The 56229-nt window shown below is 68.6% G+C and carries 55 protein-coding genes (2 of these 55 running past the window's edge); 37 read left to right on the top strand and 18 right to left on the bottom strand.

Annotated features, from left to right (window positions below; translation table 11 throughout):
• The 4 genes from BJ972_RS07445 to BJ972_RS07430 all read left to right on the top strand — a co-directional run.
• On the top strand, nt 1-145 hold the final stretch of the coding sequence (locus BJ972_RS07445; RefSeq protein WP_179419930.1) for an aspartate kinase. The gene continues 1130 nt to the left of window position 1, outside the view; the window shows 145 of its 1275 coding nt (coding positions 1131-1275); its start codon lies beyond the left edge, outside the window; it ends in the stop codon at nt 143-145.
• A gap of 135 nt (nt 146-280) precedes the next feature.
• Nucleotides 281-1336 (top strand): aspartate-semialdehyde dehydrogenase, encoded by a 1056-nt coding sequence (locus tag BJ972_RS07440; RefSeq protein WP_373366814.1) that lies wholly within the window; start codon nt 281-283, stop codon nt 1334-1336.
• A gap of 35 nt (nt 1337-1371) precedes the next feature.
• A complete protein-coding gene (locus tag BJ972_RS07435) occupies nt 1372-3024 on the top strand; it encodes a sensor histidine kinase (RefSeq protein WP_129173349.1) in 1653 nt (550 codons plus the stop codon).
• Complete coding sequence (locus BJ972_RS07430) at nt 3021-4187, top strand: GGDEF domain-containing protein (protein ID WP_129173347.1); 1167 nt, start codon at nt 3021-3023, stop codon at nt 4185-4187. The genes BJ972_RS07435 and BJ972_RS07430 overlap by 4 nt, the downstream gene beginning before the upstream one ends.
• Here BJ972_RS07430 and BJ972_RS07425 read toward each other — a convergent pair whose 3' ends face one another.
• On the bottom strand, nt 4188-4808 hold the full coding sequence (locus tag BJ972_RS07425; protein ID WP_129173345.1) for a hypothetical protein: 621 nt from the start codon (nt 4806-4808) through the stop codon (nt 4188-4190).
• 128 nt (nt 4809-4936) lie between these two features.
• On the opposite strand from BJ972_RS07425, the gene BJ972_RS07420 reads away from it, so the two are divergent.
• Nucleotides 4937-6424 carry a glycosyltransferase family 2 protein gene (locus tag BJ972_RS07420; protein WP_129173343.1) on the top strand — a complete coding sequence of 496 codons (1488 nt, stop codon included), beginning with the start codon at nt 4937-4939 and terminating at the stop codon, nt 6422-6424.
• Nucleotides 6421-6786: a hypothetical protein gene (locus BJ972_RS07415; RefSeq protein ID WP_129173341.1), complete on the top strand. Its 366-nt coding sequence runs from the start codon at nt 6421-6423 to the stop codon at nt 6784-6786. Before BJ972_RS07420 ends, BJ972_RS07415 begins: the two co-directional genes overlap by 4 nt.
• Before the next feature lie 13 nt (nt 6787-6799).
• Here the strand turns inward: BJ972_RS07415 and BJ972_RS07410 are convergent, their stop codons facing one another.
• Complete coding sequence (locus BJ972_RS07410) at nt 6800-7681, bottom strand: response regulator transcription factor (RefSeq protein WP_241830738.1); 882 nt, start codon at nt 7679-7681, stop codon at nt 6800-6802.
• A gap of 32 nt (nt 7682-7713) precedes the next feature.
• A complete protein-coding gene (locus tag BJ972_RS07405; RefSeq protein ID WP_129173337.1) occupies nt 7714-8715 on the bottom strand; it encodes a glycoside hydrolase family 6 protein in 1002 nt (333 codons plus the stop codon).
• A 258-nt stretch (nt 8716-8973) separates the two neighbouring features.
• Between BJ972_RS07405 and BJ972_RS07400 the strand changes: the two genes are divergently transcribed.
• From BJ972_RS07400 to galE, 13 genes are all read left to right on the top strand, one after another.
• Nucleotides 8974-10539, top strand: a complete 1566-nt coding sequence (locus BJ972_RS07400) for a malate:quinone oxidoreductase (RefSeq protein ID WP_129173335.1) — start codon at nt 8974-8976, stop codon at nt 10537-10539.
• A gap of 36 nt (nt 10540-10575) precedes the next feature.
• Complete coding sequence (locus BJ972_RS07395; protein WP_129173333.1) at nt 10576-11595, top strand: Rv2578c family radical SAM protein; 1020 nt, start codon at nt 10576-10578, stop codon at nt 11593-11595.
• Nucleotides 11596-11667: 72 nt separating this feature from the next.
• A complete protein-coding gene (locus tag BJ972_RS07390) occupies nt 11668-12864 on the top strand; it encodes a sensor histidine kinase (protein ID WP_129173331.1) in 1197 nt (398 codons plus the stop codon).
• Nucleotides 12861-13997 (top strand): hypothetical protein, encoded by a 1137-nt coding sequence (locus BJ972_RS07385; protein ID WP_129173329.1) that lies wholly within the window; start codon nt 12861-12863, stop codon nt 13995-13997. Before BJ972_RS07390 ends, BJ972_RS07385 begins: the two co-directional genes overlap by 4 nt.
• Nucleotides 13984-14646 (top strand): response regulator transcription factor, encoded by a 663-nt coding sequence (locus BJ972_RS07380; RefSeq protein ID WP_129173327.1) that lies wholly within the window; start codon nt 13984-13986, stop codon nt 14644-14646. Before BJ972_RS07385 ends, BJ972_RS07380 begins: the two co-directional genes overlap by 14 nt.
• A complete protein-coding gene (locus BJ972_RS07375) occupies nt 14647-15261 on the top strand; it encodes a thymidine kinase (protein WP_129173325.1) in 615 nt (204 codons plus the stop codon).
• Between the two features lie 98 nt (nt 15262-15359).
• Nucleotides 15360-18335, top strand: coding sequence for a Na+/H+ antiporter subunit A (locus BJ972_RS07370; protein ID WP_129173323.1), 2976 nt, complete (start codon nt 15360-15362; stop codon nt 18333-18335).
• Nucleotides 18332-18862 carry a Na(+)/H(+) antiporter subunit C gene (locus BJ972_RS07365; protein ID WP_129173321.1) on the top strand — a complete coding sequence of 177 codons (531 nt, stop codon included), beginning with the start codon at nt 18332-18334 and terminating at the stop codon, nt 18860-18862. The genes BJ972_RS07370 and BJ972_RS07365 overlap by 4 nt, the downstream gene beginning before the upstream one ends.
• The gene (locus BJ972_RS07360) at nt 18862-20418 is read left to right on the top strand and encodes a Na+/H+ antiporter subunit D (RefSeq protein WP_129173319.1); all 1557 of its coding nucleotides are present in this window, start codon (nt 18862-18864) and stop codon (nt 20416-20418) included. Before BJ972_RS07365 ends, BJ972_RS07360 begins: the two co-directional genes overlap by 1 nt.
• Nucleotides 20415-21005 carry a Na+/H+ antiporter subunit E gene (locus BJ972_RS07355; protein ID WP_129173317.1) on the top strand — a complete coding sequence of 197 codons (591 nt, stop codon included), beginning with the start codon at nt 20415-20417 and terminating at the stop codon, nt 21003-21005. The genes BJ972_RS07360 and BJ972_RS07355 overlap by 4 nt, the downstream gene beginning before the upstream one ends.
• Nucleotides 21002-21274 (top strand): MrpF/PhaF family protein, encoded by a 273-nt coding sequence (locus tag BJ972_RS07350; protein WP_129173315.1) that lies wholly within the window; start codon nt 21002-21004, stop codon nt 21272-21274. The genes BJ972_RS07355 and BJ972_RS07350 overlap by 4 nt, the downstream gene beginning before the upstream one ends.
• On the top strand, nt 21271-21663 hold the full coding sequence (gene mnhG / locus BJ972_RS07345; protein WP_129173313.1) for a monovalent cation/H(+) antiporter subunit G: 393 nt from the start codon (nt 21271-21273) through the stop codon (nt 21661-21663). Before BJ972_RS07350 ends, mnhG begins: the two co-directional genes overlap by 4 nt.
• A gap of 216 nt (nt 21664-21879) precedes the next feature.
• The gene (gene galE / locus BJ972_RS07340; protein WP_129173311.1) at nt 21880-22899 is read left to right on the top strand and encodes a UDP-glucose 4-epimerase GalE; all 1020 of its coding nucleotides are present in this window, start codon (nt 21880-21882) and stop codon (nt 22897-22899) included.
• On the opposite strand, the gene BJ972_RS07335 is transcribed toward galE, so the two are convergent.
• Nucleotides 22887-23618, bottom strand: coding sequence for a glutamine amidotransferase (locus tag BJ972_RS07335; protein ID WP_129173309.1), 732 nt, complete (start codon nt 23616-23618; stop codon nt 22887-22889). The two genes, galE and BJ972_RS07335, sit on opposite strands and share 13 nt — an antisense overlap.
• A complete protein-coding gene (locus tag BJ972_RS07330; protein ID WP_164989887.1) occupies nt 23615-24268 on the bottom strand; it encodes a LysR substrate-binding domain-containing protein in 654 nt (217 codons plus the stop codon). The genes BJ972_RS07335 and BJ972_RS07330 overlap by 4 nt, the downstream gene beginning before the upstream one ends.
• 60 nt (nt 24269-24328) lie before the next feature.
• On the opposite strand from BJ972_RS07330, the gene BJ972_RS07325 reads away from it, so the two are divergent.
• Nucleotides 24329-24691 (top strand): DUF5997 family protein, encoded by a 363-nt coding sequence (locus BJ972_RS07325; protein WP_129173305.1) that lies wholly within the window; start codon nt 24329-24331, stop codon nt 24689-24691.
• 4 nt (nt 24692-24695) lie between these two features.
• Here the strand turns inward: BJ972_RS07325 and BJ972_RS07320 are convergent, their stop codons facing one another.
• Complete coding sequence (locus tag BJ972_RS07320) at nt 24696-25340, bottom strand: alpha/beta hydrolase (RefSeq protein WP_129173303.1); 645 nt, start codon at nt 25338-25340, stop codon at nt 24696-24698.
• A 55-nt stretch (nt 25341-25395) separates the two neighbouring features.
• Here BJ972_RS07320 and BJ972_RS07315 point away from each other — a divergent pair, with 55 nt between their 5' ends.
• A complete protein-coding gene (locus BJ972_RS07315) occupies nt 25396-25977 on the top strand; it encodes an NUDIX hydrolase family protein (RefSeq protein ID WP_129173301.1) in 582 nt (193 codons plus the stop codon).
• Nucleotides 25978-25990: 13 nt separating this feature from the next.
• Here the strand turns inward: BJ972_RS07315 and BJ972_RS07310 are convergent, their stop codons facing one another.
• Entirely contained in the window at nt 25991-26494 is a 504-nt protein-coding gene (locus BJ972_RS07310; RefSeq protein WP_129173299.1) for a GNAT family N-acetyltransferase, read from the bottom strand.
• 83 nt (nt 26495-26577) lie between these two features.
• Between BJ972_RS07310 and BJ972_RS07305 the strand changes: the two genes are divergently transcribed.
• Complete coding sequence (locus BJ972_RS07305; protein WP_164989886.1) at nt 26578-26754, top strand: hypothetical protein; 177 nt, start codon at nt 26578-26580, stop codon at nt 26752-26754.
• Between the two features lie 79 nt (nt 26755-26833).
• Here BJ972_RS07305 and BJ972_RS07300 read toward each other — a convergent pair whose 3' ends face one another.
• The 3 genes from BJ972_RS07300 to BJ972_RS07290 all read right to left on the bottom strand — a co-directional run bounded on the left by BJ972_RS07300 (nt 26834) and on the right by BJ972_RS07290 (nt 29755).
• The gene (locus BJ972_RS07300; protein WP_129173297.1) at nt 26834-28405 is read right to left on the bottom strand and encodes a DEAD/DEAH box helicase; all 1572 of its coding nucleotides are present in this window, start codon (nt 28403-28405) and stop codon (nt 26834-26836) included.
• A gap of 245 nt (nt 28406-28650) precedes the next feature.
• A complete protein-coding gene (locus BJ972_RS07295) occupies nt 28651-29277 on the bottom strand; it encodes a DUF1684 domain-containing protein (RefSeq protein ID WP_129173296.1) in 627 nt (208 codons plus the stop codon).
• 4 nt (nt 29278-29281) lie between these two features.
• A complete protein-coding gene (locus tag BJ972_RS07290; RefSeq protein WP_129173294.1) occupies nt 29282-29755 on the bottom strand; it encodes a hypothetical protein in 474 nt (157 codons plus the stop codon).
• A gap of 42 nt (nt 29756-29797) precedes the next feature.
• Here BJ972_RS07290 and BJ972_RS07285 point away from each other — a divergent pair, with 42 nt between their 5' ends.
• Together BJ972_RS07285 and BJ972_RS07280 are read left to right on the top strand one after the other, a co-directional pair.
• Nucleotides 29798-31063 (top strand): hypothetical protein, encoded by a 1266-nt coding sequence (locus tag BJ972_RS07285; protein ID WP_129173292.1) that lies wholly within the window; start codon nt 29798-29800, stop codon nt 31061-31063.
• 103 nt (nt 31064-31166) lie between these two features.
• Complete coding sequence (locus BJ972_RS07280) at nt 31167-31787, top strand: 2-phosphosulfolactate phosphatase (protein ID WP_241830737.1); 621 nt, start codon at nt 31167-31169, stop codon at nt 31785-31787.
• A 21-nt stretch (nt 31788-31808) separates the two neighbouring features.
• Here the strand turns inward: BJ972_RS07280 and BJ972_RS07275 are convergent, their stop codons facing one another.
• The 5 genes from BJ972_RS07275 to BJ972_RS07255 form a co-directional block, all read right to left on the bottom strand.
• A complete protein-coding gene (locus tag BJ972_RS07275; RefSeq protein ID WP_129173287.1) occupies nt 31809-33287 on the bottom strand; it encodes an HNH endonuclease signature motif containing protein in 1479 nt (492 codons plus the stop codon).
• A gap of 65 nt (nt 33288-33352) precedes the next feature.
• The gene (locus tag BJ972_RS07270) at nt 33353-33805 is read right to left on the bottom strand and encodes a hypothetical protein (protein WP_129173285.1); all 453 of its coding nucleotides are present in this window, start codon (nt 33803-33805) and stop codon (nt 33353-33355) included.
• Nucleotides 33802-34401 carry a CGNR zinc finger domain-containing protein gene (locus tag BJ972_RS17660; protein ID WP_241830736.1) on the bottom strand — a complete coding sequence of 200 codons (600 nt, stop codon included), beginning with the start codon at nt 34399-34401 and terminating at the stop codon, nt 33802-33804. Before BJ972_RS17660 ends, BJ972_RS07270 begins: the two co-directional genes overlap by 4 nt.
• A 39-nt stretch (nt 34402-34440) precedes the next feature.
• Nucleotides 34441-34932, bottom strand: a complete 492-nt coding sequence (locus BJ972_RS07260) for a SprT-like domain-containing protein (RefSeq protein ID WP_129173282.1) — start codon at nt 34930-34932, stop codon at nt 34441-34443.
• Between the two features lie 34 nt (nt 34933-34966).
• Complete coding sequence (locus BJ972_RS07255; protein ID WP_129173280.1) at nt 34967-36094, bottom strand: PQQ-dependent sugar dehydrogenase; 1128 nt, start codon at nt 36092-36094, stop codon at nt 34967-34969.
• 49 nt (nt 36095-36143) lie between these two features.
• On the opposite strand from BJ972_RS07255, the gene BJ972_RS07250 reads away from it, so the two are divergent.
• Genes BJ972_RS07250 through BJ972_RS07240 form a run of 3 tightly spaced genes read left to right on the top strand, consistent with a single transcriptional unit; the run spans nt 36144 to nt 38382 of the window.
• Entirely contained in the window at nt 36144-36887 is a 744-nt protein-coding gene (locus BJ972_RS07250) for a LamB/YcsF family protein (protein WP_129173278.1), read from the top strand.
• Entirely contained in the window at nt 36884-37510 is a 627-nt protein-coding gene (locus tag BJ972_RS07245; RefSeq protein ID WP_129173276.1) for a 5-oxoprolinase subunit B family protein, read from the top strand. Before BJ972_RS07250 ends, BJ972_RS07245 begins: the two co-directional genes overlap by 4 nt.
• Nucleotides 37507-38382, top strand: a complete 876-nt coding sequence (locus BJ972_RS07240; RefSeq protein WP_129173274.1) for a 5-oxoprolinase subunit C family protein — start codon at nt 37507-37509, stop codon at nt 38380-38382. Before BJ972_RS07245 ends, BJ972_RS07240 begins: the two co-directional genes overlap by 4 nt.
• Nucleotides 38383-38392: 10 nt before the next feature.
• On the opposite strand, the gene BJ972_RS07235 is transcribed toward BJ972_RS07240, so the two are convergent.
• Genes BJ972_RS07235 through BJ972_RS07225 form a run of 3 tightly spaced genes read right to left on the bottom strand, consistent with a single transcriptional unit; the run spans nt 38393 to nt 40916 of the window.
• Nucleotides 38393-39271, bottom strand: coding sequence for an ROK family protein (locus BJ972_RS07235; protein ID WP_129173272.1), 879 nt, complete (start codon nt 39269-39271; stop codon nt 38393-38395).
• Between the two features lie 50 nt (nt 39272-39321).
• Complete coding sequence (locus tag BJ972_RS07230; RefSeq protein ID WP_129173270.1) at nt 39322-40176, bottom strand: spermidine synthase; 855 nt, start codon at nt 40174-40176, stop codon at nt 39322-39324.
• A gap of 23 nt (nt 40177-40199) precedes the next feature.
• The gene (locus BJ972_RS07225; protein WP_129173268.1) at nt 40200-40916 is read right to left on the bottom strand and encodes a spermidine synthase; all 717 of its coding nucleotides are present in this window, start codon (nt 40914-40916) and stop codon (nt 40200-40202) included.
• 280 nt (nt 40917-41196) lie between these two features.
• On the opposite strand from BJ972_RS07225, the gene rpoB reads away from it, so the two are divergent.
• The 10 genes from rpoB to BJ972_RS07175 all read left to right on the top strand — a co-directional run.
• On the top strand, nt 41197-44685 hold the full coding sequence (gene rpoB / locus BJ972_RS07220) for a DNA-directed RNA polymerase subunit beta (protein ID WP_129173266.1): 3489 nt from the start codon (nt 41197-41199) through the stop codon (nt 44683-44685).
• Between the two features lie 42 nt (nt 44686-44727).
• Nucleotides 44728-48624, top strand: coding sequence for a DNA-directed RNA polymerase subunit beta' (locus tag BJ972_RS07215; RefSeq protein ID WP_129173264.1), 3897 nt, complete (start codon nt 44728-44730; stop codon nt 48622-48624).
• 176 nt (nt 48625-48800) lie between these two features.
• Nucleotides 48801-50456 (top strand): GspE/PulE family protein, encoded by a 1656-nt coding sequence (locus tag BJ972_RS07210; RefSeq protein ID WP_129173262.1) that lies wholly within the window; start codon nt 48801-48803, stop codon nt 50454-50456.
• The gene (locus BJ972_RS07205; RefSeq protein ID WP_241830735.1) at nt 50443-51672 is read left to right on the top strand and encodes a type IV pilus twitching motility protein PilT; all 1230 of its coding nucleotides are present in this window, start codon (nt 50443-50445) and stop codon (nt 51670-51672) included. The genes BJ972_RS07210 and BJ972_RS07205 overlap by 14 nt, the downstream gene beginning before the upstream one ends.
• The gene (locus tag BJ972_RS07200) at nt 51672-52892 is read left to right on the top strand and encodes a type II secretion system F family protein (RefSeq protein ID WP_129173260.1); all 1221 of its coding nucleotides are present in this window, start codon (nt 51672-51674) and stop codon (nt 52890-52892) included. Before BJ972_RS07205 ends, BJ972_RS07200 begins: the two co-directional genes overlap by 1 nt.
• A 134-nt stretch (nt 52893-53026) precedes the next feature.
• Nucleotides 53027-53458 carry a type IV pilin protein gene (locus tag BJ972_RS17555; RefSeq protein WP_129173258.1) on the top strand — a complete coding sequence of 144 codons (432 nt, stop codon included), beginning with the start codon at nt 53027-53029 and terminating at the stop codon, nt 53456-53458.
• Nucleotides 53459-53550: 92 nt separating this feature from the next.
• Nucleotides 53551-53961: a type IV pilus modification PilV family protein gene (locus BJ972_RS07190; protein WP_129173256.1), complete on the top strand. Its 411-nt coding sequence runs from the start codon at nt 53551-53553 to the stop codon at nt 53959-53961.
• Nucleotides 53961-54641, top strand: coding sequence for a PulJ/GspJ family protein (locus BJ972_RS07185; protein ID WP_129173254.1), 681 nt, complete (start codon nt 53961-53963; stop codon nt 54639-54641). The genes BJ972_RS07190 and BJ972_RS07185 overlap by 1 nt, the downstream gene beginning before the upstream one ends.
• Nucleotides 54632-56110, top strand: a complete 1479-nt coding sequence (locus BJ972_RS17190; RefSeq protein ID WP_129173252.1) for a hypothetical protein — start codon at nt 54632-54634, stop codon at nt 56108-56110. The genes BJ972_RS07185 and BJ972_RS17190 overlap by 10 nt, the downstream gene beginning before the upstream one ends.
• Nucleotides 56107-56229, top strand: partial view of a prepilin peptidase gene (locus tag BJ972_RS07175; RefSeq protein WP_129173250.1) — the beginning only. It continues 714 nt past the right edge of the window; only the first 123 of its 837 coding nucleotides appear in the window; the start codon lies at nt 56107-56109; the stop codon falls past the right edge of the window. Before BJ972_RS17190 ends, BJ972_RS07175 begins: the two co-directional genes overlap by 4 nt.

Here is a 56229-nt window from a genome sequence, read left to right as displayed (position 1 = left end):
CATCGAGATGATCTCGACGAGCGAGATCCGCATCTCGGTCGTCACGCGTGCCGACACGGTGAGTGCCGCGGCTCGCGCGGTGCACACCGCGTTCGAGCTCGACGGCGACGCCGAAGCCGTCGTGCACGGCGGCACCGGTCGCTGAGAGCGACCCGCAACTGCCGGTCATCGCGGAGTTTCCGCCATACCGGCCCCTGTACCGCCTCCGTGAGCCGCACGCGCGCTCCTGGCTGGCAGAGTTGAGCAAGAAGCACGCGCGTCAGCGCGAGAGGAGAGAATCGTGGCCCCAGGAGTGAACATCGGTGTCGTCGGAGCAACCGGTCAGGTCGGAGCCGTCGTGCGCCGCCTGCTCGAGGAGCGAGACTTCCCGGTCGCATCGATCCGCTACTTCGCGTCGGCGCGCTCGGCGGGCACGACCCTTCCGTGGCGAGGCGAAGAGATCGTCATCGAGGACGCGGCGACGGCCGACCCCACGGGCCTCGACATCGCGATCTTCTCGGCAGGAGCGACCCTCTCGAAGGCTCAGGCCCCGCGCTACGCGGCCGCCGGCGTCATCGTCGTCGACAACTCGAGCGGCTGGCGCATGGACCCCGAGGTTCCGCTCGTGGTCAGCGAGGTCAACCCGCACGCGATCGACGAGGCCGTCAAGGGCATCATCGCGAACCCCAACTGCACGACGATGGCCGCGATGCCGGTGCTCAAGGTGCTGCACGACGAGGCCGGTCTCGAGCGACTCATCGTCTCGACCTACCAGGCCGTCTCGGGCGCTGGTCTCGCCGGTGGCGAGGAGCTGCTCGAGCAGGCGCGCGCCGCGGTCGCTCAGGACGCGATCCAGCTCGTCCACGACGGATCGAGCGTGACCTTCCCCGAACCGCGGAAGTTCGTGAAGCCGATCGCCTTCGACGTCATCCCTCTCGCGGGCTCGATCGTCGACGACGGCGACTTCGAGACCGACGAGGAGAAGAAGCTCCGCAACGAGAGCCGCAAGATCCTCGAGCTCCCCGGTCTTCTCGTCGCCGGAACCTGCGTGCGCGTTCCCGTCTTCACGGGCCACTCGCTGACGATCCACGCCGAGTTCGCGAACGCCATCACGCCCGAGCGCGCGACCGAACTCCTCGCTGCCGCTCCGGGCGTCGAGCTGTCCGACGTTCCCACGCCGCTCGAGGCGGCGGGCAAGGACCCGAGCTTCGTCGGCCGTATCCGCCAGGACCAGTCGGCTCCCGATGGCCGCGGTCTCGTGCTGTTCGTGTCGAACGACAACCTGCGGAAGGGTGCGGCGCTCAACGCCGTGCAGATCGCCGAGCTCATCGCAGCGAAGCGCCAGGTCGCCGCCTGATCAGAACAGCGCCTGTGCGGCGATAGAGTCGGCACATGGCGGGTGAGGGTATCGGGCGAACGGGCGTCCGTGGCGAGAGGCGTGGCGCCGCTGTGCGCAGTATCGACCAGTCGGTGATGCTGACCCAGCTTCTCTTCGGTTTCGTGACGGTCGTCGTCGTGTTCCTCTCCTACGCGATCGGCGTCACGGTCGGCTCGATCGTGCTCTTCTTCGCGGCCTTCATCGGCGTCTTCGCGGGGTGCGTGCTCGCCGTGGCTGTGCCGTGGCACCGCTTCCCGTCGGTCACGATCGTCATCCTGCCCATCATCGACATCATCGCGATCGGCACCCTCCGCATCGGTCTGCCGGACGCCGGTGTCGGCCTCCTCTGGGCCTTCCCGATCATCTGGCTCTCGACGTACTTCTCGCTCGCGGCGCTCGTCACGGGCCTCGCGACCGCCTTCGGATTCGTCGTCGCGACGTTCGCGATCGCGAAGAATCCTCCGACCGTGGCATCCGTCAGCTCGGTCTCCGTCCTCGTCCTCGTCCTCACCTTCATCGGTATTTCGGGGTTCCTGAACGCACGGCGTTCGCGCGCGCAGCGCCGACTGCTGCGGAAGCAGACGATCCAGCTCGAAGACGCCCTCCGCCGAGCGCGCCAGCAGGAGCGCCTCGTCGCCGAGGTGCTGAACGCCGTCGACTTCGGAGTCATCCGATTCGGGCGCGACGGTGAGATCACCGTCACGAACGAGGCGCACGCCCGCATGCAGGCGGCGATCGCGGCTCCCGGGGAGTGGCCCGCCGTCTACGCGGCCGACGCCGAGACGCTCCTTCCGACCGAGAGGATGCCGATCGCGCGCGCTCAGGCCGGCGAGGAGTTCGACAACGAGATCGTCTGGGCCGGCGAGCCGGGGTCGCCGAACCGGCGTGCCCTCTCGATCACGTCGCGTCTGCTCACCGACGAGCACGGTGCACCAGAGGGCTCGATCGTCGTCTCGAACGACGTGACCGCCGAGCTCAAGGCTCTGAAGGCCCGCGACGACCTCGTCGCCTCCGTCTCGCACGAACTGCGCACGCCGCTCACCTCGATCCTCGGCTACGTCGACCTCGCGCTCGGCGACGACCTGCCGCCCGAGACGACCGCGAAGCTCGAGATCGTCGAGCGGAACTCCTCGCGGCTCCTCGAACTCATCGGCGACATCATTGTCGCGAACCGCGACGGCGACGCGAACCTCGTGCTCCGCCCCACCGACAGCGACATCGGGGCGATCGTCGAGGCCTCGGCCGAGTCGCTCGAGCCTCGCGCGAAAGAGCGTGACGTCACGGTCCACATCGACACGGTCGAGCACGTGCATGCGACCATCGACCCCGCTCGCGTGCGCCAGATCATCGACAACCTGCTCTCGAACGCCATCAAGTACAACCGCGACGGCGGCGACGTGTACCTCGGTGTCACGGGCGACGAGAGCTGGGTGTGGGTCGTCGTTCGCGACACCGGCATCGGCATCAGCGATGTCGAGCTGCCCCGCCTCTTCGACCGGTTCTTCCGCTCCGAGTCGGTGCGCAACTCGACGATCCACGGAAGCGGCCTCGGTCTCGGCATCACCCGCGACATCGTGCGGAAGCACGGCGGCGACCTCACCGTGCACAGCGTGGTCGACGAGGGTACGACGGTCGTCGTCAAGATCCCGAAGGAGGCACCGCAATGATCGATCTGTCGACGCTGACACTCGTGACCGCCGTGGTGGTCGTGACCGTGGGCCTCGTGTTCATCCTCGACACGCTTCTGTGGCGTGACAATCGCCCCGGGCGCATCTGGTCGATCTCGTTCATGTCGGGCATGCTGACGGTGTTCTCGTACATGCTCTGGTCGACCGACACGGCGTTCTGGTGGGCGATCGCGATCGGCAACGGTGCGTTCGTGCTCTCGATCGCCTGCCTCTGGTCGGGCGCGCGGGTGTTCAACGGTCGGAACGCCCTCCTCTGGGTCACCGCTGCAGCTCCCGCCGTGGCCGTCGTCGCCGTGCTCATCGAAGGGCCGCAGGGCGGCAGCTGGGCCGGCGCGTTCTTCGAGCTCGCAGGTGTCTCGGCCTTCGCCGTCGCGGCCGGTGTCGAGATGCTGCGCGGCCGGCTCGGCGCCATCGGCTATGCGCGCATCACCGCGGTCGCGTTCTTCACCGCCGGCTCGTTCTACATCGTGCGCACGATCATCTTCGTCGCGTTCGGTGCCGGCAGCCCCTACTTCACGACCTTCTTCGGTTCGGAGGCCGCGAGCTTCGTCACGATCGTGTTCGTCATCATCGTCGGCATCACGATGTCGGTGCTCCGCATCGATTCGTCGCGCGTCGCGGCCGGGTCGACCCGCCACTACTTCGAGGCGGCGTCGAACGGCGTGCTCGCCCGTGATTCGTTCGAGTGGACGGTGTCGGTCTGGCTCGAGCGCGCCGAGTTCCACGATGCGCAGCTCGCGATGATGTACGTCCGCGTCGACGACTACTCCGACATCGTCGACGCCTACGGCCGAGCCGTGAGCGACCAGCTCGTCGAGGAGTGGATGGGCATCGTCCGCCGCCACGCGCCGCCGCACTCCGACATCGGCGAGATCAACGAGGGCGAACTCGCGATCGTGTCGCCGATGTCGTCGCCCGCCGAGGCGCGCGCTGCGGCGGAGGCGATCCGTTCCGGTCTGCAGTCCGATTCGTCACCGAACGGCAATGTGCGCGCGACGATCAGCATCGGCGTCTCGCTCACCGACTACGTCGGCTTCGCCTACAGCTCGATGCTCGAAGCAGCGGATGCCGCGTGCGAGCGCGCACAGGAGGACGGCGGAGACCGCGAGGTCGTCGATACGGGTCTGACGAACCGCGCCTGATCAGCCTTCGTCGTCGGGCAGGTTCTCCGGCACGACGGTGACGGTGAGGGTGTCGACGGCGGTCTGCTTCGCGTACTCGGCGGATGTGGGCGTCGCCTGCACGAGGATCTCGTAGGTCAGTGTGAAGACGATCGACGTCGCGGCCGGGTCGACGGCGGGGATGATGAACGTCTGGCTGTAGCTGTAGGGCGCCTTGATGAGGTAGCCGGGATTGATCGTCGACGTGTCGGTGATCGTCTGCGGCGATTCGAGCGGGCCGTCGGGGCCGGTGACCTCGGCGGCGAGCGACACCCGCGACAGGTAGACCTGCTGGCCGTCATCCGTGCCGAGCGTGCCGCTGATCGAGAAGCTCAGGGGCTTCTGCGCCGACGTCTTCCACTGGTCCATGCCGAGCGTCGACCAGTAGGTCGCGGTGAGGGCGACGTCGCCGGCGGCGATCGAGTGCACGGCGTTACCGCTCGCGAGCTCGTTGACCTCGGTCGAGATGGTCGGTCGCGGTGTCGCACTCGTCGTCGGAGCGGTCGTCGAACCCGTGGTCTCCCACGGCGGTGCACCGCATCCGGTCAGAATCAGCGTGGTGAGTGCCATGGCCGCGACGGCACCGACTCGTCTCGTGAACATGCAACTCCCCTGATCGATCAGCCCAAATCCTGAGGGATCCCTGAGGTGACGCTATCGCATCTTTCGGGCGAGCCTGCGCTTCATGGGCGAGACTAGTCGAACACAGACACCTGACCGGGGAGAGAGAAATGTCGGAGAACGCGCGTCAACAGAATGAGACCGCGTCGCGGGGCGCGGCGGGCAACCCGTACGTGCGGCGCGCGCAGCTCCCGGGCAGCGATCTGGCCGCCGAGGCGAACGAGTTCATCTCGAGCGTCGAGGCCCTTCCGACCTACCGATCGACGATCGGCTGCATCGTCCCCGCGTACAACGAGGAGGAGTCGATCGGCGAGGTCCTCGAGTCGCTCGTGAACCAGACCCGCCTCCCCGACGTCATCCACGTCATCGTCAACAACACGTCCGACCGCACGGTCGAGATTGCCGCCGAGTACGCCGGCGTGCACACGCGCGAGACCGACGGCGTCGAGCAGTTCACCGAGGTCTTCGTCCATGACATCGGCAAGAACCCCGACAAGAAGGTCGGCGCCCTCAACTACGGCTTCACGCTCATCGACGGACTCGACTACATGCTCGGTGTCGACGGCGACACCGTCGCCGACTCGCGGGCGATCGAGTTCCTCGAGGCGGAGATCAGCTCCGACACCCGCATCGGCGGCATCTCGGCGATCTACTCGATCGACGACCGCCCCTTCTCGGGCATCGTCGCGCCCTTCCTCATCGCCGGCCAGCGCGCCCAGTTCGCGGCCTTCAATATGCAGAACATGCTGCGCGGCCGCAACATGGCCGTGCTCGGCGGTCAGTACTCGATCTTCGCCATCAAGGCCCTGCGCGACGCCATGCGCGAGAACCACCAGTCGACGCCGTGGGTGAAGGACAGCGAGGTCGAGGACTCGCTCCTCTCCCTCCAGATCAAGAGCGCCGGCTACCTCACGAAGATCAGCGCGCGAGCGCGAGCGGATGTCGGTGGCATGACCACCGTCCGCGGCCTCGACGCACAGCAGGTGAAGTGGAACTACGGCGCGATCGAGCTCATGTGGCCGGGTCAGCGGGGCGACACGAAGGGTCAGCCGTTCCACCCGAACCTCCGCCTGCGCTGGTGGGAGAACTTCTCGATGCTCCTGAACGCCGTCACGCGCGTGCTGTTCATGGTCTTCCTCGCCGCATCGCTCTCGATCAGCGCCTTCGTCTTCAGCCCGCTCTGGCTCATCCCGCCGTTCGTCGCGATCCTCCTGAACCTCCGCATCGCGCTGTCGATGAAGAACCGCACCGCAAAGGACGTCTTGTTCGCCGTGCTGCTCTTCCCCGCCGAGATCTACATGTGGATTCGTATCGGCCACTTCTTCCGCGCCTGGTCGAAGTTCTTCTCGCGCAAGCAGGTCGACAACTGGGCCGAGCAGGCGAAGGCCGAGCGCGGCTCGGGTAACGCCCACCTCGCCCCGATCCTCTTCGCCGTCGCCTTCATCGCCGCGCTCGTCGCGCTCTGGCTCATCCTCCCCGTGATGGTGCAGTCGACGATCCTCTGGATCGGCTGGCCCGTCGTCGGTGCGATCACGATCCTCCAGACGCTCACCATGTTCGGCTCGCTCGTGCGCCGCCACCACGGGTACAAGGTGTGAGCGCATCTACCGACACTCTCGACGTGCAGGCGCTCGCTCGCCTGCACGTCGATCTGGGCTGCGACACCCGGGCCCTTCGTCGCTTCGTCGACGACTTCGTCGCACTCTGGCCGACGCGGAAGGCGCGCCTCGTGGCCGCCGTCGATGCTCATGACACCGACGAGGTGACGGTCGTGCTGCTCAGCATCGGTTCGACGAGCACGATGGCGGGGGCCGCTGCGCTGGCCGAATCGTGCGACGAACTGCTGCGCGAGGCCGAGAACCTGTCGGGAACGAAGCTCGTGCGTCTCGCCGCCACGGGCGACATGTGCTGCCGCGAACTCCGCGGATACGTCGAGGAGCGCTACGCCGCCGCGTCGTGAGACGTGAGTCCGATCAGGACTCTTCGACCGCCGTCATCCGGTAGCCGATGCCGCGCACGGTCTCGATGAACTCGGGCTGGCTCGAGTTGTCGCCGATCTTGCGGCGGAGGTTCGCGAGGTGCACCTCGACGGCGCGCTTGTCGGCTTCGCTCACGAAGTGACTCGTGACGTAGCTCTCTCCGCGGAGGAGCAGCGCGAGGTCGGCCTTGCTGCGCACACGGCGCCGCGAGGTCATGAGCGCTTCGAGCAGGTCGAACTCGCTGCGCGTGAGGTTGATCTCGTGGCCGTCGATGACGAGCACGCGCTCCTCGGGGCTGAGCCGGAGGCCGCGGTGCTCGAGCCACGGGCCGCTGCCGTCGCCCGTGTAGAGCTGCGTCTCGACGGGCTGCGCAGCCGCTTCGGCTGGTGCCGCGGGAGCCACGGGCTCGCGTGCGGCGACAGGCTCCGGAACGGCAGGCGCGACAGGCGCTGCGGGTGCGGCGGCTGCGACGGGAGCGGTCTCGCCCGCGTCGGTGGGAACGGCGCGCGGGCGACGGAGCATCGCCTCGATGCGGGCACGGAGCTCGCGCGGCCGGAAGGGCTTCGTCAGGTAGTCGTCGGCGCCGGCCTCGAGGCCCTGGAGGGTGTCGATCTCCTCCGAGCGTGCGGAGAGCATGACGATGTAGGTCTGGCTGAACGTGCGGATGCGCTTGGCCGTCTCGAAGCCGTCGATCCCCGGCATGCTGACGTCGAGCGTCGTGATGACGGGGTCGTAGGCGCGGACCGCGGCGATGCCGTCGAGTCCGTTGCCGGTCGCGACGGTCGAGAAACCGGCCTGCTCGAGGACTGTCTCGAGGAGATGACGAATATCGGCGTCGTCCTCGATGATGACGGCAGTTCGACGTTCAGATACCACTCCAGCACCTTCCCCGTGGCTGGCCGTTGCGGCTACTCTGCGCTGCCCACGGCATCGCGGGTCAATTCGACTGCCCGCTCCGGCCACCATACCCCAGCGACCGGGCCGCCGTTGCACTCGCCGTCGCTCTCTCCGGCTGTCTTGATCCACAGCAGCGCGTCGACGACCTCGTCGTCGATCGCGGTCGGCTCGTCTCCCACGGTGCGCCCCGAGGGATTGCACCATTCGCCGTTCGAGCCGTTGCCGTTCCGCGACGTGTCGATGACGGCGTGCACGCCGCCGAGCAGGTCGCTGAGCTCGTGCGCGTACTCGCGTTCGTCGGCGAGGGCGTTGTAGTTCGAGACGTTCGTGGCGAAGCCGCGAGTCTGGTCGACGCCGGCATCCTTCAGCAGCTCCGCCATCTCGGTCGCGGGCAGCCACGACGAGTGCCCGCCGTCGAGATAGACGAGGGCGGATGTCTCCGAGAGCGCTGTCGCCGCGCGCTTCACTTCCGCGACGCGCGCGTCCGTGTCGCCGCATTCCGGCGCGAGTCCGAGAGCGTCGGGCTCGAGGATGACGATGGCGGGCGCCGTCCCGAGGGCGAGGGCGATCTCGTCGACCCACGTCTCATACTCGGCAGGCGGCAGCCCGCCCGACGAGAAGTTGCCGCAGTCGCGGTCGGTGATGCCGTAGACCACGAAGCTCGGAAGCGTGCCGTCGACGCTCGTCTGGTCGACGATCGACGCCACGAAGGGGCCGACATCGCCGAGGCCGTGCTCCTCGGGGAGGAGCCAGATCGATGCGGGGCGTTCGGCGAGGTAGGTCGCCGCCGCGAACTCGGGGGAGTCGGGCTCCGCTGCCGCGGCCGCATCGACGGCGGCGGAGTCGGGCCAGACGTAGAAGGGGCGATCGAGCTCGGACTGCGCGGCCGACGGAGTCGACGCGACGACGATGACCGCGATGAGTCCGCCGACGAGCAGGAGGAATGCTGCTGCCGAGATGATCACGATGGGCAGAGCCCGATCGCGCTGTCGGCTGGGGGATCGTCCTGGCATCGTGCTCCTCGCGCTCCGTGGCGGTGCGCGGTAAGTATATGGCCGGTCGAGAGGGAAGCGGCAGTGCGGGCGACCGAAGACGACTCGCAACGAATCGTCTTCGGTCGTACGCATTCGGGTGCCGTGCAACGCTCGGGCAAAGACGTTCGGGTCGGGCCGTGACGCCGATGTCAACGGGTCGGACGTCGGAGATCGTGGCCCGTCTTTGCCCCTCCCGCCCCGGCGGGGAGACCGGAGCGGGAGGCGTGTTTCGAGACTATGTCGTGCCCCTCAAGCGAGGCTCAAGCGCCCCTCAGGATCGGCTCAGTTCCTTCCCCTGCCGCGACTAGACTGAGGCTCGTGCAATCCGAGGAGACAGTCGACGTCGTTCTGATCGGCGGCGGAATCATGAGTGCGACCCTCGGCACCCTTCTCTCAGAGCTCGAACCCGAGTGGTCCATCCGGGTCTACGAGCGCCTCGGAGAGGTTGCCCAGGAGAGTTCGAACGCGTGGAACAACGCTGGTACGGGGCATGCCGCCCTGTGTGAGCTGAACTACATGCCCGAGGCCCCCGACGGCAGCGTCGACGCGGCCAAGGCGATCTCGATCAACGAGCAGTTCCAGATCAGTCGTCAGCTCTGGGCGTCGCTCGTCCAGGCGGGCTCCCTCCCCGACCCGTCGGGCTTCATCAATGCGACCCCGCACATGACCTTCGTCCGCGGAGCCGACAACGTCGCCTATCTCAAGCGACGCTATGAGGCCCTTCGCGATCAGCCCCTGTTCGGCGGCATCGAGTACACGGAAGACATCGACGTCATCGCCGAGTGGGCGCCGCTCCTCGCGGTCAAGCGCAATCGCAAGCAGAAGGTCGCGGCGACGCGCATCGTCGCCGGCACCGACGTCGACTTCGGCGCGCTCACCCGCATGCTGTTCGACACCATCAGCGACCGCGGTGCGATCGTCGAGAAGAACCACCACGTCACCGCGCTCAAGCGGCGCGCCGACGGCACGTGGCGTCTGAAGCTCCGCCACACCGTCGGAGGCACCCCCAAGCAGATCGACGCCAAGTTCGTCTTCGTCGGCGCGGGCGGTGGCGCACTCGCGCTCCTGCAGCACTCGGGAATCCCCGAGATCCGCGGCTACGGCGGCTTCCCCATCTCGGGGCAGTTCCTGCGGACCACGAACCCCGCGATCGTCGCCCAGCACCGCGCCAAGGTCTACGGCAAGGCCGCCGTCGGCGCACCCCCGATGTCGGTGCCCCACCTCGACACGCGCATCGTCGACGGAGAGACCGCCGTGTTGTTCGGTCCGTACGCGGGCTTCACGCCCAAGTTCCTCAAGTCGTCGACGTGGTTCGACCTGCCGTTCTCGGTGCGCTGGCACAACATCGGCCCGATGCTGCAGGTCGCCGTTCGCAACCTCGACCTCATGAAGTACCTCATCGGCGAGGTCGTCGCGTCGCGCGAGAAGAAGATGAAGGCCCTGCGTCAGTTCATGCCGACGGCGAAGACCGATGACTGGGAGCTCATCACGGCCGGTCAGCGGGTACAGGTCATGAAGAAGGACCCTGAGAAGGGCGGCGTGCTGCAGTTCGGCACGGAGGTCATCACGGGCGCGGACGGCACGATCGCCGGGCTCCTCGGTGCGTCTCCGGGTGCCTCGACCGCGGCGCCGATCATGCTCGACGTGCTCTCGAGGTGCTTCCCCGACCGCTATGCGGGATGGCTCCCGCGGCTGCGCGAACTCATCCCCGCCTACGGCACGAAGCTCAACGACGACCCCGAGGCGGCGCGTGCGTCGCTCGACGCGACGGCCGCCGCGCTCAAGCTGCCCGCAGGCTCCTGACTTGCGCCTCATTCGAATTAATGTTCGAATGAGGGCATGCGGTGGAGCGGGCAGGAACTCGGTGTCGACGACCCCAACGCGCTGCCCGGCCTCGTCCGGCTGAACAACCTCGTGCGCACCGTGCGCACGCCCGAGTTCGCGGGCATCACGTTCCACGAGGTGCTTGCGAAGACGGCGCTCAACCGGGTGCCCGGGCAGAGCGCGATGCCGTTCGAGTGGACGATCAACCCGTACCGCGGCTGCTCGCACGCGTGCACGTACTGCTTCGCCCGGCCCACCCATGAGTACCTCGATCTCGACGGCGGGGACGACTTCGATCGGCAGATCATCGTCAAGGTCAACGTCGCCGACGTCGTGCGCAAGGAGGTCGCGCGCCCGTCGTGGCAACGGCACGCGGTGGCGCTCGGCACGAACACCGACCCGTACCAGCGCGCCGAGGGTCGCTACGCACTCATGCCCGGCATCATCGACGCGCTCGCGGCGAGCGGCACACCGCTCAGCATCCTGACGAAGGGCACGTTGCTGCGGCGCGATCTGCCGCGGTTGTCCGCGCTCCGTGACGTCATCCCCATCGACCTCGCCCTCTCCATCGCGATCTACGACGACGAGCTGCAGCAGTCGATCGAGCCGGGCACCCCGTCGACGGCGGCGCGGCTCGCGACGGTGACGGCCGTCCGCGAGGCGGGCTTCGACTGCTCCGTGTTCCTCATGCCCGTGCTGCCGTACCTCACCGACTCGATCGCGCACCTCGACGAGGCCGTCGGTCGCGCTCGTGCCGCCGGGGCGACGAGTATCGCGCATACGGCGCTCCACCTCGGCCCCGGCGTCAAGGAGTGGTTCCTCGCCTGGCTCGGGCGCGAGCACCCCGAGCTGCTGCCGAAGTACCGGTCGATGTACTACGGCCGCAACCGTTCGGCGCCGCTCGACTACCGGCGCTGGCTCTCCGAGCGCATGCGTCCGATCCTGCGTGCGCACGGGATCGAGCGCACGCGCACGTCACCCGTGACGGGCGGAGTGCGCTCGCAGGCGGCCCTCGACCCTGCCGCGCTCTTCTGACCGTCGGCGCAACCCCTGCCGCGCGGGTCGTGAGGGTGTCATAATCCGAAGACAGGCGGGTGAGGGGGCCGGATGACGATCGGACTTCCTCAGCACCTCGCCCGGCAGACGCTGAGCGGAGCGATCGCGATGGGCAGCGGTGCCGCGGCCTTCGTCTCGCTCGGCGCGGCGGGCCTCATCGCGATCGTGCTCGCGGCGGCGGGTGACGTCTCCGCGCTCGTCGCGCTCCTCGTCGTGATCGTCATGGCCATCCTCCTCACGCTGCTCGTCCGCACGCGCACCGTCGCTGCGGCGAGCGTCTACCTCGTCGCGGGATCGGTCGGCGTCTTCATCTTCACGCTCGAGGTGCTCGGCGCGCCGGGCGGATACTCCGACACGAGCAACCTCCTCGTCGGCCTGCCGCATATCGCGCTCCTCCTCGGCGGGGGCACGGCCGCGGGCGCGGGAGCGGGCCTCGCCTGGGTGGGAGCAGGGTTCGGCGGCGGTCTCATCGCGGCGATCTGCGCGGCCGAGATGGCGGGCGCGGCGGTCCGCCCGAACACTCCCGTCCTTCTCGCACTCGGTCTCATCGTCATCGTGCTCGTGTTCGACGGCTTCACGCGCGGCGATGCGCACCAGAGCGACCATGCGTTGCAGCGCGCGCGGCGCGAGGCGCGCGAGCTCGACATCCGTCGGGACTACGAACTGCGCGCGACCGCCCGACTCCACGACACGGCGCTCAGTCACCTCCTCGCGATCGCCTCGTCGCCCCTCGGGCCGCTCGACGCCGCGCTCCGCAGCGCTGTCGAGAGAGACGTCGCGTTCCTCGTCGAACGCGAGTGGTTCCGCCCCGCGGGCGGCTCGGGGCCCGCTTCGATGCAGCGGGCCGTCCTCGGCGAGACGGTCGCGCGGTCGGCGACACGTGGCGTGCGCGTCACGGTCTCGGGTGACGCGTCGGCACTCGGCGACCTCGATCCGGAGGCAGCGGCGGCGATCGTCGATGCCGTCGACCAGAGCCTCGCGAACGTCGCCCGGCACGCGGGCGTCGACGCGGCCGAGATCGTCGTCGCTGAGATCGGAGGGCGGCTGACCGTCGCCGTCGTCGATGCGGGGCGAGGGTTCGACACCGAGACGGTCGCCCACGATCGACTCGGGCTGCGGGCATCCATCATCGGTCTGGTCTCCGCTGTCGGCGGCGACGTGCGGATCTGGTCGACCCCGGGCGCGGGGACGACGATCCTCCTCTCGGTCCCGCTCGGCGTGCGGGCGACAGGGGAGGAGGCACCATGACGCGCCTCACTCAGCAAGAGCTCGACCCGCTCGGCGCGATCTCGGCGTGGCCGCTGACGATCGGTGCCGCCGTCATCGCCGTCGGCCTCGCCGTCGCGGCGACGATCGGCCACGACGGCCAGGTGAGGTCGCTCCCGATCGCCATCGTGGCCGTCGCGTTCGTCGTCGCTGCGGGCGCCGCCCTCGTCTATCTCACGCACGAGTCCACGGCGCCGTTCACGACCGAGCGCATGTGGATCGTCGTCGCGCTCAGCTCGACCGCGGCCGTCGCCGAGTTCGCGAGCACGGCGGGCGCGAACGACTACGTCACGGATGACTTCGGATCGGTCGTCGCCGGGGTGCTCATCCTCGGCATGGCGCCCTATCGGCCGTGGAGCTCGATCATCGCGGCGTCACTCGCGGCGGCCGTCGTGCTCGGGAGCATCGCCGTCGCGACGTCCGAGTACGCCATCATCAGTGCGCCGGCCGCGTTGTTCGCGATCGTCGGGATGCTTCCCGTGCTCGCCCTCGGTGCGGCATCCGCGGGGTACTCGCGTCGGATCACCGCCGAGATCGTGCGATGGCAGCGGGTGGCCGCGCGCGAATCGCTCTCGACCGAGGCCGAGGTTCGCGACGGCATCGCGCGTTCGGTGGAACGCCGACAGCTCGTCGTGCTCGGGCGCGACGTCCTGCCGTTCCTCGACAGCGTGCTCGAGCGGGGCGTGGTCGAGCCCGCCGATCGGCAGACGGCGGCGCGGCTCGCGCGCACGCTCCGCGGCGTGCTCGTCGCGCACTCCGACGCCACGTGGCTGTCCGATCTCCTGGAGCCCGCCGGCCAGACATCCGTCGACGTCGAACTCCGTGATCCGACGGGGGCCGCCGGCGCGATGTCGGCCGATCAGCGCTCGGCGCTCACCGCGCTCCTCACCCGCCTTCTCGCGACATCGGAGCGGGTGCGGGTCGAGGTGTCCCGGGACGCGGTCGACCCCGTCGCGCGAGTGACGATCGACGCGAGGATCCGATCGGTCTCGATGCCGTCGGCGCGGCGAGACCTCCAGCCGTTCTTCGCCGTCAGCCGCTCGGCGTTCGCCGCGCAGGACGCGCGGGTGTCGCGCGGTGTCGTGCAGGCGGGATTCGACTATGAACTCCGATGAACGCATTCGGGTCGCCATCCTCGACGATCACGAACTCATCCTCGACGGTATCTCGAGCTGGATCGACAGCCACGCGCCGGAGTTCGAGATCGTCCTCCGTGCGCGGTCGTGGATCGAGCTCGTCACGAGCGATGACTTCCCCACGCCCCTCGTGCTCATGGACTACCAACTCGCCGACTCGGTGTCGATCGAGGCGCGCATCCGCACCTGTCGGGCGGCCGGGGCACGAGTCGTCGTCGTGAGCGCCCTCGACTCGCGTGAATCGCGGCAGCGCGCACTCGACGCGGGTGCCGCCGCGTTCGTCTCGAAGACGCTCCCTGTGGCGGTGCTCGTCGACGAGGCGCGTGCCGTGATGGACCTTCCGTCGAACGGATCGATCGCGGTGGGGGAGCAGCGCCCCTCGCCCGCCGAGACCTCCGCCCCGCGGCGCCCGGCCGACCCGCGCCTGAGCGCCTCCGAGGAGCACGCTCTGCGCCTCTACGTGCAGGGCCACAGCACCGTGGCGGTCGCGCGTGCGATGGGAGTCAGTTTCGAGACGGCCAAGACGTACTTGCGACGCGTTCGCGAGAAGTACGCTCGGGTAGGGAGGCCGGCGAGCCGGAAGGCCGAGCTCATGCGCCGCGCCGCAGAGGACGGATACCTGGAGTAGATGGCGAAGCTGTATTTCCGCTACGGAGCGATGAACTCCGGCAAGAGCACGGCGCTGCTGCAGGCGGCGTTCAACTATGAGGAGCGCGGGCACGAGGTGCTCCTCGCGAAGCCCTCGGTCGACACCAAGGGCGCCGAGGCGATCGTCTCCCGCCTCGGCGTCGAGAGGCCCGTCGACTTCGTCTTCCGTCCCGGCGACGACGCCTACGCGCTCTTCCAGCGCCACCGGCGCGAGCGCATCGATGCGACGACCCGCGACGTCAGTTGCCTCCTCGTCGACGAGGCGCAGTTCCTGAACGACGAACAGGTCGACGACCTCCTCCGTGTCGCCCTCCTCGAGAACATTCCTGTCATGGCATACGGAATCCGCACCGACTTCCAGACGGTCGCGTTCCCGGGCTCGCGTCGCCTCCTCGAGGTCGCACATTCGCTCGAAGAGCTCAAGACGATCTGCCGGTGCGGGCGGAAGGCGATGTTCAACGGCCGCCTCGTCGACGGACGCTTCGTGTTCGACGGATCGCAGGTCGCGATCGACGGCGAATCGGTCACGTACGAGTCGTTGTGCGGAGCCTGTTACCTGCAGGAATCCGCGGGAGAACTGGCGCCGCCGCGCTGATTCCGTTCGGCGTACGCATCGCGCCGAATCGGCCCTCGGGGACGGCGGCCCTCCTGAACGCTGGTAAGCTTGTGTGAAGAAGCTGACGAGGAGGGTAAATGATCGCCAGCCTCTTGGCCTTCGCTGTTCTGTCGTTCGCGACACCATTCCTCACTCGATGGATGGGTCGGAACGTCTTCTTTCTGATCGCGCTCCTTCCGGCGGCCGTCTTCGTGATGCTGCTGACGTGGCTGCCCGCGGTCCTCGACGGTTCGACCTTCCGAGAGAGCGTCGAGTGGATTCCGCTCCTCGACATCTCGCTGACGTTCCAGCTCGATGCGCTCAGCCTCCTCCTTGCGCTCGTCGTCACGGGTGTCGGGGCCCTCGTGCTCGTCTACTGCGCCCGCTACTTCTCCGACGACGAACCGGCTCTCGGCCGTTTCGCCGCGCTCCTCCTCCTCTTCGCCGGCGTCATGTTCGGTCTCGTCACGAGCGATGACGTCTACGTCATGTTCGTGTTCTGGGAGCTCACGAGCGTGCTCTCCTACCTCCTCATCGGTCACTACACGGGCCGGAAGGAGAGCCGAGGTGCGGCGCTCCAGGCGCTCACGGTGACGACGCTCGGCGGCCTCGCGATGCTCGTCGGCATCGTCATCCTCTCGGTGCAGACCGGGTCGACGTCGATCCAGACGATTGTCGAGAACCCGGTGACCGGCGCGGCCGGCGAGTGGGCCATCGCGCTCGTGCTCCTCGGCGCGATCTCGAAGAGCGCCCTCGTCCCGTTCCACTTCTGGCTTCCCGCGGCCATGGCCGCGCCGACCCCGGTGAGCGCCTACCTGCACGCCGCGGCGATGGTCAAGGCCGGTGTCTACCTGGTCGCGCGACTCGCGCCCGGCTACGCCGACGCCGAGGTGTGGCATCCGATCGTCATCGGCCTGGGTGTACTCACGATGGTCGTCGGCGGTTGGCGCGCGCTCCGTCAGTACGACCTCAAGCTCCTCCTCGCCTACGGCACGGTGAGCCAGCTCGGATTCATGATCGTCGTGGTCGGGTTCGGCACGCGCGACGCCGCCCTCGCGGGCGTCGCCCTCCTGCTCTCCCACGCCCTCTTCAAGGCGACCCTCTTCCTCGTCGTCGGCATCGTCGACCACGCCGCCGGCACGCGCGATTGGCGGAAGCTCTCGGGACTCGGCCGACGGATGCCGGTGGTGGCGACCGTCGCATTCATCGCGGCGGCATCGATGGCCGGTGTCCCGCCGCTCCTCGGCTTCGTCGCCAAGGAGGCCGTGTTCACGTCTCTGCTCGAGGGCGGGGCATGGGGCATGTTCGCCCTCGTCGGGCTCTTCGTCGGTTCAGTCCTCACCGTCGCCTACGCGGTGCGTTTCGTGTGGGGCGCGTTCTACTCCCGCGACGAGCAGCCGACCGAGACGCACCCCGTCAGCGCGGTCGCCGTCATCCCTCCCGCGCTCCTCGCGGGCGCCTCGCTCATCGGCGGCATCGGAATCGCCTTCCTCGACCCGCTCCTCGAGGCCTACGCCGACCTCCTGCCCGGCTCCCGCGACTACCACCTCGGTCTGTGGCACGGATTCGAGCCGGCGCTCTTCCTCTCGCTCATCGTCTTCGCGATCGGCGCGGTCCTCGTGTGGCGCCGTCGGAAGGTCGCCCGCATGCAGGCGCTCATGCCGGCGTGGGTCGACATGTCGCACGCGTACCTCAAGATCGTGCGTTCGAACGACCGCTTCGCGGCGTGGCTCACGACGCGTATCCAGTCGCAGGGCCTGCCGGGATACATCGCTGTCATCCTCTTCGTGGTCATCGCCGGCCTCGGCATCGGGGTCGTCATGAACCGCGAGTGGCCCGAGAACCTCGTGCTGTGGGATCACCCCATCCAGCCGATCCTCGCGTTCGTCATGATCGTCGCCGCTGTGGGCGCCGCGATCGCCAAGCAGCGCGTCGCGGCCGTCCTCCTGGTCGGAGTGACCGGTTACGGTCTCGTCCTGCTCTTCGGCATGGGAGGCGCCCCCGACCTCGCTCTCACGCAGGCCCTCGTCGAGACGCTCACGATCGTCGCCTTCGTGCTCGTGTTGCGCCGCCTCCCGACGAAGATCGCCCAGCGCAACCCACCGGTCCGCGGGGTGTTCCGCGCGGTCATCGGCATCGCCGCGGGCGCGCTCATGGGCCTCGTCGGATTCATCGCCCTGGGCGCCCGCATCCAGCCGACGATCGCCGAGGGTCTCCCGGCCCTCGCGATCGAGGCCCACGGTCGCAACATCGTCAACGTGATCCTCGTCGACATCCGTGCGTGGGACACCCTCGGTGAGATCTCGGTCCTCGTCGCCGTCGCGACCGGCGTCGCGAGCCTCATCTTCGTGACGGGTCGGACGGGCTCCGCTCCGCGCCTCGACGAGGGCGGCGGGCGCCGCACGCGGTCGCGCCCGATCCCCGAGGCCGCCTGGGCTGCCGACACGCGTGGCGGACGCGACCCGCGCAGCTCCGCGACGAGCGAGCACACGTGGCTCCTCGCGGGCCGCACGCTCGCTCCCGAGAACCGATCGATCCTCATCGAGGTGCTCGTCCGGTTGCTCTTCCACCCCGCGATCATCGTGTCGATCTTCCTGCTCTTCGTCGGCCACAACGCCCCCGGCGGCGGCTTCGCCGGCGGTCTCCTCGCCGGACTCGCCCTCGTGGCGCGCTACCTCGCCGGTGGGCGCTACGAACTCGGCGAAGCGGCGCCGATCGACGCGGGTCGTGTGCTCGGCACCGGTCTCTTCCTCGCGGCCGCGACGGCAACGCTCCCGCTCTTCCTCGGCCAGGCCGTCTTCCAGTCGTCGTGGTTCGAGTGGGAGGTGCCGATCCTCGGTGTCATCTCGTTCGGAACCTCGACGTTCTTCGACATCGGCGTCTATCTCGTCGTGGTCGGTCTCGTCCTCGACATCCTGCGCAGTCTCGGTGCCGAGGTCGATCGCCAGCGCGAAGACAAGGAAGAGCGCGACGACAACACGACGGCGGAGAGCCGTGGTGACTCCCAGGTTCCCGACTCGCGACGGTCCGATGCCGCAGCGTGGCCGGCCGGCGAGGCAGGAGGCCCGCATTGAGTGCATCCCTGACTCTCGTCGTGCTGTGCGCCGCGCTCTTCGGAGCGGGCATCTACGTGATGCTCGAACGCAGTCTGACGCGCGTGCTCATCGGATTCCTCCTCGTCGGGAACTCCGTCAACATCCTCATCTTCCTCATGTCGGGTCGCCCGGGTCTCGGGCCGATCCTGAACGACGGCGTCGACGTCGACGAGATCAGCGATCCGCTGCCGCAGGCGTTCATCCTCACCGCGATCGTCATCAACCTCGGAATCACGGCGTTCATGCTCGCGCTCATCTACCGCTCCTGGTGGCTCGCCCAGTTGGGTGAGAAGGGTGACCTCGTCGACGACGAGCAGGAGGACGTCGACGACGCGGAAGAGGCGGCCGACCTCCTCCGGCAGTCGGCGGCCGACGATGATGCGATCCAGGAGATCATCGAGGCGAGCGACGAGGAGCTCGACGACATGCTCCCCGACGAAGTCGACAGCGCGGCCGTCCGGGCCGCAGCTGAAGCCGAATCCCACCGCCGACGGAAGGAGAGCTGATGGCCGCGCTCGTGCCCCTCGTCGTCCTCCTCCCGCTCCTCGGTGCGGCGCTCGCCCTGATCCTCGGTCGTCACCGACGGATGCAGGTCGCCGTGTCGACCGCGGTGCTCTCCGCGGTGCTCGTGATCTCCGTCATCCAGCTGATCTTCACCGACGCCAACGGCGGAACCGTCGTCTACGTCGGCGGCTGGGAGGCGCCGTTCGGCATCACCCTCGTCGTCGACCGACTCGCGGCGATCATGCTCGTCATCTCGTCGATCATCCTGCTCGGCGTGCTCCTCTACTCCGTGGGCCAGGGCGTCGCCGACCGTCATCGCGAGACGCCGGTGTCGATCTACCACCCGACGTACCTCATCCTGTCGGCGGGTGTGTTCAACGCGTTCATCGCGGGCGACCTCTTCAACCTCTACGTGGGCTTCGAGATCCTGCTCTCGGCGAGTTATGTGCTCCTGACGCTCCGCGGCACGGGTGAACGCATCCGAGCGGGCGTGACGTACATCATCGTCAGCCTCGTGTCATCGCTCTTCTTCCTCGCGGCCATCGCGCTCATCTACGGCGCGACCGGAACCGTGAACATCGCCCAGCTCTCGGTGCGCATCGCCGAGCTTCCGGCCGACGTGCAGCTGATCCTGCACATCCTGCTGCTCATCGCCTTCGGCATCAAGGCTGCGGTCTTCCCGCTGTCGTTCTGGCTGCCCGACTCGTACCCGACAGCGCCCGCGCCCGTCACCGCCGTCTTCGCCGGATTGCTCACCAAGGTCGGTGTCTACGCGATCATCCGCACCGAGACGGTGATCTTCCCCGAGAGCGATCTCTCGGTGCTGTTGTTCGTGGTCGGTGGTCTCACCATGATTGTCGGAATCCTGGGCGCCCTCGCCCAGGCCGACGTCAAGAGGCTGCTGTCCTTCACCCTCGTGAGTCACATCGGCTACATGATCTTCGGCATCGCGCTCGGCTCGGTACTCGGCTACGCCGCGACGATCTACTACGTCGTGCACCACATCACCGTGCAGACGACCCTGTTCTTGACGACCGGTCTCATCGAGCGCATCGGCGGTGCGACGTCGATCAACAGACTCGGCGGTCTCTTGAAGGCGTCGCCGCTCCTCGGAGTGCTCTTCTTCATCGGGGCCGTGAACCTCGGCGGAATCCCGCCCTTCTCCGGCTTCATCGGCAAGATCGGCCTGTTCGTCGCGGGTGCCGAGGTCGCCGACTGGCTCGTCTGGGTCATGATCGGTGCGGGCGCCCTCACGTCGCTCCTGACGCTCTACGCGCTCACGCGGTTCTGGAACATGGCGTTCTGGCGCGGCAGCCGCGAGGTCGAGGGCTACAGCTCGGTGCTCCTCGACTCGCTGCAGGAGGCTCCCGGCGCGGTCCTCACGCAGGAGCGCCAGACGACGCGACTCATGTTCGCCGCGACGACGGGTCTCGTGCTCGTCACGATCGCACTGACGATCTTCGCGGGACCGATCCTCGACTACGCGAACCGTGCAGCCGAGAACCTCGTCGATCCCTCGGTCTACGTCTCGCTGGTCTTCCCGGGAGGTACTCGATGAGCCCGCAGCGCGACTCATGGGTGCGCACCATCTGGCTGCAGCTACCCCTCGTCATCGGCCTCATCATCCTGTGGGTCTTCCTGTGGGACGCCGTGACGGTCATGACCATCGTGACGGGGCTCCTCCTCGCGCTCGGCGTCATGCGCGTGTTCTACCTACCGCCCGTGCTGCTCTCGGGGCGCGTCAACCTGCTGTGGCTGCTCTACCTCGCGATCCGCATGATCGCCGACATCGTGGTGGCCTCGATCGGCATCGCGCTGCTGTCGATCAACCCGCGGTACCACCCGCTCAACTCCGTCATCGCGGTGCGGCTGCATACGCGTTCCGACCTCGTGATGACGCTCACCGCCGAGGCGATCTCGGTCGTGCCCGGAACCGTCGTCATCGACGTCGACCGCGAAGAGGGCATCCTCTACTTGCACGCGATCAACACTCCGAACGCGTCGGACATCGAGACGACTCGCCGACGTGTGCTCGGCACCGAGGAGCGCATCGTGCTCGCGATCGGAACCCACGACCAGGCCGAGACGGTGCGCGCCGAGCGCCGTGAGCGCCGCGCCGAGCTCTCCCGAGGAGGCACCTCATGACGTTCCTCACCGTCGCCGCGATCATCGCCGGCGTCATGTTCGGCATCGGTGCCCTGTGCGCCGTCTACCGCATCATCCGCGGCCCGTCGATCCTCGACCGCGCCCTCGCCGCCGACGTGCTCCTCGCGATCGCGATCTGCGCACTGGGCGCCGAGATGGCCATCAACAAGCACACTGACACGCTCGTCGTGCTGCTCGTGCTCGCGATGTTCGCCGTCGTCGGGTCGATCTCGATCGCTCGCTTCATGGCGAAGCAGGACGCCGCATGAGTGCCGGCGAGATCGTCATCGGCATCCTCATCCTCTTGAGTGCCTTCCTCTCGCTCGCGGCCGGTGTCGGTATCGTCCGCTTCCCCGACGTCTTGACGCGCCTGCACGCGGCGACGAAGCCACAGGTGCTCGGCCTCGCGGCCGTGCTCGTCGCCGTCGTGATCGCCGAACCGTCGTGGGCCGTCGTGACGACCGCGATCCTCATCATGACCTTCCAGCTGCTCACGCAGCCGATGACCGCGCACATGATCGCCCGGTCGGCCTATCGCACCGATCACGTGCGCCGCGATCTCCTCATCACCGACGAGCTCGCGCGCGACATCTCGGAGTCGGGCGACGACGATCACTCCGACCGCGAAGACGAGGAACGCGCCGACCAGCGGCGCTGACGTTCGATCGCCGCTCGATGGGGGTGGTGGCTCTGGCCGCCCGTCCCAGGCCTGAACGATCGGGACGGGCGGCCAGAGCGATCCTCGCCGGTTCGGTTATCAGAAGACTCGATCACGAGCGAGGAGACAACCCCCACGAGCTAACGTAATCGGGGTGTTCGCCGGGCGGTAGCCGTCAGTTCTGAGGGCACGACCCGCGGCGGGTAGCCTGGAGTCGTGAGGATTCTCGTCACCGGCGGTGCCGGGTTCATCGGAAGCCACATCTCCACCCAGCTTCTGACGCGGGGCGACGACGTGGCCATCCTCGACAACTTCGTCAACAGTTCGCCGCTCGTCATCGATCGCATCGAGGCGATCACGGGGCGTCGGCCCGAGGTGCTCACGGTCGACCTTCTCGACCTCGCGGCGACCACGGCGGCCTTCCGCGGATTCTCCGCCGATGCCGTCGTGCACTGCGCGGGTCTCAAGTCGGTCGCCGAGTCGGTCGCGCACCCTGCCGCGTACTACCGCGCGAACCTCGTCTCGACCCTCAACGTCCTCGACGCGATGTCGGCGACCGGCGTCGACGCGCTCGTCTTCAGCTCGTCCGCCACGGTCTACGGCGACGCCGACACGATGCCGCTCGACGAGTCGGTGCGTACGGGCATCGGCATCTCGAACCCCTATGGCCGCACGAAGCACATGATCGAGCAGATCCTGGCCGACGAGGCATCCGTTCGCTCGACCCTCCGGTTCGTCGCCCTCCGCTACTTCAACCCCATCGGCGCGCACCCGAGCGGGCTCATCGGCGAATCGCCGACGGGTACGCCGAACAACCTGGCCCCCTTCGTCACCCAGGTCGCCATCGGGTCGCGCGACCACGTGACCGTCTTCGGCGACTCGTACCCCACGCCCGACGGCACGGGCGTGCGCGACTACATCCACGTCATGGACATCGCCGACGGGCACCTCGCTGCCCTCGACCGCCTGCGTCCGGGGTTCGCCGTGTACAACCTCGGCACGGGGCAGGGCCGGTCGGTCTTCGACGTCATTCGCGGCTTCGAGCAGACGGTCGGGTCTCCCATCCCGTACCGCGTCGCACCGCCGCGCCGGGGAGACGTCGCCGTCTCGTACGCCGATCCGTCGAAGGCGGCGCGCGAACTCGACTGGGCGGCCTCGCGCTCGATCGACGAGGCGTGCGCCGACGCGTGGCGCTGGCAGTCGATGAACCCCGACGGGTTCGCTCAGCGCTCGTAGAGCTCCACGAAGCGTCGCAGCAGGTGGCGGGGTTCGGTGACGGATGCCGCGAAGAGACGCTCGCTCACATCGCGCAGTTCCCTCGCCGGGAAGTAGCCGTGGTGCTGGTAGACGTGAGCGCGCTCGATGAAGTCGGCGGTCGTGACCTCGGGGTGGAACTGCGTCGCGTAGACGTGCGCGCCCGCGCGGTAGATCTGCACGGGGCATCCGCTCGAGCCCGCGAGGAGCCGCGCGTCGGACGGAAGGCGGCTCGTCGCCTCCTTGTGGCCCACGAGAGCCGTGAAGACGGGTGGGAGCACTCCCGTCAGGGGGTCGGCGATCCCGTCGTCGGAGAGGGCGATGGAGACCGCGGCGGCATCCTCGCCGTACTCGAGGCCGACCTCACCGCCGAGCACCCTCGTGAGGACGCCGATGCCGTAGCACGTGAAGAGCACGGGGAAGTCGGTGTCGAGCGCGCGCTCGGCGAGCCCCGCGAGTTCGCTCTCGACACGGCGCTGCTCGGCGCTCTTCTCGTTCTCGGGCGTCGTCACGTTGAACGGGCTGCCGCCGACGACGATCCCCGACCACGCGTCGAGGTCGAGGTCGGGCAGGGGAGCGGCATCCACGCGGTGGTGGATGAGTTCGTGCGCTCCCATCGCGGAACGGATCGACGCGACCTCGGGGCCGACGGCCTCGTTCTCGGGGCGCGCGGAGAGGAAGAGGAAGGGGCGCGCGGTCATCGACGGCCCTTGCGGGGCGGGGGTCGGCGCGCACGTGACGAACGGAACACGCGTGCGGCGGGCTTCTTTGGTGTCGAGGGTCGAGCGGGCTTCTTGACGGGTGCGGGTTCGTCGGGAGCATCTGCTCCGCGTGAGCTCTTCGCGGTGCGGCCGCGCACGACTCCGACGAACTCCTGCGTGTCGTCGTCATCGCGATCGAGAGGCCAGACGAGGGCGATGCGCGTCGTCGGGGCGTCCGAGACCGGCACGGCCTTCACATCGCGCCGCGCGTACAGACGTGCGAGGGAATGCGGCACGATCGCGTAGCCGGTTCCGGCCGCGACGAGTTCGAGCGTGAGTTCGGTCGTCGCCTGGACGGGCGCCGTCATCTCGCCCTCGAGGTCGGCCAGTTCGATCGACTCGGCGTCTCCGTACGCGTGATCGCGGGGGAGGGCCGCGACGGCGACCTCCTCCCACAGGGCGATGACGTGAAGCCCGGTCTCGTCGATCGGCAGGCGCACGAACGCCATGTCGGCGGAGCCGGAAGCGAGTGCCTCGAGCTGTTCGCTCTCGAGTACACGGTCGGTCTCGAGGGGTCGGTCGGGCCGGCGATCCGCCCAGATGCGAAGCCACTTCGCGGGCGATACTCCCTCGACGTAAGTGATGCGCACGATGCCAAGGGTATTACGAGGCGGAGGGACTAGCCTTATCGAGTGAGTAGACAGCAGACCATGAAGCCCGAGACCGCCGCCAAGAAGCTCGGCATTCTGCTCGAAGCAGCCCCGGAATCCTTCCGCGAGGGCGACATCACCCGTGACGATTTCGAGGAGCTGCAGGCGAACCCGCCCGAGTGGCTCGCCGAGCTCCGCCGCTCGGGTCCCCACCCGCGCCCCGTCGTCGCAGCCAAGCTCGGCGTCTCGAACTCGGGCCTCGCGCGCGGCGGAGTCACCGAACCACTCACGACCGCCGAGATCAAGGACCTCCTCGCCGCACCCCCGGCGTGGCTCGTCACCGAGCGTGCCACCCAGGCCGCCGTCCGCGAGGAGAACGTGCGCGTCAAGGCCCGCAACGCGGAACGCGCTGCGCGCTCTTAGCCCGTCACGCCGCGTACCGTGCGCGGAGGAACTCGACGACGTCGTCGAGTTCGCCCTGCGACACCGAGTGGCCCACGCCCTCGTAGATGCGCTCGGTGAGGTCGACGTGAGCGGGCAGCCACCGGTTCGTGCGGGCGATCGCCTCGGGCGGGATGACGGTGTCGTCGGTTCCGCGCGCCCAGAGCACGGGCGGTCGGGTCGCAGCGAGCGCCTCGTCGCCGTCGCGCGCACCGGGGAGCGCGAAGCCCGCGAGGGTGACGGCGAATGCGAAGCGGTGGGGAGCCGCGCGCAACAGCTCGATCGCGATGGCACCGCCCTGCGAGAATCCGAGCAGCCCGAGGGATGCCGGTTGCGGGTCGAGCGCGTCGAGCCAGGCGAGGATCGCGTGCGCCGCGTCATCCGCCCCCTCGACGGCCTTCTCGAGACCCTCCGCCGTCAGCGGGAACCAGGCGTGGCCGAAGTCGGCGCGGAGCGGGGCGCGGAGAGACGCGATCGCCGGCTGCAGCGGAAGGTACGGCGCGAGCCCGAAGAGATCGCCCTCGTGCGAGTTGTAGCCGTGCAGCAAGAGGAGGAGGGGACGGCCCTCGCGGTCAGCGGAGCCCGCCGACCAGAGGACGGCCTCGGAATCGATCGTGACGTCGGGGTTCATGACACCATCTTCGCAGTGCACGTGCTGAGCGTCCCTCGTGAGACAGAATGGCTGCATGAGCGTTCGCACCCCCGACCCCGATCCCGACTGGACGCCCGAGGATGCGGCCAGGCCCGCGTCGAACCCCGGGTGGCTGTCCGACATCGAGCTGGCCGAGGTGCGCGGGCGGTTGCCGCTCCTCTACGTCGAGGCCGTGCCGGTTCGTCTCGACGGCCTCGGAGTGGTCACCGAGGTCGGCGCGCTGCTGCGCGCAAAGCCCACGGGCGAGATCAACCGCACCCTCGTGTCGGGCCGCGTGCTCTTCGGCGAGACGCTCCGCGATGCCCTCTTCCGTCACCTCGAGAAGGACCTCGGGCCGATGGCGTTCCCGCAACTGCCGCCGAGCCCCGTGCCGTTCAGCGTCGCCGAGTACTTCCCGATGCCGGGTATCTCGCCGTTCACCGACGACCGCCAGCACGCCGTGTCGCTCGCCTACATCGTGCCCGTCACGGGAACGTGCGAGCCGCGGCAGGATGCGCTCGAGGTCACGTGGATGACCCCCGAGGAGGCGTGCCAGCCGGCCCTCATCGCCGAGATGGAGGGCGGCCGCGGCACGCTCGTGAAGCAGGCGCTCGCGTCGGTCGGGCGCCTGCCGTAACCCTGCAGCTGACTCAGCGCGTCAGCCGTACCTCGTGGATCTCCTCGCCGAGGAACGGCTGAACCTGCTCGTTGCCGTCTGCGGTGAAGCCGTTGCGCTCGTAGAAGCGGTGCGCGCGGGGGTTGTCGGACGCGACCCACAGGTAGACGGGCTCGCCGTCGACGGCGGCGTCGAAGAGCTTCTGGCCGATGCCCGTGCCGTGGAACGCGTCGAGCAGGTAGATGAAGTAGAGCTCGCGCTCGCGCGGGGCGTCTTCGTCGCGCGCGGGGCCGGAACCGACGAAGCCGACGATCTCGCCGTCGACGAGGGCGGCGAACTGGCGGTACTCGGGGCCCTGGTTCATCCAGTGCGTCCACAGCTCCGCCATGCGGCGCGGGGAGAGGTTCGCGAGGGTCGCCTCGCTGATCAGGTGGTCGTAGGTCTCGTGCCAGCAGGTGGCGTGAACGCGACCGAGTGCCTCGGCATCGACGTCACGGACGGGGCGGATAACGACTTCGGCAACAACATCGGTGCTCATGACTCTGAGCCTACGACGCCCGTCGGGCGGCGCGAAATCGGCGGATGTCGGGGGCGGAGCGCGGCGTTCGATACCGTTGACGTATGCGAGTTCCTGCCCTGCCGCTCCTCGGGAGCGCACTCATCATGGTCGGGGTCGTGCTCGTCCTCATCAACCGCGACTTCGCGCTCATCGCCGCGACCCTCCAGGGTCTCGGCGTCATCGCGCTCGGCGTGTTCCTCGTGCGCGAGTTCCTGAACCGTCGCCGCGGCTCGCGCTAGCGCGCGAGCGTCAGCGCACGAGGAAACCCCCGGCGTGTGACTCGATCACACACCGGGGGTTTCGACGAAGCGCTGAGCGTCAGCCCTGGGCGCGACGCGGCGAACGGCCCGACTTCGAGGGCGACACGAGGCCGCCGACACGGAGCGGCTGCGGCGCGCGGTTGCCCTGACGTTTCTGGCCCGAGCCCGAACCGCCGGAGCCGCCGGCGCTGCCGTGAGCCGCGGTGCGGGGCTGAGCGTGCTCGGAGCTGCGACGCTGTCCGCGCTGGCCCTGACCCTCGCCGCGAGGCGCGCGCGCCTCGCCCTGAGGAGCAGCGCCCGAACGCGCGGGGCGACCCGAACGGTCACGACGCGGGGCGCGAGCCTCGCCTCCGGCGGCCTCACCCGAACGAGCGGCGCGCTTGCGCTGGGCATTGGCGCCCTGCGAACGGCCGCCGCCCTGTTGCTGCGTGGCGGCACGCGGCGACGGCTTCACGAAGGCGGCGACGTCGCCGACGAGTGCGGTCACGGCGGGCGACGTCGGGGTCACCTGCTGCGGGGTCACGGTGATCGCGGCCTTCCGCAGGAGGGTCTTCAGGTCGGAACGCTGCGCGGGGAGCGAGATCGTGACGACGTCTCCCGCGCTGCCGGCGCGAGCCGTACGGCCCGAGCGGTGCAGGTACGCCTTGTGCTCCATGGGCGGGTCGACGTGGATGACGAGTTCGACGTCATCGACGTGAACACCGCGCGCCGCGACATCCGTCGCGACGAGCACGCGCACGGAGCCGTCGCCGAATGCGGCGAGGTTGCGGTCGCGCTGCGGCTGCGACAGGTTGCCGTGGAGGTCGACGGCGGGGATGCCCTGCTCGGTCAGCTTCTTCGCGAGCTTCTTGGCGTGGTGCTTCGTGCGCATGAAGAGGATGCGGCGGCCGGTTCCCGAGGCGAGCGTGCGGACGAGCTCGTTCTTCTGGTCGACGTCGGCGACCTCGAAGACGTGGTGCGTCATGGCGGCGACGGGGGAGTGGGCCTCGTCGACCGAGTGGAGCACCTCGTTCTGCAGGTAGCGCTTGACGAGCTTGTCGACCCCGTTGTCGAGGGTCGCCGAGAACAGCAGTCGCTGTCCCTGCGAGGGGGTCTTGTCCATGATGCGCGTGACGACGGGGAGGAACCCGAGGTCGGCCATGTGGTCGGCCTCGTCGAGCACGGTGATCTCGACGGCGTCGAGCTTCACGAAGCCCTGCTTCATGAGGTCTTCGAGGCGACCGGGGCAGGCGACGACGATGTCGACGCCGGCGTTCAGCGCTTCGACCTGTCGCTTCTGGTTGATGCCGCCGTAGATCGTGGTGACGCGCATGCCGTACGCCTCGGCGAGGGGCTGCATCGCCGTGGTGATCTGCGTCGCGAGCTCGCGGGTCGGGGCGAGCACGAGGCCGGTGGGGCGGTTCGCACGGCGGGTGCCGGCGAGTTCGCGACCGAGACGAGCGATCATCGGGATCGAGAAGGCGAGGGTCTTGCCCGAGCCCGTCTTTCCGCGGCCGAGCACGTCGCGCCCGGACAGGGTGTCGGGCAGGGTGTCGACCTGGATGGGGAAGGCTTCGGTCTTGCCGTCGGCCGCGAGAACGGCGACGAGAGGTGCGGGCACGCCGAGCGTGCTGAAAGTGGTGTTCGTCAAGGGGGTGCCTTTCAGGCAGGGTGCTCCATACGCGGCGCGGACTTCAGGAGTTCGCGGATGCTCGCGCGGAGGGAATGGGCGAAGGCGCAAAAGACTCGCGCATCCGTTCGCCGTATGAAAGAGGGGCTGAGCCCGGGCGTTCTACGACGCAAGTGCGACTGGCGCACTTGAGACAACCCTAGCGGATGACACTGTGAGATCGCCCCGCGGGCATTCTGACCCCGCCGTGGCGGGCGAGAAACGCCTCAGCGCGGCATCCGTTCGCCGACGGGGATATCGGCGGTGACCACGTTTCCCGGCGGCAGCGGCGATGACCACGACGGGTCGTACGCCTCGGCGGGGTTGTAGGCGAAGTTGAAGTCGATGATGAGCGCGTCGTCGGCTGCGCCCGGGCCCAGGTCTGCTCCGTTGACCGTGTCGAGCAGCAGCCGCCCGCGCGGGAAGGTGCCGCCGGGAGCCCCCGCGAGGCCGTCGCGTACCGAGAGGAAGAGGCCGCCGCCGTAGGCCGCGATACGCCAGAGCTCGAGAGAGCCGATGTACGGCAGGCGCACCGTGCCGACGAGGGCGAAGCTCACCGATCCGTCCGCCGCTGACGAGACGTCGACCCGCACCGGCTCGGCCGCGCGACGCACTTCGAGTTCGAAACGCCAGTCGGGGTCGTAGGAGGTGACGGGCAGGCCGGTGAAGGAGGCGCGGTCGTCGGGCAGGAGGGGCGAGAGCGGATGACCCGCGAAGAGTTCATCGCGACCCGAGCGCCACAGCTCGTGGGCCGCAGCCGGATGGGACGCGCTCATCTGCCGCACCCCGGAGTAGAGGCCCGTGACTCGCCGTCGCCAGTCGGCGAGATGGAGTGCACCGATCGTCGTGCTCATGGCGTCAGCGTAACGCCGGATGCGTCGCCCAACCGGGAGCGAGTGCCCGCAATCTCAGTGCGCGCCACTGCCAGAACGCCCACGCGGCGGGCCACGCGATGATCGGCCCTTCGGCGAGGAGCTGGTCGCGGTACAGGGTGCGCCCGTCGGGAAGCGGGGAGATCGCGATGCGGTGGTCCCAGTCGTGGAACGCGGCGAGCGGCCCCGACTCCGCGCCACCCGAGTCGCGCTGGATGCGCACGTCGCCGCGCGTCGAATACGAGAGGTCGACCGCTTCGTCGCCCGCGGGGATGACGCCGAGGAGAGTGGTGCGCATTCGGTGGCGACCGCCCGGCCATTCGGCGGGGAAGCCGCCCGGCTCGAGCGACGTGAACTGCAGCCAGGGAGTCACGACCTCCTGGAGGATCGCGGGGCTCCGGATCGCGCGCCACGCGACGTCGGCCGAGCAGTCGAGGGTCGTCTTCAGGAGCACGCGCATGCGCTGAGGTTACTCTCGGATGCCGACATTAGACTCCCCCTCATGCCGGATGGACTGTGGTGGTTGCCCTCGCTCTTCGTCTTCGGAGCAGCAGCCGTCGGCCTCGTTCTCGCCGTCGTCGGCTTCCGGAGGCTCGGAGCGCGCCGCGAACGGATCGATGCCTCGTCGAACACCGAGCTCGAGACGCGTGCGCGCGGACTCCTCGTTCGCGCCGACGATGCGCTCGCCTCCGCCGATGACGAGATCGCGTTCGCGAGCGCCGAGTTCGGTGAGAACGCGGTCGCCGACTACGCCCGGACGGTGCAGACGGCTCGCGGATGGATGCGCGAAGCGTTCCTCCTCCAGCAACGACTCGACGATGCCGTGCCCGATACCGCCGCCGAGCGTCGTGCATGGACGAAGCGCATCGAGGGTCTCTGCAGTTCGGTGCTCAGCTCTCTCGACACCCACGCGTCCGACTTCGCGTCGCGTCGGGCGGCCGAGCGTCAGGCTCCGCGTGCCCTTCCCGCCACCGCGGCGGCGGTCGCTGCGCTCGAGGTGCGGTTCGCGCCCGCGTCACGGGCTCTCGACGAGCTCGCCGCGCGCTTCGGCGACGACGCCGTGGTCGACTACCGCACCGCTCTCGAGGTGTCGGCATCGGCGCTCGCGACGGCGCGGAGGGCGGCGGATGACGCGAGCGAGCGTCTCGACCGCAGTCTGGCCGAACCCACGGCGGGGCTCGTCGCCGATGCCAACACGGCACTCGACCGTGCCCGCGCCGAGCTCGAGCGGGCCGAGCGGGCCGAGATCGACCTGGACCGTGCCGCGTCGGATCGCACTCGCGCCGTCGCGGGTCTGCAGCGGAGTCTCGACGCCGCTCGTGTCATCCGCGATCGCCACGACGATGCCGACATGGCCGCGCGACTGAACAGCGCCATCGAGCGATACGCGCCGCTTCCGGTGCAGATCGACGGAGACCCGGTCGCCGTCACGACACGGCTGCGTGAAGCCGAAGCTCGTCTGGATGCGGCGACGGCCGAGGCGAGAAGCGCCCAGGATCGTCTCGACAACGCCCGAGCCGCCCTCGACGGCGCGGTGCGCATCGCGCGGAGCCAGATCGATGTCGCTCACCGCTACATCGGCGGGCACCGCGGGGCCGTCGGGTCGGAGGCGCGAACTCGTCTCGCCGAAGCCGAACGGCAGCTCACGCTCGCGTCGGCCGAGTCCGACCCCGTGAGCGCCCTCGATGCGGCTCGCCGGGCGACGACCCTCGCGACCGACGCCGACGCGCTGGCTCGGTACGACGCGGGCTACGGTCGCTCGTACTGATCTCGCTCGTACTGATCTCGCTCGTACTGATCTCGGTCGACCTGATCGCGGTCGAGCCCGCCGTGGGGCGTCATGTGCCGCTCCGCCTCGATACCCTGGAGCGGTGAACACAGCACTCCCCGTCGACCCGTTCTCGCAGTCCACCTACCAGGTCCGATTCGAGTGGGGTACGCCCGGAATTGATGCCGTCGGAACCGACGCGCACATCATCGTTCTGGTCGACGGGCTGGGAGTCGCGTCGAATGCCGTGCTCGCCGCCGAAGACGGAGCGGAACCGGTCGCGGTCGACGCTGCACTCGCCGCGCGTCTCGCTTCGATCGACGCCGTCGTCCTCGCCGGGTCGCTCCGCAATCGGTCGGCCGTCGCGAAGCGTGTGCTCGAGATCCAGGAGGAGCGACAGGGTCGCACGATGGTCTCGATCATCGCCGCCGGCGGAACGTGGGCTGACGGCAGCGCACGGTTCACCGTCGAGGATCACCTCGCGGCCGGCGCGATCATCGATGCGCTCGTCGAGCTCGGTATCGACCACACCTCGCCCGAGGCGGCCGTCGCGTGCGCCGCCTTCGGAGGGCTGAAGAATGCTTCGACCCATCTCGTGAGCGCCTCGGGAAGTGCTCGCGCGCTCGCCGCATCCGGCGATCGTGATCGCGTGAAGTCCGCCGCGAAGCGCGATGCGACGGATCTCGTACTCGAACTCCGCGACGGGGTCTTCGTCACGGTCTAGCCGAGGGCGGCCCATGGTCGCTCAGAACGGCGGATCCGCCGTGGGCGTGCTTCTGTAGCCGGTGGGGCTGGTCCATCGCGGGAGTCGCGGTGATGGCGGCTGGAGAGTCTGGCCTTCGTCGGACCAATCGCGGGCTGCGGGATCGGAGTCGGGTCCGCACGCGGGTGCACTGGTATCGGGGAGCGGCCCGATGGGTGACCGCTCGCTCGTCGTGTTCTCCGATCGGGGTGTTCCCTCGGGTCGGAGGAGGGTGACGTGTTTCAGCTTGTGCTCGGGTGGGCAGAGTGGTGCGAGGTTGTCGATGTCGGTTCTGCCGCCGTGGGCCCAGTCGTGGATGTGGTCGATGTCGGAGGTGGCGGCGAGGCTGTTACACCCGGGTCTCGAGCAGCGTTGGTAGGTGAGGGTGAGCCAGTCGCGTTGTGCCTGTGACGGTCGGTACTGCGTGCGGTCGAGGTGGAGCGGCTCCGCCGTGATCGGGTCGACGATGAGGCGTCGGAATGCGGTCGCGGTGTCGAAGATCTGGCGGGCGGTCTCGGTGCTGATCGGTCCGTATCCGTCGATCGTGGCGATATCGAGCCAGGGGTGTGCGGGGAGAGCGCTACCTGTTGTTTCTGTACTCACACGCGCATCACGGACGGGCTTCTCGAGGAGTCCCGCGATGAGCGGCACCGTCACGAGCACACGCGTTTGGACCGCGGTTGGGGTTCCGGTGCCGGTGAGCCAGCCGGAGAGCTGGTCGGCACGCAGCTGATCGCGAGTGCGGGTATCGCCCGCGACTTGTGATTGCCGTTTCGCGGTCGCGTTCAACCGGGCACGGATCTTGGCCCCGTCGAGGGCCGGGATGAGGGCGTGGAGCCATATCATCCCCTCCGGTGCATCCTCGAACACGACCCGTCGTTCGGTGAGTGCACGACGGTGGCGTTCGGCCATCGTTGCGGCGCTGAGGCGGTCGCGCAGGCGCTTCGCTCGAGACCGGAACGATGCGACGGTGACGCGTCCGGCGATTCCGGCGAGTTCGGTATCGAACCGGGCGACGGCGTCGTCGTCGTCCCACCCGGTGATCGCTTCGACCGCGGCACGCACGATCGGGTACGACGTGGCCCCGTCGAGGAACTCGAGCCACAGCTTCGGCAGTCGTGCCGTGAGCGTGTGCGCCTCGGCGGCTTCGTTCAACACCGTCGCCGTCGGAATGAGCAACCGCATCGACAGCTCGGTCGCTGCGGCACGCACGGCCCAGTCGCGCGCTTCAGCGCGGGTCATGAGTTCGGGGAGCACGTAGATGTGCGGGTTCTCCCGCGCCATCCGAATCGCCCGGCCAATGGTCGCGAGACGACGGGCGGCGACCCGGTTCGTCTCGAACGTGAACTGCTCCGCATCGGTCATGACCATGTCGAGGAGCTCGGCCTGCGAGATCGTGACGCCGCGAGGACCGGCAGCACCGTCGAAGGCACCCCCAGCACCCTCGGGGCCACTGCCCGCCTCACCCGTCGAATCGATCACATTAGAAGACTAGTTCGAACCACCGACATCCGACCGGCCCCACCGGTCCCCTGTGGATAACTCCGTCAGCGAACCGCGGGGACCCCATCCTCACGGCGAGAACCTGAGTCGGAACCACCGATCCGCGCAACGCCCACGGCACCGATCGCCCACACGAGAGCAGCCGCGAACGAGCCGATGACGAGCGGCCCGATGCTGAGCCCGGCGTCCCGATTGACGGCGAGTAGCGCGACCACGAATGCGACAGGCGCGGCGTTGAGAAGCGCGCCCGCGAACACCGTGCCTGCACTCGATGCGTGGCCGCGGGCATTTGCCTCGCCGACGGAGATCGCGCATCCGAGTGCGACGAGCAGCGCGGCCGGCCCGAGCAGAAGCCACGTCGGCTGGCGCGAGATCACGTCGTCTCCCGCCCACTGGGCATCGATCTCGGGCGGCAGGGGCCACCACGCGATCGCGAGCAGGATCGCGAGAACGGCGGGAACGAGAGCGACGGCGGCAGCGACGCGGCGACGCCTCATCGAGCGGCGAGCCGAGCGCGGTGGGCGCGCACCTTCGAGCGATTGCCGCAGCGCTGCATCGAGCACCACCGCCGCGAACCCGCGCGCGACGTGTCGAGGTAGACGATCGAGCAGTCCTCGCCCGCGCAGACGCGGATGCGCTGCCGGTTGCCCGGTGCGAACACTCCGACCGCATCGCGAGCGATCGTCGACAGCGCCTGCGGAACCGATGCGAGCGAACGACCGGCCTGCCGCGTCGCGCCGGCGAGCGCCGGGGGGATGTCGGGAGTCGCGGCGAACAGATTGATGGTGTCGATGTCGCCGGTGCGGGCGTCGCCGCCACCGCTCGCTTCGACGGCCAGACGCGCAACGGCATCGCGGAGCGCCTTGGCATCGAGCAGGTCGCGCGAGCGTGCGGGCGACACGGGCAGGGGGAGCCGCTCGGAGAGCCAGGTCGTGAGTTCGGCGGGGGAGTGGAACGTCTCGCGCGCCGCGTCGTCGGGCATCGCTCCGGTGTACGCGAAGTCGAGGGCGAGAGAGCCGGAATCGAACCACCACGCGCGTCCGTCGGTGGAGAGCCACTGGCCGATGGGGATGGAGACGGTCGAGATCGGCACGTAACCATTATGGATGCGGTTACCCGCCCCACTCGAATCTCAGCGGCTGCTCGCCGCCCGCCGACGCATCGCGGGGGTAATCTCGCGGCGGTGCCACTCGATGGCGTGGGCGGCGTCGAAGCCGCGAGCGCAGAGCCCGCACGAGAGCGCCCGGGTCGGCGCACGGTAGCGGTAGTGCTCGTGACCGGCGGGGCACTTTCCCGTCCACGGCGCGAGTTCATCGGCGATCTCGCCGTCGTGTGTGCGCTTGCCGACGTAGCCGAGGTCGGCTGCGATCTGCCGCCACTTCGGGCCGTGACCGGCGCGCGAGCCCGCGATCGCGTGAGCGACCTCGTGCAGCAGCACCTGGTGGATCTCATCGTCGTCATACCGCGCCGCGAGGTAGCGCGAGACCGTGATCGTCTTCGTCGTGAAGTTGCAGATGCCGGCGCGCTTCTTGGCGTTGTCGAACCCGAACGTCCACACGTGGGGGTCGAGGTGCAGCGCTATGAGGGCATCGGCCCAGTGCCGGACCCTCTCGAGTTCTGCCATGGCACGAGGATAACCGTGCCGACCGACACTCGCGTCAGCCCTCGACGAGCGGCGAGAGTCGCACCGAGTAGAGGCGGTCGTCTCCGTCGCGCGGTTCGCCACGTCCGTCGGTGTTGTTGGAGAGGAACCAAAGAGAACCGTCAGGCCCGGGCACGACGTCGCGGATGCGCCCGAACTCGCCCTCGAACCACGCCGTCTGACCGACTGACTCCGAGACCGTGCCCGGGTAGACGGCCCACACGCGCTCGCCGCGCAGGCCGGCGACGAAGAGCGTGTCGTTCACGATGGCGAGACCGCTCGGGCTCGCGTCATCCGTCGCCCACTGCACGATGGGGTCGATGTAGGCGGGGTCGCCCGCCACCCCCTCGACGATCGGCCAGCCGTAGTTGCCGCCCTGCTCGATGAGGTTCAGCTCGTCCCACGTGTTCTGCCCGAACTCGGCGGCCCACAGCCGGTCGGTCGAGTCCCACGCGATGCCCTGGGGGTTCCGGTGGCCGAGGCTGTGGACGAGCGAATCGGCGCCGGAGGGAACGCCGCCCTCCGGCGTCATCCGCAGGATCTTGCCGGCGAGCGAAGCCGGGTCCTGCGCGTCATCCGGCGAGCCCGCATCACCCGTCGTCGCATAGAGCAGCCCGTCGGGGCCGAAGGCGAGACGCCCGCCGTTGTGGTTCGAGGCGCGGGGGATGCCGGTCAGCACGTCACTCGGCTCGCCGAGGGTGATCGCGCCGGGATCGCCCGACCACGGCATCCGCACGATGCGGTTGTCGTCGACGGCCGAGAAGTAGGCGTAGAGCGACCCGTCGCGTTCGGCGAGACCGAGGAGCCCGCCCTCGCCGTAGGCATCGACGCCCGCCACGTCGGCGACGGCACGCGCCGATCCGTCGGGCAGTACCTCGACGATGCGCGCGGTGTCACGTTCGCTCACGAGCACACCGCCGTTGTCGAGCCGCACGATCGACCACGGGGCGTCGAGGCCGCTCGCGACGACATCCACGTCGCCGACGGGCGCGACCGGCTCGGGGATCGGCGCGGGGGTGGCCTCTCCGCTCGGCGTCGGCCGCGGCGGAGGGGTCGGCGCGGGAACGGGCGCGGGTTTGGGCGAGCACGCGGCGAGCGCGAGAACGACGGATGCCGCGACGAGAGTGTTGACCGATCGACCCATGACTCCAGTGTGCGTGCCCTCCCTGTGATGCACCCGCCAGAATGGAGGCATGCCGCTCGTGATCGATCTGAACTGCGACCTCGGCGAGGGCGTCGGCGACGACGCCGCACTCTTCCCTCTCGTCTCGAGCGCGAACATCGCGTGCGGCGGGCACACGGGTGACGCCGAGTCGATGCGGAGCAGCGTGAAGCTCGCGATCGGGAATGGTGTCGCCGTCGGCGCGCATCCGTCGTACGTCGACCGCGAGGGTTTCGGGCGCCGCGCGCTCGACGTTGACCCCGCAGAGCTGAGAGCCGACATCGCACGCCAGATCGCGGCACTCGTCGGCATTGCGAACGGCGAAGGCAGTGTCCGCTACGTCAAGGCACACGGCGCGCTCTACAACAGGGCCCAGGTCGACGACGAGGTCGCGACAGCGCTCGTGCTCGCGGTGCGCGACGTCGACGCGGGCCTTCCGCTGCTCGGCATGGCGGGCTCCGCGCTCGCCGAGGCTGCGACTGCGCACGGCTCGGCATTCTTCGCCGAGGCGTTCATCGACCGCGGCTATCTCGCCGACGGGCGCCTGGCTCCGCGCAGCAGCGAGGGCGCGCTCCTCACCGATCCTGCTGCCGTGATCGAGCGAGCCCTCGGCATCGTGCGCGACCATCGCATCGTCGCGGTCGACGGCACGGTTCTCGAGGTGAGCGCCGACTCGCTCTGCGTCCACGGCGACACCCCGGGTGCGTCAGTGCTCGCGGCCGCCGTCCGCACCGCTCTCGAATCCGCGGGAGTCAGGATCGAGGCCTTCGCATGAGGTTCCTGCCGTGCGGAGACCGCGCCGTCCTCGTCGAATGCGACTCGCAGTCCGCGGTTCTCGGCCTGCACGGCGCGCTCGCCGCGTCGCGCCCACCGGGGATCATCGAGCTCGTTCCCGCCGCCCGCACCGTGCTCGTCGTCGTCAAGCCGCGCGTGATCGCCCTCGAGACGACGCGCACGTGGATCGAACGCGCGGCCCAGGGCGGCACTCCCGAGCGGCGGGCAGACGCCGGCTCGCCCGTCGTCGTCATCGACACGGTCTACGACGGCGACGATCTCGCTCCGCTCGCCGACATCCTCGGGGTCTCGGCGCGCGAGATCGTCGAGCGGCACACGGCCGCCGAGTGGGATGTCGCGTTCAGCGGCTTCGCCCCCGGCTTCGCGTACCTCGTGAGCGCGGACTGGCCGTTCGACGTGCCGCGCCTCGACTCGCCGCGCACGCGCGTTCCGCGCGGTTCGGTCGCGCTCGCCGCCGACTTCTCGGGCGTCTACCCGCGCGAGAGCCCCGGCGGCTGGCAGCTCATCGGACGCACCGACGCCGAACTCTGGAACGACACCGCCGACCCGCCCGCGCTCCTCGTGCCCGGCGGGCGCGTGCGCTTCCGGGAGGTCGCGCCGTGAGCCTCCACATCCTCACTCCCGGGCCGCTCGCCCTCGTCGAAGATCTCGGTCGCCCGGGCTTCGCCCACCTCGGCGTCTCGGCGAGCGGGGCGCTCGACCGCTCCGCGCTCCGTCTCGCGAACCGGCTCGTCGGCAACCCGCAGGATGCCGCGGGGATCGAGATCACGATGGGGCTCCTCGAGGCTCGTTTCGATGCGCCCACGTGGTTCGCGATCACGGGAGCCGAGGGCGACGTGCTGCTCGTGCGCGACGGCGTGCCCGCGTCATCCGTGCCCCTCGCCGTCGCGACCCACGCGGAAGCGGGCGATCGGATCGAGTTCGGGCCCGCTCGCCACGGTGTGCGGTTCTACCTCGCGGTTCGTGGGGGCATCGACGGCGCGCCGACTCTCGGATCGCGCTCGAGCGACACGCTCTCGGGTCTCGGCCCGGCGCCGCTCTCTGCGGGGCAGACGCTCGCTCTCGGCGCAGAGCCCGAGCGCGCGATTCCCTCGGCCGACGCCCTCACCGTCTGGGCCCCGAGGGACGACACCGTCGTCATCGACGTCGTCGAGGGGCCGCGCACCGACCGGTTCGACTCGCACACCCGTGATGCCTTCTTCGAGACCACGTGGTCGATGTCGGCCTCATCGAATCGCGTGGGCGCTCGGCTCGACGGACCACCGCTGCCCGTCGCGCGAGGTGCCGAGTTGCCGAGTGAGGGCATGGTCGCGGGCTCCATCCAGATCCCGCCGTCGGGGCTGCCCACGATCCTGCTCGCCGATCATCCGGTGACGGGCGGCTACCCCGTGATCGCCGTCGTCTCCGATGCGTCGCTCGACGCGTTCGCGCAGGTACGGCCTGGTCAGCACGTGCGCTTCCGGCACGCGCACTGACACGGGACGTCTAGCTCTGCGAGAGCGCCCAGTGCGCGGCGCCGACGAGCGGCGCGTGCTCGGCCTGCTCGACGGGGCGCACGTCGAGGGCTTGGAGTCGGGGCTCGCCGCGTTCGAGACCGGCCCGCAGCGACGGCTCGATGAGGTCCCACGACCGCGCCATCGATCCGCCGATGAGCACGACGTCGGCCGAAAACCGGACGACCCACTCCGAGAGGGCGTGACCGAGCGCCGAGAACGCGCGATCGAGCACGGCGGCCGCGGCAGCCCCGCCCGCGCGTGCGGCGTCGGCGATCTCCTTGACGTCGGTGTCGACACCCGTGGCCGCACGGTAGTCGGCGATGATCGCCCGTCGCGACACGGTGTCTTCGATGGGCGAGCCCGCGTAGTCGACGAAGTGGATCTCGCCGTCGAGGGGCACGTCGTCGCCCATCGTGACGGGCGCGCCGCGATCGATGAACGCCGAGCCGACGCCCGTGCCGAGGGTGATCGCGATGACGCGGTCGCCGCCGTGGCCGACGCCGAGCACGAACTCGCCGACGCCGAAGGCATCCGCATCGTTGATGAACACGACGGATGACGGCGAGAGCTCACGCTCGAGCACGGCGCGCACGTCGACACCGTGCAGGGAGTCGAACTTGCCGACGTTCTCGTAGAGCCCGACGCCGTTCTCGAGGTCGAAGGGCCCGGGGATCGCGACAGCCCAGACCGCGCCGGAAGCGACGTCCAACTCGCGAGCACGCTCGATGACGTCATCCAGGATCTCGTCGGCGCTGCCGAGCGCACGGATGTGTCCGCGCGTCTCGCGGACGACCGTCCAGGTGTCGGTGTCGACGAGTGCCGCAGTCACATGGGTGCCGCCGATCTCGAGTACGGGGAGCAGCGTCATCGGGGCCTTTCGGAGCGGTCGGTATCGGCGTGGCCGGGAGCGGTAGGAGGTCAGGGCTTGGAGAGGAAGACGGAACGGGCCGGCGGAGGAGAGGGTATCGCCGTGGCGTCCGTCACGAGCGGCGCGCCCGCGATGAAGTTCGCGAGTTCCCCGCCCGAGACGAGCTTCGCGGGCGCCGGGTCGCTCGCGAGCAGTCGCGGCAGTCCGTCGAATGGCAGCGGCGAGTTCGACGCGTACATGACGACGTTGCCGAAGCGGCGGCCCTTCAGCATCGAGGTGTCGGCGGCGAGCGCGACGTGGCCGAAGACGTGCGCGAGTGTCGCCGCCTGCCCCCGGGCGAACGCGAGTCCGGCGCCGTCGGCGACGTTGACCGCGACGATGCCGGTGGGGGAGAGCAGAGGGGCGAGCAGCGCGTAGAACTCGACGCTCGTGACGTGGGCCGGCGTGCGCGCACCCGAGAAGATGTCGACGATCACGAGGTCGACGGTGCCGAGGAGTCCGGCGGGGAGCTTGCCGAGCACCTCGCGCGCATCGCCGTGACGCACGCGGATCTGCGCGCCGCGCGGCAGGGGCAGCGTCTCGCGCACGAGGTCGACGAGGTCGCTCTCGATCTCGATGACCTGCTGTCGCGACGAGGGCCGCGTCGCCGCGACGTAGCGGGGGAGCGTGAGGGCTCCGGCGCCGAGATGGAGGGCGGTGATGGGCGAACCCGCGGGGGCGACGAGGTCGACGGCGTGGCCGATGCGGCGCACGTACTCGAACGACAGGTATTCGGGATCGTTCAGGTCGACGTGCGACTGCGGGGTCCCGTCGACGACGAGCGTCCAGGAGCCGGGCGTGCCGCGCGACTCGTCGAGGCGTGCGGAGAAACCGCTCACCGAGAGGGAGCGTTCGGGGGCGGTCATGCCTGCAAGGGTAGCGGGCATGCTCAGAACTCGGCGCCGACGATGACGGATGCCGGGTGGGGGCCCAGCGCGAGAAGCCGGGTGACCCGCTCGGAGAGCCCCGTGCCGGCGGCGATCACGGCGTTGCCGTCGGAGCGCCCGGCGACGAGCGAGGTGGGTGCGAGGGTCACCGGTTCGTGCCCGATCGTGGCGAGGGTGCGGGCGACGGCTCGCATCGCGGCCCCGTCAGGCTCGTCGCCGACGTTGACCGCGACCACGCCACCGGGGCGGATGACGCGCATCGCGCTCGCGAGGAAGGCGGGGTCCGCCGCGCCGAGGGCGTCGCCGTGCCCGACGTAGAGATCGACGATGACGACGTCGGCGCTCGCCGCGGGCAACGCGTCGACGAACGCGAAGGCGTCGCCGACCTCGAGCGACGTGCCCGGCGGAGGCGGGAGCTCCCGCACGACGAGGTCGACGAGTTCCGCATCGATGTCGACGGCGAGCTGGCGGGAGCCCGGCCGGGTCGCGGCGACGTAGTGCGCGAGGGTCAGTCCGCCCGCACCGAGGTGCACGGCGTCGATCGGCTCGCCGCGGGCCGCGACGCCGTCGACGAGATGCCCGATGCGCCGCGCGTAGTCGTCGTGGAGAGTGGCGGGATCGCCGCGGTCGAGGTGCGACTGATCCGCGCCGTCGACCACGAGCGAGGTGACGCCGTCGAAGACGGCGTGGGCCTCGAGAGTGACGCGCGGGGGCGTCATCCGCGGGGCCGGACGAGGGCGGGAACGAGCATGCGACCCAGCGTAAATGGTGACGTGCGCGCGGTTATACCGGACATCTCAGAACTTTTCAAGAATCGGAGTGGACACGGCCGCATTTCCGACCTATAGTTAACCTTTGCGCTCCCAGACCATCTGTGCCTTCATATTGCGGTCGGCTTCGCATGCCCGAGTTTCGGCTCGTCGGCAGCGTCTGCGGGGTATCCCTCACCACCACTGATAGTAACTCGGCCCCTAATGAGGGCCGCTGGAGGTTATTTCCTTGGCTGCTGCGCGCACCGCATCCACCACGACCCTGAAGAACGGACGAGGTGCTGAGCGCCTCTCCTTCGCAAAGGTCACCGACACCCTGACGGTTCCCGACCTTCTCGCCCTGCAGACCGAGAGCTTCGATTGGCTCGTCGGCAGCGAGGCATGGAAGTCTCGCGTCGCCGCCGGCAAGAAGTCCGGCCGCGAAGACCTGCCCGAGACGAGCGGTCTGGAGGAGATCTTCGAAGAGATCTCCCCGATCGAAGACCTCGGCGAGACGATGCAGCTCTCGTTCACCAACCCTGAACTCGAGCCGCCGAAGTACACGATCGACGAGTGCAAGGAGAAGAGCAAGACCTACTCTGCTCCTCTCTATGTGAACGCCGAGTTCATGAACCACCTCACCGGTGAGATCAAGACCCAGACGGTCTTCATGGGCGACTTCCCGCTCATGACCCCCAAGGGCACGTTCGTCATCAACGGCACCGAGCGCGTCGTCGTCTCGCAGCTCGTGCGTTCGCCCGGTGTCTACTTCGAGCGCACGCCCGAGAAGACCTCCGACAAGGACGTCTACTCCGCACGCGTCATCCCGAGCCGTGGTGCGTGGCTCGAGTTCGAGATCGACAAGCGCGACCAGGTCGGTGTGCGCATCGACCGCAAGCGCAAGCAGTCCGTCACCGTGTTCCTCAAGGCCCTCGGCCTGACGAGCGAAGAGATCCTCGCCGAGTTCGCCGGCTACGAGTCGATCGAGCTCACCCTCGAGAAGGACAACATCCTCACGAAGGAAGAGGCGCTCAAGGACATCTACCGCAAGCTCCGTCCGGGCGAGCAGGTTGCCGCCGAGGCCGCACGTGCGCTCCTCGACAACTTCTACTTCAACCCGAAGCGCTACGACCTCGCGAAGGTCGGCCGCTACAAGATCAACACGAAGCTCGGCCTCGAGGCTCCCCTCACCGACTCCGTGCTGACGGTCGAAGACATCGTCGGAACGATCAAGTACCTCGTCGCCCTGCACGACGAGCGTCAGACGATCGAGGGCAAGCGCGGCGGCAAGAAGGTCGACATCCGCCTCGACGTCGACGACATCGACAACTTCGGCAACCGTCGCATCCGCGCCGTGGGCGAGCTCATCCAGAACCAGGTGCGCACCGGCCTCAGCCGTATGGAGCGTGTCGTCCGTGAGCGCATGACGACTCAGGACATCGAGGCGATCACGCCGCAGACCCTGATCAACGTGCGCCCCGTCGTCGCCGCGATCAAGGAGTTCTTCGGAACGTCGCAGCTGTCGCAGTTCATGGACCAGAACAACCCGCTCGCGGGTCTCACGCACAAGCGTCGTCTCTCGGCGCTCGGCCCGGGTGGTCTCTCGCGAGACCGCGCCGGCGTCGAGGTCCGAGACGTCCACCCCTCGCACTACGGCCGCATGTGCCCGATCGAGACCCCGGAAGGCCCGAACATCGGTCTCATCGGTTCGCTCGCATCGTTCGCGCGCATCAACTCGTTCGGTTTCATCGAGACCCCGTACCGTCGCGTCGTCGACGGCAAGGTCACCGCTGACATCGACTACCTGACCGCCATGGAAGAGGACCGCTTCATCGTGGCCCAGGCCAACGCGCCCCTCAAGGCCGACGGTCAGTTCCAGGAAGAGCGCGTCCTCGCCCGCAAGAAGGGTGGAGAGGTCGACCTCTTCCCCGCGGACGAGATCGGCTACATGGACGTCTCGCCGCGCCAGATGGTGTCGGTCGCGACCTCGCTCATCCCCTTCCTCGAGCACGACGACGCGAACCGCGCCCTCATGGGTGCGAACATGCAGCGTCAGGCCGTTCCGCTGCTCCGCAGCGACTCGCCCTACGTCGGAACGGGTATGGAAGGCTACGCAGCCGTGGATGCCGGTGACGTCGTTACCGCGTCCAAGGCCGGTGTCGTGGCCGAGGTGTCCGCCGAGTCCGTCACGATCCAGCTCGACGAGGGCGGAACCGAGACCTACTTCCTGCGCAAGTTCGACCGCTCGAACCAGGGCACGTCGTACAACAACCGCGTCATCGTGAGTGCGGGCGACCGCATCGAGGCCGGCGAGGTCATCGCCGACGGCCCCGCGACCGACAACGGAGAGCTGGCCCTCGGAAAGAACCTCCTCGTGGCGTTCATGCCGTGGGAGGGTCACAACTTCGAGGACGCGATCATCCTCAGCCAGAACCTCGTGAAGGACGACGTTCTCTCGTCGATCCACATCGAGGAGTACGAGGTCGACGCGCGCGACACGAAGCTCGGCAAGGAGGAGATCACCCGTGACCTCCCCAACGTGAGCCCCGACCTGCTCGCCGACCTCGACGAGCGCGGCATCATCCGCATCGGTGCCGAGGTCCGCCCCGGCGACATCCTCGTCGGCAAGGTCACGCCCAAGGGCGAGACCGAGCTCTCGGCCGAGGAGCGCCTCCTCCGCGCGATCTTCAACGAGAAGAGCCGCGAGGTCCGCGACACGTCGCTCAAGGTGCCCCACGGTGAGCAGGGAACGATCATCGGCGTCAAGGTGTTCGACACCGACAACGACGACGAGCTCGGCTCGGGTGTCAACCAGCGCGTCGTGGTCTACATCGCCCAGAAGCGCAAGATCACCGAGGGCGACAAGCTCGCCGGCCGTCACGGCAACAAGGGCGTCATCTCGAAGATCCTCCCGGTCGAAGACATGCCGTTCCTCGCCGATGGAACGCCCGTCGACGTCATCCTCAACCCGCTCGGTATCCCGGGTCGAATGAACTTCGGCCAGGTGCTCGAAGTCCACCTCGGCTGGGTCGCCAAGCAGGGCTGGAAGGTCGACGGATCGCCCGAGTGGGCGAAGCAGCTCCCGAAGGCCGCGCACGAGGCCGCTCCCGGCACGAAGGTCGCCACCCCGGTGTTCGACGGCGCTCGCGAGGAGGAGATCGCCGGTCTCCTCGACTCGACGCTCCCGAACCGCGACGGCAAGCGACTCATCGACTCCACCGGAAAGACCGAGCTCTTCGACGGTCGCTCCGGCGAGCCGTTCCCGTACCCGGTCTCGGTCGGCTACATGTACATCCTGAAGCTGCACCACCTCGTCGACGACAAGATCCACGCTCGCTCGACGGGTCCGTACTCGATGATCACCCAGCAGCCGCTCGGTGGTAAGGCGCAGTTCGGTGGACAGCGCTTCGGTGAGATGGAGGTGTGGGCCCTCGAGGCCTACGGCGCCGCATACGCGCTCCAGGAGCTCCTCACGATCAAGTCCGACGACATCCTCGGCCGCGTCAAGGTGTACGAGGCGATCGTCAAGGGCGAGAACATCCAGGAGCCCGGCATCCCCGAGTCCTTCAAGGTGCTCATGAAAGAAATGCAGTCGCTCTGCCTGAACGTCGAGGTGCTCTCGGCCGACGGCACGCTCGTCTCTCTTCGTGACACCGATGACGAGGCCTTCCGCGCTGCGGAAGAGCTCGGCATCAACATCTCCACGCGCTTCGAGTCGTCGAACATCGACGAGATCTAAGCCAGGCCCTCCTACTTTTTCGAATCTTCCAAGGAGAGAATTTTGCTCGACGCAACAACTTTTGACGAGCTTCGTATCGGCCTGGCCACCGCAGAGGACATCCGCAAGTGGTCCTACGGTGAGGTCAAGAAGCCTGAGACGATCAACTACCGCACGCTGAAGCCCGAGAAGGACGGCCTCTTCGGCGAGCAGATCTTCGGTCCCTCGCGGGACTGGGAGTGCTCGTGCGGCAAGTACAAGCGTGTCCGCTTCAAGGGCATCGTCTGCGAGCGCTGCGGCGTGGAGGTCACCAAGTCCTCCGTCCGTCGTGAGCGCATGGGCCACATCGAGCTCGCCGCCCCCGTCACGCACATCTGGTACTTCAAGGGTGTTCCGTCGCGGCTCGGTTACCTGCTCGACATGGCACCGAAGGACCTCGAGAAGGTCATCTACTTCGCCGCCTACATGGTGATCGACGTCGATGAAGAGGGCCGTCACTCCGACATGCCCGGCCTCGAGAACGAACTCCGTCTCGAGATCAAGACGATCGGCGACCAGCGCGACGCGCGTATCGCCGAGCTCATGAAGCGCAAGGAGGACGAGCTCGCGGCCCTCGAGGCCGACGGAGCGAAGTCCGACCAGAAGAAGCGCGCCGAGGCTGCCGCTGACAAGGAGATGACTCAGGTCCGGAAGTCCGGCGACGAGCAGATCGCTCACCTCGAGCGCGTGTGGGAAGACTTCCGCACCCTCAAGGTCGGCGACCTCAAGCCCGAGGACTCGGTCTTCCACGAGCTCCAGGACCGCTTCGGCATGTACTTCGAGGCGTTCATGGGCGCCGAGGCCATCAAGAAGCGTCTCCTCGCGTTCGACCTGGCCGCCGAGGCGGAAGACCTGCACCTGCAGATCGCCGAGGGCAAGGGTCAGAAGAAGATCCGCGCCATCAAGCGCCTCCGTGTCGTCAACTCGTTCCTCGCCACGGGCAACTCGCCCGCAGCGATGGTGCTCGACGTCGTCCCGGTGATCCCGCCGGAGCTCCGCCCGATGGTGCAGCTCGACGGTGGCCGCTTCGCGACCTCCGACCTGAACGACCTCTACCGTCGTGTGATCAACCGCAACAACCGACTTCGTCGTCTGCTCGACCTCGGCGCGCCCGAGATCATCGTCAACAACGAGAAGCGCATGCTGCAGGAGGCCGTCGACGCACTGTTCGACAACGGTCGCCGTGGTCGCCCCGTCACCGGTACCGGTAACCGCGCCCTCAAGTCCCTGAGCGACATGCTCAAGGGAAAGCAGGGTCGCTTCCGTCAGAACCTGCTCGGAAAGCGCGTCGACTACTCGGGCCGTTCGGTCATCATCGTCGGACCGCAGCTCAAGCTCCACCAGTGCGGTCTGCCCAAGCAGATGGCTCTCGAGCTGTTCAAGCCGTTCGTGATCAAGCGCCTGATCGACCTGAGCCACGCTCAGAACATCAAGGCCGCCAAGCGCATGGTCGAGCGTTCGCGCCCGCAGGTCTGGGACGTCCTCGAGGAGATCATCCGCGAGCGCCCCGTGCTCCTCAACCGCGCACCGACGCTCCACCGCCTGGGCATCCAGGCGTTCGAGCCTCAGCTCGTCGAGGGCAAGGCCATCCAGCTGCACCCGCTCGTCTGTGCTGCGTTCAACGCAGACTTCGACGGTGACCAGATGGCTGTCCACCTGCCGCTGTCGGTCGAGGCCCAGGCCGAGGCCCGCATCCTCATGCTCGCCTCGAACAACATCCTGAAGCCGTCCGACGGTCGTCCGGTGACCCTGCCCACGCAGGACATGATCATCGGTCTGCACCACCTGACGACGCTCAAGGACGGCGCACTGGGCGAAGGCCGCGCGTTCTCCTCGGTCTCCGAGGCGATCCTCGCCTTCGACCAGAAGACGCTCGACCTCAACGCCAAGGTGCGCATCCGCCTCACCGACAAGTTCTTCACCCCGGGCACCCAGCCCGAGGGCGTCGAGCTCGTCGACGGCAAGGCCGAAGGCACCGTCCTCGTGCAGACGTCGCTCGGACGCGCTCTCTTCAACGAGACGCTCCCCGCCGACTACCCGTACGTCGAGGACGTCGTCGACAAGGGCGCCATCTCCGCGATCGTCAACGACCTCGCCGAGCGGTACCCCAAGGTGCAGGTCGCTGCAGCTCTCGACAACATCAAGGACGCCGGCTTCCGCTGGGCGACTCGTTCCGGTGTCACCGTCGCCCTCAGCGACATCCTGACCCCGCCGAACAAGCCGCAGATCGTCGCCGGTTACGAGAAGCAGGCCGCCAAGGTCACGTCGCAGTTCGAGAAGGGTCTCATCACCGACCTCGAGCGTCGCCAGGAGCTCATCCAGATCTGGACCAAGGCCACCGACGAGGTCGCTGTCGCCATGCGCGCCAACTTCCCCGAGGACAACACCATCAACCGCATGGTGACGTCCGGTGCTCGTGGTAACTGGCTGCAGGTGCGCAACATCGCCGGTATGCGAGGCCTCGTCAACAACCCGAAGGGTGAGATCATCCCTCGCCCGATCATCTCGAGCTACCGCGAAGGCCTCTCGGTCGCCGAGTACTTCATCGCGACGCACGGTGCCCGTAAGGGTCTGGCCGACACGGCCCTCCGTACGGCCGACTCGGGTTACCTGACGCGTCGACTCGTCGACGTCTCGCAGGACGTCATCATCCGCGAGGAGGACTGCGGCACCGGCAAGGGCCTCGAGTTCCCCATCGCTGCTGCTGACTCCGAGGGCAAGCTCGTCCGCGACCCGAACGTCGAGAACGGTGTCTACTCGCGCAGCCTCGCGGCTGACGTGGTCGACGCCCAGGGCACGGTCCTGGCCGAAGCCGGTGCAGACGTCGGAGACGTCCTCATCGACCAGCTCGTCGGCGACGGTGTCGAGTCGATCAAGGTCCGCTCGGTCCTCACGTGCGAGTCGAGCGTCGGTGTCTGCGCGAAGTGCTACGGCCGTTCGCTCGCCACCGGCAAGCTCGTCGACATCGGCGAGGCCGTCGGCATCATCGCGGCCCAGTCGATCGGTGAGCCCGGAACGCAGCTCACGATGCGTACCTTCCACACGGGTGGTTCGGCATCGGCCGACGACATCACGCAGGGTCTTCCCCGCGTGCAGGAGCTCTTCGAGGCGCGTACGCCGAAGGGTGCTTCGCCCATCGTCGAGGCTCCCGGTCGCATCACGATCGACGAGAACGACCGCCAGCGCAAGGTGATCCTCACGCCCGACAACGGCGACGAGCCGATCGTCTACAACGTGCTCAAGCGTTCGACCCTCCTCGTCGAGGACGGCCAGCACGTCGAGCTCGGTCAGCAGATCATCGTCGGCACCGTCGACCCGAAGGAAGTCCTTCGCGTCAAGGGTGTCCGCGAGGTGCAGAAGCACCTCGTCAACGGTGTGCAGGACGTCTACCGCTCGCAGGGTGTGCCGATCCACGACAAGCACATCGAGGTCATCGTCCGTCAGATGCTCCGCAAGGTCACCGTCGTCGACCACGGCGACACCGACCTGCTGCCGGGTGAGCTCGTCGACCGTCAGAAGTACAACGAGATCAACCGTGCGGCTCTCACCGAGGGCAAGAAGACGGCGTCGGCTCGCCAGGAGGTCATGGGTATCACCAAGGCTTCGCTCGCGACCGAGTCGTGGCTGTCGGCCGCGTCCTTCCAGGAGACGACCCGCGTGCTCACGCAGGCCGCCATGGAGGGCAAGTCCGACCCGCTGGTCGGCCTCAAGGAGAACGTCATCATCGGAAAGCTCATCCCCGCGGGTACTGGCCTGGCCAAGTACCGCAACGTGGTGGTCGAGGCGACCGAAGAGGCGAAGGCGGAGCGTTACCCCAGCCGCATCTTCGCTGATGACTCGGTCTTCACCGAGGGCGACCTGAGCTTCGTCGACTTCGACTCGTTCTCGAACGACGACTTCACGCCCGGCAACTACAGCTGAGCGTCGAGTAGCTGACATGAAGGCCCCGGAGAGATCCGGGGCCTTCGTGCGTCTGTCGCCCCGAAGCGTCTGTCCCCCCGAAAGGGGATGGGTGAGGGAGCCTCACTCTGCGTAGTGTGTTGCAAGCGCTTACAGGAAGCGCTTGCAATTCTCGACGGAGAGCGCAGAGGAGAACGATGGCGTCCCTGGCGGAAACGCTCGTGCTGCACGGGTACATGACGTTTGAGGCGCTGAGCGGCGTCCGGAGCGGCGGCGACGAAGAGGCCCTCGTGCGGTCTCTCGTCGACGAGGGGCGCATCGACGCCGGATCGCTCGCGCGCATGCGGGCCGCGCAGGCCAAGGTCGACTTCATCGAGTTCGCCGAGCGTCAGGTCGATCGGTCGGCCGTCGAGCTCGTCCCGTCGACGCTCTGCCGCCGCCACGGCATCCTCCCGCTCAGTCAGTCGCCCGGTCGCATCCTCATCGCGACGGCCGACCCGGGCAACGTCGTCGCGATCGACGACGTCCGGGCGGCGACGCGTCGCGAGGTCGATCTCGTGGTCGCCGAGCGCTCTGACCTGCAGGCGGCCCTCGACCGCTATCTCCGCGCCGACGGCGAACTGAGCGACCTCACGTCGACCCTCGCCGAAGAGAGCATCGAGCTCGCCGAGCGCACCCTCGAGACGGATGACGCCGACGACGACGCGCCCATCGTGCGATTCGTCAACCTCCTCATCGGGCAGGCCGTCCAGGACCATGCGTCCGACGTGCACATCGAGCCCACGGCGGACGCCGTCCGCGTGCGGTACCGCATCGACGGCGTGCTGCACGAGATGCAGGACGCCCCGAAGTCGGTGCAGAGCGGGGTGATCTCGCGGCTCAAGATCATGAGCGACATCGACATCGCCGAACGTCGCAGACCCCAGGACGGACGGATGTCGGTCGCGCACGCCGGCCGCCAGATCGACCTGCGCGTCGCGACGCTCCCGACGGTGTGGGGCGAGAAGATCGTGCTGCGCATCCTTGACAACACGGCGTCGAGCCATTCCCTCGCCGACCTCGCGATGCTCGAGCAGAACGCCTCGAACTACAAGGCCGCGTACACGAAGCCCTACGGAATGGTGCTCGTCACGGGGCCGACGGGGTCGGGTAAGTCGACGACGCTCTACTCGACGCTGCAGGCCGTCTCCCGCCCCGAGGTGAACGTCATCACCGTCGAGGACCCCGTCGAGTTCCGCATGCGCGGCATCAATCAGATGCAGGTCAACGCGAAGGCCGGGCTGACGTTCGCGAGCGCGCTCCGCTCGATCCTCCGCGCCGACCCCGACGTGCTGCTCATCGGCGAGATCCGCGACCGCGAGACGGCTCAGATCGCCATCGAGGCCGCGCTCACCGGTCACCTCGTCTTCTCGACCCTGCACACGAACGATGCGCCGAGCGCGATCACCCGCCTCATCGAGATGGGCGTCGAGCCGTTCATGGTCGGCACCTCGCTCGACTGCGTCGTCGCCCAGCGCCTCGCGCGCCGACTCTGCTCGCGCTGCGCTCGTGCCGTGGCGACGTCGGCGGCCGAACTCGAGAAGCTCGGGTTCCAGAGCGAGGGCATCGTCGAACTCATGCATCCCGTGGGCTGCCAGAGCTGTTCCAACACGGGCTATCGCGGTCGTGTGGCTCTCCACGAGGTCATGACGGTCGACGAGGAGATCGAACGGCTCGCCGTCGGTCGCTCGTCGAGCGCCGAGATCGCGCGGGCCGCACGCGCCGCGGGTATGACGTCGTTGCGTGACGACGGGTGGCAGAAGGCGCTGCTCGGTATCACGTCGATCGAGGAGGTCCTCCGTGTCGTCGCATGAGTACGCCGAATCAGAGCCGGATGAGTGCGCCGAGCCGCGCTCGGCCCGCCGGGTGGTGAGGACCGAGCCGGATGCAGGTCTCCTCGCCGCGCTCCACCGCGTCGCCGATGCCGGGTCGTCCGACCTGCACGTCGCCGCCGACGCGACACCGCGCTGGCGGGTGAACGGGCGCCTCGAACCGCTGCCGAACGAGACCGAGTGGAGCCGCGAGCACGTGGCATCCGTTCTCTTCTCGCTCCTTTCGCCGGCCCAGCTCGAGGCGTTCGAGTCCGAGCAGGAGCTCGACTTCTCGATCACGCTCGACGCGCGGGCGAGGTTCAGGGTCAATCTCTACCAGCAGAGGGATGCCGTCGGCGCGGCGTTCCGGCTCATCCCGACCGACATCAAGCCGCTGTCCTCCCTCGGCCTGCCGAAGTCGATCGGGGAGTTCGCGCGCCTGCCGCGCGGGCTCGTGCTCGTCACGGGGCCGACGGGCTCCGGCAAGTCGACGACGCTCGCGGCGATCATCGACCTCGTCAACCGCACGCGCGCCGACCACATCATCACGGTCGAGGACCCGATCGAGTTCCTGCACACCAACAAGCTCGCGCTCGTCAACCAGCGCGAGGTGGGCACCGACACGAAGAGCTTCACCGAGGCGCTCAAGCGTGCGCTCCGTCAGGACCCCGACGTCATCCTCGTCGGCGAGCTGCGCGACCTCGAGACCATCTCGGTCGCGCTGACGGCCGCCGAGACAGGGCACCTCGTCTTCGCGACCCTGCACACGCAGGACGCCCCGCAGACGATCGACCGCGTCATCGACGTCTTCCCGGCGTCGCAGCAGGCGCAGGTGCGCACCATGCTCGCCGACACGCTCAAGGGCGTCGTCTCGCAGACGCTCGTGCGCCGGGCCGGGGGAGAGGGCCGAGTCGTCGCGACCGAGATCCTCGTGTCGACGCCCGCGATCGCCAATCTCATCCGCGAGGGCAAGACGCATCAGATCCCGACGGTCATGCAGTCCGGCTCGAGTCTCGGCATGCACACGCTCGACCAGAGCCTCGCCGAACTCGTCAACACCCAGGTCGTGACGAGCGCGGCGGCCCTCGCCAAGGCGCGCGACCGGGAGGGGCTGAAGGGCCTCCTCCGCCGAGAGGATGCCGTCGTGAGCCTCGGCATCGTGCCAGAGACTCCGACGCCGACGGCGTTCGCCGACACGTTCGCCCGGGTGACCAGCTGATGGCGCAGTCGTACGCCTACAAGGCGCGTACAGGCGCCGGCAAGGTCGTCTCGGGTCGCATCGACGCGTCGAACGAGTCGCACGCGGCGTCGCAGCTCATCGCGCAGGGAGTGAGCCCCATCTCGATCGTCGATGCGCCGACGGGCACGGGGCTCAACCGCGAGCTCGCGATACCGGGCTTCGGCGGCGTGAAGCTCAAGGATCTCGCCGTGCTCTCGCGGCAGATGGCGACGATGCTCTCGGCCGGCCTGTCGCTCGTCAGGACGCTCACGATCGTCGCGGGTCAGACCGAGAACGCGACGCTCCGCGAGACGATGGGGAAGGTGCGCGGCGACGTCGAGCGCGGCTCGTCGTTCTCGGAGGCTCTCGCCCGACACGGCGACGACTTCCCTCCGCTCATGATCTCGCTCGTGCGAGCCGGGGAGACGAGCGGGTTCCTCGACGACGCCCTCGGCTCGATCGCCGCCAACTTCGAGGCCGACGTCAAGCTGCGGAACACCGTGCGCTCGGCGATGACGTACCCCGTCGTCGTGCTCGCGATGGCGGTACTCGGCGTCATCGGCATGCTCGTCTTCATCGTGCCGAGCTTCCAGACGATGTTCGACGGACTCGGCGGGGAGCTGCCGCTTCCGACGCAGTTCCTCGTGTGGCTCTCGGGCGTGATGGTGTGGCTCGCGCCGGTCCTCCTCGTCGGAGCCGTCGTGTTCGCCGTCTGGTGGCGGAAGGCACGACATACCGAGAGGGTCAGGAGCGTCGTCGACCCGTTCGTGCTGCGGCTCCCCGTCTTCGGCGGCATCGCCCGGAAGATCGCCGTCGCGCGCTTCAGTCGCAACTTCAAGTCGATGGTCGCCGCGGGCGTCCCCGTCCTCTCGGCGCTGCAGATCGCCGGTGAGACCTCGGGCAACTGGGTCGTCGAGGCGGCGCTGCGGCGTGTGGCCGACGACGTCCGGTCGGGGGCGACGATCGCCGAGCCCCTCGCGAACGAGCCCGTCTTCCCGCCGATGGTGACGCAGATGATCGCCGTCGGCGAGGGCGCCGGCGCGCTCGAACCCATGCTCGAGAAGATCGCCGAGTTCTACGACCAGGAGGTCGAGGCGACGACCGAGCAGCTCACGTCGCTCATCGAGCCCTTGCTCGTCGCCGTCATCGGCGTGGTCATCGGCGGCATGATCGTCGCGCTCTACCTGCCGATCTTCTCGATCTTCGAGTACGTGAAGTGAGTGTCGCTCGACTGTAACCCTTTCTAGGGGGTTACGAGTTCGAGGAATCCCACTACCGTGAACCACGACCTGCAAGCGTTTCCATTAACGGGGTCCGGTCGATCACATCCACCCAGCTACAGAACGGAACACCGATGTTCACTTCCTTCAACAAGGCCCTCTTCGCCCGTCACCAGGCGCTCGTCAACGGTGAGAAGGGTCAGAAGGGCTTCACCCTCATCGAGCTCCTCGTCGTCGTCCTCATCATCGGCGTGCTCGCGGCGATCGCGATTCCGATCTACCTGGGGCAGCAGGAGCAGGCGCGCGTGAGCGCAGTAGGTGCACAGCTCACCAACGCCAAGACGGCCTACGTCGCTGCGACCGTAGCCGATGAGGAGCCCACCCTCACTGCTGGGGTCATCACCGGAACCAACTCGATCGACGGTTTCACTGCGAGCGCGGAGATCCCGGTGACCTTCATCAGCAACAGCGACGCCAGCGGAGGGCTTTGCCTTTCTGCCACGGCTGACGGCACGACTCGATGGATCACGGCGAACGGTGCGGTTCAGGACACTGCCTGCAGCTGATTCCTGGGGCCCCCTCGCCTGTCCGAGGGGGCCCGCTTCCTTCCTCACCCCCCACCTCGCACACTCCACTCCCACCCGAAAGCCACTGACCGATGACTGCTCAGCGCGACACTCCCCACCGGGGCGAGGACGGCTTCGGCGTCATCGAGATCGTCGTCGCGATGTTCCTCATCGGGTTGCTCGCGATCTTCGTGCTCCCGCTCGTCATGCTCGCGATGCAGACGTCGGCGAAGTCGGCCTCGATCGGCACGGCGACCGACATCGTCAACGCCGAGCTCACCGAGATCCGTGCTGCGGCGACATCCTGTTCGACTCTCGCGCCGTTCCGCACGAGCGCTCCGGCCGCCGTCACCGACGATCGGGGAGTCGGCTACCAGGCCGTCCGCACGATCGGTGCGTGCCCCACGGCGTATCCCGGGTCGGTGACGATCACGGTGTCCGTGCTGAGCGAGGGAGACACGATCTCCACGGCCACCACCCGAGTTCTTCTCGCGAGGGCGTGATGCGCGCCTCCGAACCAGAATCCGCGAACGGCGCGGCACCCGCCGGTCGCGGGTATCGCCGCACGCCGGGGCTCCCAATCACCCCGGCGTGCGGCCCCTCCGACGGGTATACCCTCGTCGAGCTGCTCGTGTACGCGGCGTTCATGGTGCTCGTGCTCGCCATCGCCGGCGGCATCCTGCTCAGTTCCCTCACCGCCAACGCGACGGTGCGGTCGACGACGGAGGCCTCGAACCTCGGCCAGCTCGTCTCCGAATCGATCCGAGCCGACACTCGCAGCGCCGTCGCCCTCAAGGTCACCGCGCCGAGCGTGGGCGTCAGCGGCGCCCAGTACCTCGTCATCGAACGACTCTCGGCGGGCACGAACCAGTGCCGCGCCTGGCTCTACCTGCCGAGCGCGGGAGGGCAGCTCTTCACCCGCACGGGCTCCTCGCTCGCGACGCTCTCCGCGCCGAGCGCGAGCGCGATCGCCGCCGCCCTCGCCGCGGACCCCGTCGAGGCTCCCGCCGGTTGGCAGAGCTACGGCGAGGGCATCGTCGCCGCCTCGCCCGGTCCGTTCGTCGTCACGGCGGGTCGCCTCGACTTCACCCTCGAGGTGGATGCCGGCGACGCACCCGCCGTGCTCGTCGACGGCACCGAGATCAGCCGCCAGACCGTGAAAGCGACGTCACCATGCTTCTGACCCGACTCCTCCGCCGCGCGCGTTCGACCGAGGGCGAAAGCGGCTCCGCTCTGCTGGCCGTCATCGCCGTCATGGGCGTGACGGCGATCCTCCTCGTCGTCTTCGGCCTCGTGACCGTCAACAACCTCGGCAACACGAGCGCGCACCGCGCCGGCGTGCAGGCGCAGGCCGCCGCAGAGGCCGGTCTCGCCGACACCCTCGCGAAGCTGCAGTCGGCGTCGACGCCGTGCTCGTCGGGCGTCTACACGGCGAGCACTCCGGGCTACACCGCGAAGGTCTACGTGCGGTCGGGAACGGGCGCGTTCTCGACGACGCCGTCCTGCCCCGTCACTGCGACGACGGCGATCAGGATCGTCTCGACGGGAACCGCGGCGAACGCGGGCGTCGCGGGCAACGACCGCGGCGACACGCGCACGGTCACGGCCGAGTACCCCATCACGCCGTCGGCGTCGACGACCTACGCCATCTACATCCACCGCACCGATTCGGTGTCGAGCCACACGACGAACATCGGCGAGGTCAAGCTCACGACCTCGGCGGGGCGGAACGCCGGCGTGTACTTCAACGAGACGACCGACTTCACGTGCAGCCCGCGCATGGAGATCCAGGGCGACCTGATCCTCAGCCAAGCCGGTGCGAAGCTCAACGCCGGTGCGAGCGGGTGCACGGTCAAGGGCAACGTGTTCTCGAAGGGGTCCGTGCTCGTCGCGAACCAGGGCCGGGTCGAGGGCGGCGTGTGGAGTGTGGGCGCATCGAGCGTCACGTCTCCCGGCGTCGTCCTCGGGGGCGTCCACACCGCGACCGCACCGCCTGCGTCCGTGCCGTGGGTCGACGTGACCGGTGACCCCGCGTCGTGGACGGGGTACTCGCGGTGGCCATCGGGCTGGGCGATCGACGACTCGGGGGAGTGCCAGCACAACGAGTACATCCGCGACCAGATCAACTCCTTCACGACGCCCACCGTGATCGACGCGCGCGGCTGCGGATACGAGGGCAGCGGGGTCGGCGGCTTCAAGCTCAAGAACGGCACCTACACGCTCAAGACGAACGTCGCGATCATCGCGTACGACATCCAGATCGGCGATGGCACGACGTTCTCGTCATCGAGTTCGAGCACCGACCGCCGGCTTCACTTCATCAGCCCCGATACGACGGTCTCGACCCCGACGAAACCCGACTGCCGCATCACAGCGGGCGGCAACTACGGCATCCGCGTCGAGGCGAACGTGCGCGTCAATGCCCCCGTCGCGGCCATGCTCTACTCGCCCTGCCGCATCCAGATGGGCGGCAACCTCAACTGGAGGGGCTCGCTGTACGCCGCGGCGGTCAACTTCACCGGCGGCACGCAGAACTTCTTCTACGAGCCGATGTCCATCCCCGGCTCCTCGATCAGCGGCGGCGGTGGCGGCGGCACGACGGGGCCCGGCGGCATCGGCCCGGCGACGAGCTATCGCGACGGTGCACCGTGACCGTCCTCTTCGCCGTGGCCGCGGGTATCGGCGGCGTGCTCGGGGCGGCGATCGGTTCGTTCCTGAACGTCGTCGTCTACCGGGTGCCGCGCGGCCGCTCCGTCGTCTCGCCTCCGAGC

It is taken from the genome of Agromyces atrinae, from assembly GCF_013407835.1.
In the GTDB taxonomy this organism is placed as follows: Bacteria; Actinomycetota; Actinomycetes; order Actinomycetales; family Microbacteriaceae; genus Agromyces; species Agromyces atrinae.
The sequence above is the reverse complement of the archived record's forward strand: the minus strand, read 5'-3'. Positions and strand labels throughout refer to the sequence as shown.

Coding starts and splice junctions, on each gene's coding strand:
- BJ972_RS07435 (WP_129173349.1), top strand. CDS start 1,372: ATGGCGGGTGAGGGTATCGGGCGAACGGGCGTCCGTGGCGAGAGGCGT.
- BJ972_RS07430 (WP_129173347.1), top strand. CDS start 3,021: ATGATCGATCTGTCGACGCTGACACTCGTGACCGCCGTGGTGGTCGTG.
- BJ972_RS07425 (WP_129173345.1), bottom strand. CDS start 4,808: ATGTTCACGAGACGAGTCGGTGCCGTCGCGGCCATGGCACTCACCACG.
- BJ972_RS07420 (WP_129173343.1), top strand. CDS start 4,937: ATGTCGGAGAACGCGCGTCAACAGAATGAGACCGCGTCGCGGGGCGCG.
- BJ972_RS07405 (WP_129173337.1), bottom strand. CDS start 8,715: ATGCCAGGACGATCCCCCAGCCGACAGCGCGATCGGGCTCTGCCCATC.
- BJ972_RS07400 (WP_129173335.1), top strand. CDS start 8,974: ATGTCGTGCCCCTCAAGCGAGGCTCAAGCGCCCCTCAGGATCGGCTCA.
- BJ972_RS07395 (WP_129173333.1), top strand. CDS start 10,576: ATGCGGTGGAGCGGGCAGGAACTCGGTGTCGACGACCCCAACGCGCTG.
- BJ972_RS07390 (WP_129173331.1), top strand. CDS start 11,668: ATGACGATCGGACTTCCTCAGCACCTCGCCCGGCAGACGCTGAGCGGA.
- BJ972_RS07385 (WP_129173329.1), top strand. CDS start 12,861: ATGACGCGCCTCACTCAGCAAGAGCTCGACCCGCTCGGCGCGATCTCG.
- BJ972_RS07380 (WP_129173327.1), top strand. CDS start 13,984: ATGAACTCCGATGAACGCATTCGGGTCGCCATCCTCGACGATCACGAA.
- BJ972_RS07375 (WP_129173325.1), top strand. CDS start 14,647: ATGGCGAAGCTGTATTTCCGCTACGGAGCGATGAACTCCGGCAAGAGC.
- BJ972_RS07370 (WP_129173323.1), top strand. CDS start 15,360: ATGATCGCCAGCCTCTTGGCCTTCGCTGTTCTGTCGTTCGCGACACCA.
- BJ972_RS07360 (WP_129173319.1), top strand. CDS start 18,862: ATGGCCGCGCTCGTGCCCCTCGTCGTCCTCCTCCCGCTCCTCGGTGCG.
- BJ972_RS07355 (WP_129173317.1), top strand. CDS start 20,415: ATGAGCCCGCAGCGCGACTCATGGGTGCGCACCATCTGGCTGCAGCTA.
- BJ972_RS07350 (WP_129173315.1), top strand. CDS start 21,002: ATGACGTTCCTCACCGTCGCCGCGATCATCGCCGGCGTCATGTTCGGC.
- mnhG (WP_129173313.1), top strand. CDS start 21,271: ATGAGTGCCGGCGAGATCGTCATCGGCATCCTCATCCTCTTGAGTGCC.
- BJ972_RS07335 (WP_129173309.1), bottom strand. CDS start 23,618: ATGACCGCGCGCCCCTTCCTCTTCCTCTCCGCGCGCCCCGAGAACGAG.
- BJ972_RS07325 (WP_129173305.1), top strand. CDS start 24,329: ATGAAGCCCGAGACCGCCGCCAAGAAGCTCGGCATTCTGCTCGAAGCA.
- BJ972_RS07320 (WP_129173303.1), bottom strand. CDS start 25,340: ATGAACCCCGACGTCACGATCGATTCCGAGGCCGTCCTCTGGTCGGCG.
- BJ972_RS07315 (WP_129173301.1), top strand. CDS start 25,396: ATGAGCGTTCGCACCCCCGACCCCGATCCCGACTGGACGCCCGAGGAT.
- BJ972_RS07310 (WP_129173299.1), bottom strand. CDS start 26,494: ATGAGCACCGATGTTGTTGCCGAAGTCGTTATCCGCCCCGTCCGTGAC.
- BJ972_RS07305 (WP_164989886.1), top strand. CDS start 26,578: ATGCGAGTTCCTGCCCTGCCGCTCCTCGGGAGCGCACTCATCATGGTC.
- BJ972_RS07295 (WP_129173296.1), bottom strand. CDS start 29,277: ATGAGCACGACGATCGGTGCACTCCATCTCGCCGACTGGCGACGGCGA.
- BJ972_RS07290 (WP_129173294.1), bottom strand. CDS start 29,755: ATGCGCGTGCTCCTGAAGACGACCCTCGACTGCTCGGCCGACGTCGCG.
- BJ972_RS07285 (WP_129173292.1), top strand. CDS start 29,798: ATGCCGGATGGACTGTGGTGGTTGCCCTCGCTCTTCGTCTTCGGAGCA.
- BJ972_RS07270 (WP_129173285.1), bottom strand. CDS start 33,805: ATGAGGCGTCGCCGCGTCGCTGCCGCCGTCGCTCTCGTTCCCGCCGTT.
- BJ972_RS07260 (WP_129173282.1), bottom strand. CDS start 34,932: ATGGCAGAACTCGAGAGGGTCCGGCACTGGGCCGATGCCCTCATAGCG.
- BJ972_RS07255 (WP_129173280.1), bottom strand. CDS start 36,094: ATGGGTCGATCGGTCAACACTCTCGTCGCGGCATCCGTCGTTCTCGCG.
- BJ972_RS07250 (WP_129173278.1), top strand. CDS start 36,144: ATGCCGCTCGTGATCGATCTGAACTGCGACCTCGGCGAGGGCGTCGGC.
- BJ972_RS07245 (WP_129173276.1), top strand. CDS start 36,884: ATGAGGTTCCTGCCGTGCGGAGACCGCGCCGTCCTCGTCGAATGCGAC.
- BJ972_RS07235 (WP_129173272.1), bottom strand. CDS start 39,271: ATGACGCTGCTCCCCGTACTCGAGATCGGCGGCACCCATGTGACTGCG.
- BJ972_RS07230 (WP_129173270.1), bottom strand. CDS start 40,176: ATGACCGCCCCCGAACGCTCCCTCTCGGTGAGCGGTTTCTCCGCACGC.
- BJ972_RS07225 (WP_129173268.1), bottom strand. CDS start 40,916: ATGACGCCCCCGCGCGTCACTCTCGAGGCCCACGCCGTCTTCGACGGC.
- BJ972_RS07210 (WP_129173262.1), top strand. CDS start 48,801: ATGGCGTCCCTGGCGGAAACGCTCGTGCTGCACGGGTACATGACGTTT.
- BJ972_RS07200 (WP_129173260.1), top strand. CDS start 51,672: ATGGCGCAGTCGTACGCCTACAAGGCGCGTACAGGCGCCGGCAAGGTC.
- BJ972_RS17555 (WP_129173258.1), top strand. CDS start 53,027: ATGTTCACTTCCTTCAACAAGGCCCTCTTCGCCCGTCACCAGGCGCTC.
- BJ972_RS07190 (WP_129173256.1), top strand. CDS start 53,551: ATGACTGCTCAGCGCGACACTCCCCACCGGGGCGAGGACGGCTTCGGC.
- BJ972_RS07185 (WP_129173254.1), top strand. CDS start 53,961: ATGCGCGCCTCCGAACCAGAATCCGCGAACGGCGCGGCACCCGCCGGT.
- BJ972_RS17190 (WP_129173252.1), top strand. CDS start 54,632: ATGCTTCTGACCCGACTCCTCCGCCGCGCGCGTTCGACCGAGGGCGAA.